General features: G+C 69.7%; 51 protein-coding genes, 1 tRNA gene and 1 pseudogene (1 of these 53 running past the window's edge). 32 read left to right on the forward strand and 21 right to left on the reverse strand.

The window, feature by feature from the left end; genetic code table 11:
• Positions 1-261 precede the first annotated feature (261 nt).
• From I5731_RS12475 to I5731_RS12505, 7 genes are all read right to left on the reverse strand, one after another.
• Positions 262-1185 (reverse strand): dihydrodipicolinate synthase family protein, encoded by a 924-nt coding sequence (locus I5731_RS12475; protein ID WP_197311736.1) that lies wholly within the window; start codon positions 1183-1185, stop codon positions 262-264.
• 25 nt (positions 1186-1210) lie between these two features.
• A complete protein-coding gene (locus I5731_RS12480) occupies positions 1211-2395 on the reverse strand; it encodes a M24 family metallopeptidase (protein WP_197311737.1) in 1185 nt (394 codons plus the stop codon).
• Positions 2392-3510, reverse strand: coding sequence for a mandelate racemase/muconate lactonizing enzyme family protein (locus I5731_RS12485; RefSeq protein WP_197311738.1), 1119 nt, complete (start codon positions 3508-3510; stop codon positions 2392-2394). The genes I5731_RS12480 and I5731_RS12485 overlap by 4 nt, the downstream gene beginning before the upstream one ends.
• 4 nt (positions 3511-3514) lie before the next feature.
• On the reverse strand, positions 3515-4675 hold the full coding sequence (locus I5731_RS12490; protein ID WP_197311739.1) for a M20 family metallopeptidase: 1161 nt from the start codon (positions 4673-4675) through the stop codon (positions 3515-3517).
• Positions 4676-4752: 77 nt separating this feature from the next.
• Complete coding sequence (locus I5731_RS12495; RefSeq protein ID WP_328838743.1) at positions 4753-5529, reverse strand: amino acid ABC transporter ATP-binding protein; 777 nt, start codon at positions 5527-5529, stop codon at positions 4753-4755.
• Between the two features lie 26 nt (positions 5530-5555).
• Complete coding sequence (locus I5731_RS12500) at positions 5556-6281, reverse strand: amino acid ABC transporter permease (protein ID WP_197311740.1); 726 nt, start codon at positions 6279-6281, stop codon at positions 5556-5558.
• Between the two features lie 151 nt (positions 6282-6432).
• Entirely contained in the window at positions 6433-7242 is an 810-nt protein-coding gene (locus I5731_RS12505) for an ABC transporter substrate-binding protein (RefSeq protein WP_197311741.1), read from the reverse strand.
• A 270-nt stretch (positions 7243-7512) separates the two neighbouring features.
• On the opposite strand from I5731_RS12505, the gene I5731_RS12510 reads away from it, so the two are divergent.
• From I5731_RS12510 to I5731_RS12530, 5 genes are all read left to right on the forward strand, one after another.
• On the forward strand, positions 7513-8448 hold the full coding sequence (locus I5731_RS12510) for a GntR family transcriptional regulator (RefSeq protein WP_197311742.1): 936 nt from the start codon (positions 7513-7515) through the stop codon (positions 8446-8448).
• 104 nt (positions 8449-8552) lie between these two features.
• Positions 8553-9332 carry an SDR family oxidoreductase gene (locus tag I5731_RS12515; protein WP_197311743.1) on the forward strand — a complete coding sequence of 260 codons (780 nt, stop codon included), beginning with the start codon at positions 8553-8555 and terminating at the stop codon, positions 9330-9332.
• 160 nt (positions 9333-9492) lie between these two features.
• Positions 9493-11040, forward strand: coding sequence for an amidohydrolase family protein (locus I5731_RS12520; RefSeq protein WP_197311744.1), 1548 nt, complete (start codon positions 9493-9495; stop codon positions 11038-11040).
• A 26-nt stretch (positions 11041-11066) separates the two neighbouring features.
• Positions 11067-11495 carry a cupin domain-containing protein gene (locus I5731_RS12525; protein WP_197311745.1) on the forward strand — a complete coding sequence of 143 codons (429 nt, stop codon included), beginning with the start codon at positions 11067-11069 and terminating at the stop codon, positions 11493-11495.
• Entirely contained in the window at positions 11495-12280 is a 786-nt protein-coding gene (locus tag I5731_RS12530; RefSeq protein WP_197311746.1) for a cysteine hydrolase family protein, read from the forward strand. Before I5731_RS12525 ends, I5731_RS12530 begins: the two co-directional genes overlap by 1 nt.
• A gap of 7 nt (positions 12281-12287) precedes the next feature.
• Here I5731_RS12530 and I5731_RS12535 read toward each other — a convergent pair whose 3' ends face one another.
• The 5 genes from I5731_RS12535 to I5731_RS12555 form a co-directional block, all read right to left on the reverse strand.
• The gene (locus tag I5731_RS12535) at positions 12288-13031 is read right to left on the reverse strand and encodes an SDR family NAD(P)-dependent oxidoreductase (protein WP_197311747.1); all 744 of its coding nucleotides are present in this window, start codon (positions 13029-13031) and stop codon (positions 12288-12290) included.
• A gap of 3 nt (positions 13032-13034) precedes the next feature.
• The gene (locus I5731_RS12540) at positions 13035-13472 is read right to left on the reverse strand and encodes a GlcG/HbpS family heme-binding protein (RefSeq protein WP_197311748.1); all 438 of its coding nucleotides are present in this window, start codon (positions 13470-13472) and stop codon (positions 13035-13037) included.
• Positions 13473-13529: 57 nt separating this feature from the next.
• The gene (locus I5731_RS12545; RefSeq protein ID WP_197311749.1) at positions 13530-14348 is read right to left on the reverse strand and encodes an alpha/beta fold hydrolase; all 819 of its coding nucleotides are present in this window, start codon (positions 14346-14348) and stop codon (positions 13530-13532) included.
• Positions 14345-15454, reverse strand: coding sequence for an LLM class flavin-dependent oxidoreductase (locus tag I5731_RS12550; protein ID WP_197311750.1), 1110 nt, complete (start codon positions 15452-15454; stop codon positions 14345-14347). Before I5731_RS12550 ends, I5731_RS12545 begins: the two co-directional genes overlap by 4 nt.
• 91 nt (positions 15455-15545) lie before the next feature.
• Positions 15546-16487 carry a LysR family transcriptional regulator gene (locus tag I5731_RS12555; protein ID WP_197311751.1) on the reverse strand — a complete coding sequence of 314 codons (942 nt, stop codon included), beginning with the start codon at positions 16485-16487 and terminating at the stop codon, positions 15546-15548.
• Between the two features lie 105 nt (positions 16488-16592).
• On the opposite strand from I5731_RS12555, the gene I5731_RS12560 reads away from it, so the two are divergent.
• The gene (locus I5731_RS12560; protein ID WP_197311752.1) at positions 16593-17177 is read left to right on the forward strand and encodes a flavin reductase family protein; all 585 of its coding nucleotides are present in this window, start codon (positions 16593-16595) and stop codon (positions 17175-17177) included.
• A gap of 82 nt (positions 17178-17259) precedes the next feature.
• Here the strand turns inward: I5731_RS12560 and polA are convergent, their stop codons facing one another.
• Together polA and I5731_RS12570 are read right to left on the reverse strand one after the other, a co-directional pair.
• The gene (gene polA / locus I5731_RS12565; protein WP_197311753.1) at positions 17260-20265 is read right to left on the reverse strand and encodes a DNA polymerase I; all 3006 of its coding nucleotides are present in this window, start codon (positions 20263-20265) and stop codon (positions 17260-17262) included.
• 94 nt (positions 20266-20359) lie between these two features.
• Positions 20360-21367 (reverse strand): acyltransferase family protein, encoded by a 1008-nt coding sequence (locus I5731_RS12570; protein WP_197311951.1) that lies wholly within the window; start codon positions 21365-21367, stop codon positions 20360-20362.
• A gap of 560 nt (positions 21368-21927) precedes the next feature.
• Between I5731_RS12570 and I5731_RS12575 the strand changes: the two genes are divergently transcribed.
• The 7 genes from I5731_RS12575 to I5731_RS12605 all read left to right on the forward strand — a co-directional run bounded on the left by I5731_RS12575 (position 21928) and on the right by I5731_RS12605 (position 28501).
• Positions 21928-22614, forward strand: coding sequence for an outer membrane protein (locus I5731_RS12575; RefSeq protein ID WP_197311754.1), 687 nt, complete (start codon positions 21928-21930; stop codon positions 22612-22614).
• Between the two features lie 240 nt (positions 22615-22854).
• On the forward strand, positions 22855-23907 hold the full coding sequence (locus I5731_RS12580) for a MaoC family dehydratase (protein WP_197311755.1): 1053 nt from the start codon (positions 22855-22857) through the stop codon (positions 23905-23907).
• Positions 23908-24193: 286 nt separating this feature from the next.
• Positions 24194-24592, forward strand: coding sequence for a succinate dehydrogenase, cytochrome b556 subunit (gene sdhC / locus I5731_RS12585; RefSeq protein WP_197311756.1), 399 nt, complete (start codon positions 24194-24196; stop codon positions 24590-24592).
• A 12-nt stretch (positions 24593-24604) separates the two neighbouring features.
• The gene (gene sdhD / locus I5731_RS12590; RefSeq protein WP_197311757.1) at positions 24605-24997 is read left to right on the forward strand and encodes a succinate dehydrogenase, hydrophobic membrane anchor protein; all 393 of its coding nucleotides are present in this window, start codon (positions 24605-24607) and stop codon (positions 24995-24997) included.
• A 5-nt stretch (positions 24998-25002) separates the two neighbouring features.
• Positions 25003-26868, forward strand: coding sequence for a succinate dehydrogenase flavoprotein subunit (sdhA, locus tag I5731_RS12595; protein WP_197311758.1), 1866 nt, complete (start codon positions 25003-25005; stop codon positions 26866-26868).
• Positions 26865-27731: a suppressor of fused domain protein gene (locus tag I5731_RS12600; RefSeq protein ID WP_197311759.1), complete on the forward strand. Its 867-nt coding sequence runs from the start codon at positions 26865-26867 to the stop codon at positions 27729-27731. Before sdhA ends, I5731_RS12600 begins: the two co-directional genes overlap by 4 nt.
• On the forward strand, positions 27719-28501 hold the full coding sequence (locus tag I5731_RS12605; RefSeq protein WP_197311760.1) for a succinate dehydrogenase iron-sulfur subunit: 783 nt from the start codon (positions 27719-27721) through the stop codon (positions 28499-28501). Before I5731_RS12600 ends, I5731_RS12605 begins: the two co-directional genes overlap by 13 nt.
• Before the next feature lie 256 nt (positions 28502-28757).
• Here the strand turns inward: I5731_RS12605 and queG are convergent, their stop codons facing one another.
• Both queG and I5731_RS12615 read right to left on the reverse strand, forming a co-directional pair.
• Positions 28758-29894: a tRNA epoxyqueuosine(34) reductase QueG gene (gene queG / locus I5731_RS12610; RefSeq protein ID WP_197311952.1), complete on the reverse strand. Its 1137-nt coding sequence runs from the start codon at positions 29892-29894 to the stop codon at positions 28758-28760.
• Positions 29895-29989: 95 nt separating this feature from the next.
• Positions 29990-30682, reverse strand: a complete 693-nt coding sequence (locus I5731_RS12615) for a glutathione S-transferase family protein (protein ID WP_197311761.1) — start codon at positions 30680-30682, stop codon at positions 29990-29992.
• Between the two features lie 249 nt (positions 30683-30931).
• Here I5731_RS12615 and I5731_RS12620 point away from each other — a divergent pair, with 249 nt between their 5' ends.
• Positions 30932-31738, forward strand: a complete 807-nt coding sequence (locus I5731_RS12620; RefSeq protein ID WP_197311762.1) for an undecaprenyl-diphosphate phosphatase — start codon at positions 30932-30934, stop codon at positions 31736-31738.
• A 16-nt stretch (positions 31739-31754) separates the two neighbouring features.
• On the opposite strand, the gene I5731_RS12625 is transcribed toward I5731_RS12620, so the two are convergent.
• Positions 31755-32765 carry a complex I NDUFA9 subunit family protein gene (locus I5731_RS12625; RefSeq protein ID WP_197311763.1) on the reverse strand — a complete coding sequence of 337 codons (1011 nt, stop codon included), beginning with the start codon at positions 32763-32765 and terminating at the stop codon, positions 31755-31757.
• A gap of 299 nt (positions 32766-33064) precedes the next feature.
• Between I5731_RS12625 and I5731_RS12630 the strand changes: the two genes are divergently transcribed.
• The 8 genes from I5731_RS12630 to ptsN all read left to right on the forward strand — a co-directional run bounded on the left by I5731_RS12630 (position 33065) and on the right by ptsN (position 39473).
• Positions 33065-33149: transfer RNA gene (locus I5731_RS12630), tRNA-Leu, on the forward strand.
• 323 nt (positions 33150-33472) lie between these two features.
• On the forward strand, positions 33473-34087 hold the full coding sequence (locus tag I5731_RS12635) for a ribonuclease D (protein WP_197311764.1): 615 nt from the start codon (positions 33473-33475) through the stop codon (positions 34085-34087).
• A 169-nt stretch (positions 34088-34256) separates the two neighbouring features.
• On the forward strand, positions 34257-34946 hold the full coding sequence (lptC, locus tag I5731_RS12640) for an LPS export ABC transporter periplasmic protein LptC (RefSeq protein WP_197311765.1): 690 nt from the start codon (positions 34257-34259) through the stop codon (positions 34944-34946).
• Positions 34943-35536 (forward strand): LptA/OstA family protein, encoded by a 594-nt coding sequence (locus I5731_RS12645; RefSeq protein WP_197311766.1) that lies wholly within the window; start codon positions 34943-34945, stop codon positions 35534-35536. The genes lptC and I5731_RS12645 overlap by 4 nt, the downstream gene beginning before the upstream one ends.
• A 97-nt stretch (positions 35537-35633) precedes the next feature.
• On the forward strand, positions 35634-36410 hold the full coding sequence (gene lptB, locus I5731_RS12650; protein ID WP_197311767.1) for an LPS export ABC transporter ATP-binding protein: 777 nt from the start codon (positions 35634-35636) through the stop codon (positions 36408-36410).
• 108 nt (positions 36411-36518) lie between these two features.
• A complete protein-coding gene (rpoN, locus tag I5731_RS12655) occupies positions 36519-38090 on the forward strand; it encodes an RNA polymerase factor sigma-54 (RefSeq protein WP_197311768.1) in 1572 nt (523 codons plus the stop codon).
• A gap of 246 nt (positions 38091-38336) precedes the next feature.
• Complete coding sequence (hpf, locus tag I5731_RS12660) at positions 38337-38915, forward strand: ribosome hibernation-promoting factor, HPF/YfiA family (RefSeq protein WP_197311769.1); 579 nt, start codon at positions 38337-38339, stop codon at positions 38913-38915.
• 93 nt (positions 38916-39008) lie between these two features.
• Positions 39009-39473: a PTS IIA-like nitrogen regulatory protein PtsN gene (gene ptsN, locus I5731_RS12665; RefSeq protein WP_197311770.1), complete on the forward strand. Its 465-nt coding sequence runs from the start codon at positions 39009-39011 to the stop codon at positions 39471-39473.
• 31 nt (positions 39474-39504) lie between these two features.
• On the opposite strand, the gene I5731_RS12670 is transcribed toward ptsN, so the two are convergent.
• From I5731_RS12670 to I5731_RS12680, 3 genes are all read right to left on the reverse strand, one after another.
• Positions 39505-39783, reverse strand: coding sequence for a BQ00720 family protein (locus tag I5731_RS12670; protein ID WP_197311771.1), 279 nt, complete (start codon positions 39781-39783; stop codon positions 39505-39507).
• Positions 39784-39939: 156 nt separating this feature from the next.
• Positions 39940-40368 (reverse strand): Hsp20 family protein, encoded by a 429-nt coding sequence (locus I5731_RS12675; protein WP_197311772.1) that lies wholly within the window; start codon positions 40366-40368, stop codon positions 39940-39942.
• Positions 40369-40511: 143 nt separating this feature from the next.
• Positions 40512-42566 (reverse strand): cation:proton antiporter domain-containing protein, encoded by a 2055-nt coding sequence (locus I5731_RS12680; RefSeq protein WP_197311773.1) that lies wholly within the window; start codon positions 42564-42566, stop codon positions 40512-40514.
• Between the two features lie 195 nt (positions 42567-42761).
• Here I5731_RS12680 and I5731_RS19795 point away from each other — a divergent pair.
• A pseudogene (locus I5731_RS19795) lies at positions 42762-43022 on the forward strand (helix-turn-helix domain-containing protein); the annotation flags it as partial.
• Between the two features lie 136 nt (positions 43023-43158).
• Here I5731_RS19795 and I5731_RS12690 read toward each other — a convergent pair.
• Positions 43159-43803, reverse strand: a complete 645-nt coding sequence (locus I5731_RS12690; RefSeq protein WP_197311775.1) for a TetR-like C-terminal domain-containing protein — start codon at positions 43801-43803, stop codon at positions 43159-43161.
• A 105-nt stretch (positions 43804-43908) separates the two neighbouring features.
• Between I5731_RS12690 and I5731_RS12695 the strand changes: the two genes are divergently transcribed.
• From I5731_RS12695 to I5731_RS12735, 9 genes are all read left to right on the forward strand, one after another.
• Entirely contained in the window at positions 43909-44460 is a 552-nt protein-coding gene (locus I5731_RS12695) for a hypothetical protein (RefSeq protein WP_197311776.1), read from the forward strand.
• A gap of 99 nt (positions 44461-44559) precedes the next feature.
• Entirely contained in the window at positions 44560-47976 is a 3417-nt protein-coding gene (locus I5731_RS12700; RefSeq protein WP_197311777.1) for an acyl-[ACP]--phospholipid O-acyltransferase, read from the forward strand.
• Positions 47977-48167: 191 nt separating this feature from the next.
• Positions 48168-48620 carry an arsenate-mycothiol transferase ArsC gene (locus tag I5731_RS12705; RefSeq protein WP_197311778.1) on the forward strand — a complete coding sequence of 151 codons (453 nt, stop codon included), beginning with the start codon at positions 48168-48170 and terminating at the stop codon, positions 48618-48620.
• Between the two features lie 120 nt (positions 48621-48740).
• Positions 48741-49244, forward strand: a complete 504-nt coding sequence (locus I5731_RS12710) for a protease inhibitor Inh/omp19 family protein (protein WP_197311779.1) — start codon at positions 48741-48743, stop codon at positions 49242-49244.
• A 102-nt stretch (positions 49245-49346) separates the two neighbouring features.
• The gene (gene zapE / locus I5731_RS12715) at positions 49347-50579 is read left to right on the forward strand and encodes a cell division protein ZapE (RefSeq protein ID WP_197311780.1); all 1233 of its coding nucleotides are present in this window, start codon (positions 49347-49349) and stop codon (positions 50577-50579) included.
• A gap of 257 nt (positions 50580-50836) precedes the next feature.
• The gene (gene mdh / locus I5731_RS12720; RefSeq protein ID WP_197311781.1) at positions 50837-51802 is read left to right on the forward strand and encodes a malate dehydrogenase; all 966 of its coding nucleotides are present in this window, start codon (positions 50837-50839) and stop codon (positions 51800-51802) included.
• A gap of 112 nt (positions 51803-51914) precedes the next feature.
• Positions 51915-53114, forward strand: a complete 1200-nt coding sequence (gene sucC / locus I5731_RS12725; protein ID WP_197311782.1) for an ADP-forming succinate--CoA ligase subunit beta — start codon at positions 51915-51917, stop codon at positions 53112-53114.
• Positions 53114-54019, forward strand: coding sequence for a succinate--CoA ligase subunit alpha (sucD, locus tag I5731_RS12730; RefSeq protein WP_197311783.1), 906 nt, complete (start codon positions 53114-53116; stop codon positions 54017-54019). Before sucC ends, sucD begins: the two co-directional genes overlap by 1 nt.
• A gap of 157 nt (positions 54020-54176) precedes the next feature.
• Positions 54177-56588 carry the 5' portion of a 2-oxoglutarate dehydrogenase E1 component gene (locus I5731_RS12735; protein ID WP_197311784.1) on the forward strand. It continues 567 nt past the right edge of the window, so 2412 of the gene's 2979 nt are visible here — the first part of the coding sequence; its start codon is at positions 54177-54179; the stop codon falls past the right edge of the window.

Here is a 56588-nt window from a genome sequence, read left to right on the forward strand (position 1 = left end):
CCGTCGCGAGAAAGCTCCTCACCATCCTCAACGCCATCATCCGGGACAAGAAACCATGGCAAAGCGCTTGACCCGAAACACAGTCGCTCCCCCGCACGCGGGAGAGGGGACGCAGGAGGATGGATTGCCGTCCCGAGTGACGCTTCGGTCCGGCGAAACGTCGTTATGTTAAAGACTTATCGCCCATCGTCCCCTCTCCCGCCTGCGGGGGAGGGACAGGGAGGGGGGAGGCCACACGGCACACCCCCTCCCAAAATTCCCTCAAGCCGCGAGCTTCACCCCGGTCCGCCCGTCACCGGCGAGCTGCTCCACCACGGCCTTCACCGCGGCGATTTCCGCCGGGCCGAGGTCCATGAGCGGGGCGCGGACGTGGCCGCCGTCGAAGCCGCGCAGGTTCATCGCCGCCTTGGTGGTCTGCGGCTGGCCGAAGCGGCGGGCGAGCTCGCGGAACGGGTACCAGATCCGGTGCAGTTCGGCGGCGGTCTTCGCGTCGCCGCGCTCGATCGCCCGGAAGGCGGCGAGGATCAGCTCCGGGAAGGCGCCGGAGTTGGTCGAGCTGATGCCGTCGAAGCCGAGCGCCATCGGGCCGAGGAAGGCGAGGTCCGAGGCGCAGAACAGGCGCAGCTTGCCGGCGAGGCGGTTGCCGATCTTGTCGATCGCCGTCGGCGAGAGGTCGCCCTGCTTGACGCCGACGACGCCGGGCGCGTCGGAGATCCGCTCGATCAGCTCCGGCGACAGGGTGATGCCGATGCCGGGCGCGTTGTAGATCAGGATGCCGGTCTTCGAGAGCGGCGCCATCTGGCGGAAGAAGGCGTCGATCTGGCCGTCGGTGACTTCCGAGACGAACGGCGGCGTCACCATCGGCAGCCCGCCGAGGTCGCCGGCGAGCTTGGTGAGTTCGGCCGCGTCGCGCGCGTCGGAGGCCGCCGAGCACAGCATCACCGGCACCCGGTCGCCGACGACGTCCATGACGCGGCGGAACATCTCGGCCCGCTCCGGCACGGTCATCGCCGGGAACTCGCCGTAGGTGCCGCCGATCAGGATGCCGTCGAAGCCGAGGCCGATCACCCGCTCGATCGAACGGGCAAGGCCCGCGAAGTCGAAGGCGCCGTCGGCCGCAAACGGCGTCACGGTGATGTTGAAGATGCCCTTCAGCCGGGCGCGGCTCTCATCGATGTCCTGCATGGTCTTTCTCTTCTTCTTCAGGTCGTCAGGCGGCAATGCGGGCGAGCGGGCGCGGGATGGTGCCGAGCGCGCGCCAGCCGGTCTCGGTGACGACGATCGTCTCGCTGACGCCGACGGTGAACTGGCCGTAGATCCGGAGCGCGGGGGGGATGTGGAACACCATGCCGGGCTCGAGCGGCGTGTCGACGCCGGTGTAGAGGCTGAGGATTCCGCCTTCGCCCCAGTCGGGCGCGAACGAGATGCCGATCGAGTAGCCGGTGCGCTTGCGGAAGTTCTCGGTGAAGCCGGCCTTGTCGATCACTGCCTGGCAGGCGAGATGCGCCGCCGAGCACGGCTCGCCGGGGCGGATCGCATCGAGCGAGGCGGCGAGCGCGTCCTGGCACGCCTTCTCCATCTCCTCGGCGACCGTCGGCACGGCGCCGATCCAGGCCGAGCGCATCAGGGCGGCGTGGTAGCGGTCGTGGCAGGCGGCCATCTCGAGGAAGGCGGGCTCGCCGTCGGCGATCACGTTGCGCCGCCAGGTGCCGTGCGGCACGCCGGTGCGCCGGCCGACCGAGGTGAGCGGCTCCATGCCCATGTATTCCGAGCCGGCGGCGATCGCCGCCTGCATCATCGCCGCGACGATGTCGTTCTCCGACGCGCCGACCTTGACCGCGGCGAGGCCGGCGTTGAGGCCGGCGTCGACGTAGCCGGCGGCGAGCTCGATCTTCGCCACCTCGGCCGGCGACTTCACCGCCCGCAGCCCCTCGATGATGCGGGCGCCGTCGTGCACGGTGCCGAGCTTGGCCTGCAGCGCCTCGTAGACGGCGATCGGCAGGAACCAGCCGCGCTTGTCGATGGCGATGCGGCGGTTCGCATAGCCCTTCGCCTCGATCAGGCCGGTGAGGAAGGTCACCGGCTCGTCGCCGTCGGTGTAGACGGCCGCGTCGCTGATGAAGGTGTTGGAGATGAAGTTGAAATACTCGAGCTGCCGGATCACGAACACCGGGTCGCCGTCGACCGGCAGCACCAGCGCCTGGAACGTATAGTAGCCCGGCGTCTGCTGGCCGGTGAGATAGAAGATGTTCTCCGGTCCGGTGATGATCATCACGTCGATGCCGGCAGCATCGAGGCGCTGGCGCGCCTGCGCGATGCGGCCGTCGTATTCGCTCTTCGGAAAGGCGGATTCGCCCCCCTGGACGACGCCGGCGGCGGATGGGCCCGATGTCATGGCGTGAACTCCCGGATCAGGTTGGTTTTGCTGGAATCGAAGCTGAGGCCGAGCCCCGGCCCGGCCGGGGCGACGACGCGGCCGTCGGCGTAGGCGAGCCCGGCGGCGGGGTCGGCGAGGAGGCCGTCGGCGCCGTAGAGCTCGGCGTGGTCGGGATTGGTCGCGGCGGCGACGTGCAGGGCGGCCGCCGTCGCGGCGCCGCCCTCGTTCATCTGGCCGATCATGAAGCCCGCCCCGGCGGCGCGGAGCTGCCGGGCTGCGGCGACCGTCGGCCCGGCGCCGCCGAGCTTGACGAGCTTCAGGTGCGCCGAAAGCAGGCCGCCGAGCGCCGCGATGGCGTCGACATCGGCCGCCGAGGCGACGCTCTCGTCGAGCATGATCGGCACCGGGCTCGTCTCGGCTAGCCGGGCGATGGCGCTGAGGTCACCGGCGACCCCCGACGGCGGCACCGGCTGCTCGATATAGGCGAGGCCGAACGGCGCGATACGCTCGAGCCGGCCCGGCGCCTCGGCAAAACTCCAGGCGCCGTTGACGTCGGCCGAGAGTTTGATCGCGTCGCCGAAGCGGTCCTGCAGCGCGGCGAGGCGGGCGACATCCTCGTCGAAGTCGGCGGCGCCGAGGCGCACCTTCAGGTCGCAAAAGCCGCGCGCAACATAGGCTTCGGCGCGGGCGAGAAGAACGTCCGGCGGCGAGCGGAACAGGGTCTGGTTGCTGGCGTGCCCGGTGCCGGCGTCGGCCGGGATAGCGCCGCCGAGGAAGGCGGCGAGCGGTACGCCGGCGCGGCGCGCGGCGAGATCGTGCAGCGCGCCGTCGATCAGCATCCGCACCGGCGCGAGCAGCCGCGGCGCCCGCTCGGGCATCTCGGCGATCAGCAGCTCGGGATCCCGCGACCAGTCGATCGCCGCCACGGCCGTGACCGCCGCGGCGATGACATCCTCGCCGGCGTAGCCGTTGAGATAGGCGATGTTGGTGCGCACTTCGCCGACCGCCGTGGTCTCACCATCCGTGAGCAAGAGGTAGAGCTCGTCCAGCGCCGCGACGGCGCCCGACGACGCGGTGTGCACCACGAGGTCGCCGCCATAGGCGAGCTGCGCCGTGCGGAGTGAAACCCGCATCGCCTCAGCCCCGGTTGAACATGGCGAGCGCGACGTCGCGGTAGATCAGGGACGAGGTGACGAACTCGTCCGCCGGCACGAACTCGTCCGACTTGTGCGCGACGGCGAGGTCGCCCGGGCCGATCACGACGCCCTCGGCGCCGATCGAGCGGAAATGCACGAGGTCGCAGCCGCCCTGGAAGCCGAACGGGCCGGGGGCGGCGATGCCGTTGGCGCGGCAGACGGCGAGGCTCGCCTGCACGATCGCAGCATCCCCTGCCGTTTCGGTCGCAGCGCCCGTGGTGGCGCGGTAGCCGACGATCTCGGCGCGCAGGCCCGTGCGCCGCTCGGCGTCGGCGAGCAGCGCCGTGATCTCGGCGATCACCTCGGCCTCGTCCTCGCCCGGCACCATGCGCCGGTCGAGCAGCATCTCGCAGGACCCCGGCAGCACGTTGTCGGCATGGCCGCCGGCAATTCGCGTCACGGTGAGGCTCGCCGGCCCGACCAGCGGATGGGTACGCTTCGAGACGACGGTGTCATGGTGCTCGGCGATCAGCGTCATCAGCTCGCCGGCGCGAAAGATCGCGTTCTCGCCGAGGTGCGGCGTGCCGGAATGGCAGGAGCGGCCGTGCACCTTTACCCGCGGGCGCAGGCCGCCCTTGTGGGCCGAGAACACGGTGTTCGAGGTCGGTTCGCCCACGACGGCATAGTCGATCGCCGGCCGCGTCGCCGCATAGGCCTTGGCGCCCTCGGAGGCGATCTCCTCGTCGGCGACGAAGACGCCGAGCAGCGTGCCGGACCAGGCGCTGCGGTCGCTCGCGAGCATGCGCATCGCTTCCAGCATCGAGGCGAGCGGCCCCTTGCAGTCGCAGGCGCCGCGGCCGTAGAGGCGGCCGTCGCGTTCGGTGAGCGTGAACGGGTCCGACGACCAGCCGTCGCCGACCGGCACCACGTCCATGTGCGTGTTGAAGGCGAAGACCGGGCCGGCGCCGTTCTCGAGCCGGCAGACGACGTTGGTGCGGCCGGGGGCGTATTCGGCGGTCTCGGTGGCAAAGCCCGCCGCGCCGGCGAGATCGCCGACGACGGCGGCCGCCTCGGCCTCGAAGCCGGGCGGGTTCTGCGTGTCGATGGCGACGAGGGCGGCGAGGTCGCGCCGCATGCGGGCGGCGTCGGGGGCGGTGGTCATGGCTGGCGCTCGTTTCTCGGCTGTTCTCGTGGCGGCCGTCCGCCGGCTGCGCGGCGGTTCGTCCGATGGGGTCGCGGTCAGTGCAGGATCTGGTCGAGGAAGCGGCGGGTGCGCTCGTTGACGCTGCCGCCGAAGAAGGCGTCGCTGGTGGCGGTCTCGATGATCTCGCCGGCCTCCATGAAGATGATCCGGTCGGCGGCGCGGCGGGCAAAGCCCATCTCGTGCGTCACGACGATGCTGGTCATGCCCTCGGCGGAAAGCTCGGCCATCACGTCGAGCACCTCGCGGATCATCTCCGGATCGAGCGCCGAGGTCGGCTCGTCGTAGAGCATCAGCTTCGGCTTCATGGCGAGCGCGCGGGCGATCGCGACGCGCTGCTGCTGCCCGCCGGAAAGCTCGTCCGGGAAGGCGTCGGCCTTCTCCGGGATGTGCACCTTGGCGAGCAGCGCGGTGGCGATGTCGTGCGCGTCGGCCCGGCTCATGCCGAGCGCCCGCACCGGCGCAAGCATGATGTTCTCGGCCGCGGAGAGATGCGGGAACAGCTCGAAGTTCTGGAACACCATGCCGATCTCGCGGCGCACCAGGTGCGCCTTGTCGGCCTCGCGGGTGATGTCGCGGCCCTCGAAGAAGATGTTGCCGGCGTCGACCGGCTCGAGCAGGTTGACGCAGCGCAGCAGCGTCGACTTGCCCGACCCGGACGGGCCGATCACCACCAGCGTTTCCTGCGCCGCAACGTTGAGCGAGCAGGCCTTCAGGATCCGGTTGCTGCCGAAGCTCTTGTCGATCGCCATGATCTCGAGCTGCGGCTTGGCCGTCGTTGCGGCTTCGCCGGGGCGGATGTCGGTGGTGGCCATGGCGGCGTCCCTTCGAAACTGCGGTATCAGCGGATCGCCGGCGCGCGGGTGATGCCGAGCAGGCGTTCGGCGAGCGGCACGTTGCGGGCGCGCTGGCGCTTCTTCGGATCGAGCGAGCGCTCGAGCAGCATCTGCAGCGCCATGAACACGGTGGTCATCGCGAGGTAGTAGATGCCGGCGGCGGTGAGGGCCTCGAAGTAGCGGAAGGTGGCGCTGGCGGTCTGGTTGGCGACGAGCAGCAGTTCCTCGACCGCGATCACCGAGACGAGGGCGCTGAGCTTCAGCATGCCGATCATCTGGTTGCCGATCGGCGGCAGCACGATGCGCGCCGCCTGCGGCACCACGACGTGGCGCATCACCTGGAAGCTGGTGAGGCCGAGGGCGAGGCCGGCGACGCGCTGGCCCTTCTTCACCGCCTGCAGGCCGGAGCGCAGGATCTCCGCCATGTAGGCGCCCTCGTTCAGCGACAGCGCGAGCACCGCCGAGACGAAGGCCGAGAGGCGAATGCCGAACGACGGCAGCACGTTGTAGATGAAGATGATCTGGAACAGCACCGGCGTGCCGCGGAACAGCCAGAGATAGACCAGCGTCACCGCCTGTCCCGTCCGGGTGCGGCTTTCCTGCAGCAGCGCGACGACCAGCCCGATCAGCACGCCGAAGGCGAGCGAGCAGACGGTGAGCAGCAGCGTCATCATGGCGCCGCGCAGGAAGGTCGGCGAAACGAGGTAGTCGAAGACGAGGGCGAGCGACATCGCGGCGGTCCTTCCATGTCCCCTTCGCCGGCACGGGTCGGCGGAGAGGCGGGTTGCAGGGCCCGGGTGCCGCGATCGGCAGCCCGCCCGCTGGAAACGGGACGGCCGCGCCGGCGGTGGGCCGGCGCGGCGCCCCTGCATCATGACGCGGTCAGTCGAAGATCGACACGCTCGCCGGCAGCTTCCACTTCTCGATGATCGCCTTGTAGGTGCCGTCGGCGACGATCTCGGCGAGCGCGGCCTCGAGGCCGGCCTTGATGGTGGCGTCGCCCTTGCGCACGGCGAGGCCGATGCTGGTGTCGGACTCGAATTCCTCGCCGACCGCCTCGAAGGTGTCCGGCACCTCGACGAGGATCTGCACCACGCCGGGGGTGGAGTCGTAGATCGCGTCGGCGCGGCCCTGGCGCAGCGTCAGGGTGGAATCCTGCGCGGTCGGCAGCGTCAGCACGGTGACGGCGGCGAGGCCGGCCGCCTTGCAGCGCTCGTCGTCGGCGCGGGCCTGGCTTTCCTGGATGCCGCCGAGGGTGACGGCGATGGTCTTGCCGCAGAGGCTGTCGTCACGCCCGGTAATGCCGGCCGGGTTGCCGGCCTGCACCATCACCTGGTTGCCGATCTTGAGATAGGGCACGAAGTCGACCTGCTCGGCGCGGGCCGGGTTCATGTACATCGCCGAGTTGATGATATCGATCCGCTTGCCCTGCAGCGCCGGGATCAGGCCCTTGAACTCCATGTTCGCCGCCGTCGGCGTCAGGCCCAGCTTCTCGCCGAGCGCCTTGATCAGGTCGATGTCGAAGCCGGTCAGCTCGCCGTCGCGCTGGAACTCGAACGGCGCGAAGGTCGCGGCGACGCCGTAGGTCAGCGCGCCCTTCTCGATCAGCGCGTCCTCGGGGATCTCGGCGGCGAACGCCGAGCCGGCGACGACGAAGGGCACGAGCACGGAGGCCAGAAGTCTGCGGAGCATTGGCGGTCCCCTTTTTTGGCGAGCATGATTGCTCTTTCTGATGCATAAAGTACAAGCCGGATCGGCCGCGGCGTCAAGCCGCATATCTGGGCGTTGGTGCACATTTTTCCGGCATGTGCCGCAGGTGGGCGCAGTTGCGACACGGGGGCTCGACGCGGACGTGTTGTACCGATATGTACGAAAGATACTCGTCAGTCGTACAATGTACGGCGCCCGCCCCATTGTCGGGGCCGCACCGGCCGCCGCCGGCCCGAAGGATCACCGAGTTCGATGTCGCGTGCCGCTGGCCAGGGCCGATTCCGCCTGGCGAACCAGATCCTCGACCTCATCCGCGAGGCCCGCTTCGAGCCCGGCCACCATCTGCGCGAGCAGCAGCTCGGCGACCTGCTCGGCGTGTCGCGCACCCCGGTGCGCATGGCGCTGGCGCTGCTCGCCGAACGCGGCATCGTCGAGGCGCGGCGCAACCAGGGCTTCTTCCTGCTGAAGCCCTTCGACGCGCTGCACCGGATCGAGTTCGAGGTGCCGTCCAGCGCCGACCAGCAGCTCTACGAGCAACTGGTGCGCGACCGCCTCGCCGGCGCGATCCCCGGCACGCTGACCCAGAGCGAGATCGCCCGGCGCTACGACGTCGACCGCCTCGTCATGCTGCGCACCCTCGCCCGCATGGCCGAGGACGGCCTCGTCGCCCGCAACAAGGGCCACGGCTGGACCTTCCAGCCGACGCTGGATTCGCTGACCGCGCTCAAGGCGAGCTATGATTTCCGCCTGACGCTGGAGCCCGCCGGCTTCCTGCTGCCCAGCTTCCGCGCCGACCCGGCGGCGCTGGAGCGGATGCGCCTGCAGCACGTCTTCCTCGTCTCGCACCCGAACATCGCCTCGGTCGACGCCAGCCAGCTCTTCGCCACCGACGCCGCCTTCCACGAGCTGTTCGCCGAATTCAGCGGCAACGTCTTCCTGCTGCAGGCGATCCAGCAGCAGAACCGGCTGCGCCGCCTGCTCGAGTTCGGCGGCTACGCCAATCGCCGCCGCGTGCGCGACTGGTGCCGCGAGCATCTCGACATCATCGAGGCGGTGGCGACCGGCGACCTCGCCCGCGCGGCGGCCGAAATGCGGGCGCACCTCTCGCACGCCTATGCCGCGACGCCGCCCGTCGCGCCCGAGCCCGCCCGCCGCCGCGGCGACGCGCCCGAGCCGGCCACCGACTGACCACCCGGACGCCTGTCCGCCTGACCGGCGCCCCCCGCCACCGGCGTGGTGGTCCGCAATTCCGTTCCCAGAAGCATTCCCGTCCCCCAAGAAGGAGAAAACCCATGGATCTCGGCCTCACCGGCAAGCGCGCCCTCGTCCTCGGCTCCAGCCGCGGCCTCGGCCTCGCCTCCGCCCGCGCGCTCGCCGCCGAAGGCGCGGTGGTGACGCTCTGCGGCCGCGACCCCGCCCGGCTGGACGCCGCCGCGGCAAGCCTCGCCGCCACGGGGGCCAGCGTTTCCACCCTGCGCCTCGACCTCGCCGATCGCGCCGGGCTGGAGGCGGCCCTCGACGGCCTCGGCGATACGAGTTTCGACATCCTCGTCAACAACGGTGGCGGCCCGGCGCCCGGCCCGGTCGCCGAGGTCGACGCGGCGCGCTGGAGCCGCGAGTTCGAGGCGATGGTCGCCGCGCTGTTCCTCGTCACCGGCCGGCTGCTGCCGGCGATGCGGGCGAACCGCTGGGGCCGCGTCATCACCATCGCCTCGTCGGGCGTGGTGCAGCCGATCCCCAACCTCGGCGTCTCCAACGCGTTGCGCGCCGCGATCGTCGGCTGGGCAAAAACCCTCGCCGCCGAGGTCGCCGCCGACGGCGTCACCGTCAACACGGTGCTGCCCGGCCGGATCGACACCGAGCGCGTCGCCGAACTCGACGCGGCGGCGGCGAAGCGCACCGGCCGCGAGGCGGCGGTGGTGACCGAGGAATCGCGCAAGACCATCCCGATGGGCCGCTACGGCGACCCGGACGAGTTCGGCGCCATGGTCGCCTTCCTCGCGAGCACCCGCGCGAGCTACACGACCGGCGCCCTGATCCGCGTCGACGGCGGCCTGATCCGCGCGATCTGACCTGACGAAGCCGGCCGGCCGGCGCGGCCGGCCACCTCGGCCGGTCGGGCATCTGGCACGGCTTGAGCAAGCAGCGGGGCACGGCGGCCGGAAAGATGCCGCCGCGGCGCGCACGGACACCCGCGCACGCCCGAAAAAATGCCCAAGGAAGAGACAGACGATGCCGCTTTTGTTGCGCCAGGGCCTGATCCGCACCAACGACGCCACTGGCACCACCTTCGACCGCGGCGACGTGCTGATCGTCGGCGAGCGTATCGCCGCCGTCGGCGCCGACCTTGCCGCCGCGGCCGCCGCCCTCGGCGAGGTCGAGGTGATCGAGGCCGTCGACCGCATCGTGCTGCCCGGCTTCGTCGACGCCCACATGCACTCGAACGAAGGTTTCGAGATGGGGCGCTACGACAACCTGCCGCTCGAGATCTGGATGTCGGAGGTCTATCCGCCGTTCGGGGCGCCGGCGCTCACCTGGCGCGAGCATTACCTGCGCGCCATGCTGGTCGGCATCATCTCGCTGCGCTCCGGCGTCACCAGCCTGCAGGACGACGTCATCAACCTCGCCTTCACCGAGGACGCCGTCGACGCCACCGCCACCGCCTATCGCGACCTCGGCCTGCGCGGCTGGATCACCGCCTCGATGTGGGACCAGAGCTTCTGCGACAGCCTGCCGTTCATCGGCGACCTCGTGCCCCCGGCGCTGCGCCGCCGCCTCGACGCGATGCCGATCCCCGGCGCCGACGAGCAGATTGCCCTGTTCCGCCAGCACCATGCCAAGTGGCACGGCGAGGGTGGCATCCGCATCATTCTCGGCCCCTGCGGCCCGCAGCGCTGCTCCGACCGGCTGCTCGAAGAGGTGGCGGACCTCTCGGACAGTCTCGACCTGCCGATGCACTGCCACGTGCTGGAGACGAAGACCCAGGCCGTCACCGGGCAGACCAAATACGGCACCACCCTGGTGCGCCATCTCGCCGACGTCGGCGCGCTGACCCGGCGCATGACCATGAACCACGCGATCTGGCTCACCGACGACGACATCGCGCTGATGGGCGACGCGGGCTGCTCGATCACCCACAATCCGCTGGCGAACCTCAAGCTCGGCTCCGGCGTCGCGCCGGTGCGCAAGCTGAAGCGGGCCGGCGTCAACGTGGCGCTCGGCTGCGACGGCGTCGCCTCGGGCGACACCGCCGACATCTTCCAGGCGATCAAGGTCGCCGCCGGGCTGCACAAGATCGGCAGCCACGACTACCGCGACTGGGTGTCGGCACACGAGGTCTACGAGATGGCGACCACGGCCGCCGCCCGCTCCGGCCTGATGCAGCACGAGGTCGGCTCGATCGAGCCCGGCAAGCTCGCCGACGTCATCCTGCTCGACCGCCACGACTGGGGCTTCCTGCCGCTGCACGACCCGATCAACCAGATCGCCTTCTCGGTGACCTCCGAGGCGGTGCGCACCTCGATCGTCGGCGGCCGTGTCGTCATGCACGAGCGCCGGCTCGCCCGCATCGACGAGGCGGCGATCCGCTCCGAGATCGCCGAGGCGGCCGAGCGCTTCCGCCGCGACCATTGCCCGGCGATGCACGCCGGCGCCGCCGAAATGCGCCCCTATCTCGACGAGATGCACGCGATGGCGACCGGGCGCAGCGTCGACGCCGGCCACCTGCCGCTGCGCATGCCGCCGGCGGACGCCCGCGCCCGCCGTTATCCCGCCGCCTGATCCTTGCCCCGCCCGGAGGACCGAGCATGAAGCACTTCAGTTTCGAGAGCGTCGCCAAGGCCAAGGCGTTCCGGATCGCGCCCACCGACAGCAACTATTTCGCCCTGCTGTTCGATGAGGCGAGCGACGGCATCGCGAACATCTTCGTCGTCGAGATCTTCACCGTCGGCGGCGCGACGCCGCCGAACGAGCACGGCGGCGCGCACGAGTTCTTCTATGTGATCGCCGGCGAGGGCATCGCCCGCTGCGACGGCGAGGCGCTCCCCATCAAGGCCGGCGACGCGCTGCTGCTGCACCCCGGCAACGAGCATATCGTCGAGAACACCGGCACCACCAAGCTCTATACGCTCACCGTGATGACCCCGAACGAGGGCTTTGCCGAACTGATCCGCGCCGGGATCCCGGTCGAACTCGACGCCGAGGACATCGCCACGCTGACGCGGAGCGCCGCGTGATGGCGGATGGGCCGAGGGAAGACGGGCTGACGCCGCTCGGCGCCGCGCCGGCCACCGCCTGGCGGGTGGACGCCACCCGCGCCGATCTCGTGCGCCCCGCCATTCAGCCGCGCCCAGCGACGCTGCCGGCGGGGGCGAAGGCGATCACCGTCGACCTCGCCCGCACGGCGATGATCGTCGTCGACATGCAGAACGACTTCTGCCACCCGGACGGCTGGCTCGCATCGATCGGCGTCGACGTGACCCCCGCCCGCGCCCCGATCGCGCCATTGGCGACACTGCTGCCGGTCCTGCGGGCCGCGAAAGTCCCGGTGATCTATGTCTCCTGGGGGAACCGGCCCGACCGGCTGAACCTCTCGCCGGCCCTGCTGCACGTCTACAATCCGACCGGCACGGAAGTCGGCCTCGGCGATGCTTTGCCGGCTAATGGCGCGAAAGTGCTGGAGTTCGGCAGCTGGGCGGCGGCGGTGGTCGACGAACTCCGCCCGCAACCGGGCGACGTCGAAGTGGCAAAGTACCGGATGTCGGGTTTCCCGGACACGCCGCTCGACAGCATCCTGCGCACGCTCGGGGTGACGACGCTGCTGTTCGGCGGCGTCAACGCCGACCAGTGCGTGCTCGCCACCTTGATGGACGCGAACTTTCGCGGCTACGACACGATCCTGCTGGAAGACTGCTCGGGCACCACGTCGCCCGACTTCTGCCTGCAGGCGACCGTCTACAACGTCCGCCAGTGCTTTGGCTTCATCGCGAACTCGGCGGATCTGATCGCGGCGATCGGCTGAGCCGCGCTCAGCGCGCGGTCCAGCCGCCGTCGACGCGCAGGCTGTCGCCGGTGATGAAGGCGGCGCGGCCGGAGGCGAGGAAGACGATGCCGTCGGCGATGTCCTCCGGCGTCGGCAGCTTGCCCATCGGCACCATGTCGAGCACGAAGCGGCGGAACTCCGGGTCCTCGAACATCGGCGCCGTCATCGGCGTCAGCACGAAGGTCGGCGCGATCGAGACGACGCGGATGCCGGCCGGGGCGAGTTCCACGGCCATCGCCTTGGTCAGCCCCTCCACCGCGTGCTTGGTCATGCAGTAGACGGTGCGCTTCGGCGAGCCGACATGGCCCATCTGCGACGACATGTTGACGATGACGCCGCCGCTGCCGATGCGGCTCATCGCGCGCGCGGCGGCGCGGGCGACCTTGTAGACCGAGCGGATGTTGAGGTCGATCATCCAGTCGAGCGTCTCGTCGTCGACGTCGACCATCAGCTTCGGCCGGTTGCCGCCGGCGTTGTTGACGACGATGTCGAGCGCCTGCATCGCCTCGACCTGGGCATGAAAGCCGGGGTCGAGCACGTCGGCGACGAGCGGCACGATGCTGCCCGGCCCGTCGGAGGCTTCCTCGGCGAGGCTGGAAAGGTCGCCGGCGGTGCGCGCGACCGCGACGACCTCGGCGCCTTCGGCGGCGAGCGCCAGCGCCGCGGCGCGGCCGATGCCGCGCCCAGCGCCGGTGACGAGGGCGGTCTTGCCGCCGAGCAACTCGCCCATCGCTCAGCGCTCCTCGATGTCGGCGGTGAGGCCGGCGGCGGCGATGCCGGCGACGGCGCAGAGTTCGTCGACGTCGGAAAGGTCGCCGCTGACGCCGACCGCCCCGATGATGTCGCCGGCCGCGCCGCGGATCAGCACGCCGCCGGGCACCGGGACGAGGCGGCCGTCGGTGGCGGCGGCGACGGCGGTGAAGAAGGCCGGCATCTTCGCCGCGCGCACGCCGAGGCCGCGCGAGGAAATCCCCATGCCGAGCGCGCCCCAGGCCTTGCCGTTGGCGATCTCGAAGCGGGCGATGCCGCTGCCGTCCTCGCGTTTGGCGACGACCACATGGCCGCCGGCGTCGAGCACCACGACGGTGAGCGGCTGCGCGCCGCGGCTGCGCCCGTCGGCGAGCGTCGCCGCCGCGATGGTGTCGGCGGCGGCGAGGGTGAGTTCGGCCATGCGTCTGCTACTCCATGCAATCTCGGGCGGCCCGGCGCGGGGCGCCGGGCGTCGCCATCATTCCGCCGCGGCGCGGCCCGCGTCGAGGAATTCCGCGATCGCGGCGTCGAAGCCGGCCGGGTCTTCCATGTTGGCGATATGCGCCGAGCCCGGCAGCACCACGAAGCGCGAGCCCGGCGTTGCCGCCGCCATCGCGCGCATCGCATCCGGCGGCGCGCCCATGTCCTCGGAGCCGACGATGAACAGCGTCTCGGGCTGCATCTGCGGCAGCCGGCGCAGGTAGTCGAGGCCCTTCAGCGCTTCGGCGCAGGCGATGTAGCCGTCCGGGCTGGTGGCGAGGATCATCGCGCTCGACCGCTCGGCGAGATCCGGGCGCTTCTCGCGCTCGGTGACGGTGAACCAGCGGTCGAGCGTGCCGGCGAGGATCGCCTCGATGCCCCCCTCGCGGATCGCCGCGATGCGCTGGTCCCAGAAGGCGACGAAGGGCGGCGGGTTGTCGGCGCGCGCGTCGGCGCAGATCAGCCGGCCGACGCGGCCGGGATGCTCCAGGCCGACGCCGAGCGCCGTCATGCCGCCGAGCGACAGGCCCATCACGTCGGCGCGGTCGATGTCGAGCGCGTCGAGCACCGCGATCATGTCGGCGACCAGCATGGGGAAGCTGTACGGACCTTCCGGCGCCGTGCTCTGGCCATGGCCGCGGGTGTCGTAGCGCACCACGCGGCGGCTGCGCGTCAGCATCGGGATCTGGTCGTCCCACATCCGGTGGTCGGCGGCGAGCGAGTTGCCGAGGATGATCGCGGGCAAGCCGGCATCGCCGTCGATGCGCACGAAGAGGTCCGCGTCGCCCGAGCGGACGGTGGTCGTGGTGGACGTCATTCCGCAGCTTCCTTGTTGTCTTCGCCGATCGCCGCGTTGATCTGCGGCATCACCTTTTCGGCCATCAGGCGCATCGAGTGCTTGGCGAGCGCCGGGTCGCGCCAGTCATGGCCGGCATAGAGAAGGGTCCCGAACGGGCCGACTTCCTCGCGGAAGCCGAGCAGCTTGTCGGCGACCTCGTCGGGGGTGCCGTGGATCACCAGCCGGTCGAGCACGTAGTCGAGGGTGAGATCCTCGTCCCGCATCGACTGATCCTCCTTGAAGAGGTTCGAGCGGCCGTTCTTGACTAGCTTGGTGAACAGCGACTTGAAATAGTGGACGTAGGGACTGCCCTCGCCGCGCGCGTACTCGCGCGCCGTCGCCGCATCGTCGGCGACGAAGATGCTCTTTGCGACGCGCCAGTTGGAAAAGTCCACCGGCCGGCCGCCCTGGCGGCAGCCTTCCGCATAGGAGTCGCGGTGGGTGGCGACCCACTTCGGCATCAGGAAGTTGGCCGAGATCGGCTCCCAGCCGCGCGCGGCCGCGGCGGTGACGCCCTTCGAGAACGGCGCGACGGCGGTGACGACGACGGGCGGGTGCGGGCGCTGCAGCGGCTTGCCGATGATGCCCTGGCCGATTTCCGGCAGCAGGGTGCGCGCGGTCGAGATCTTCCAGTACTTGCCGTCGATCTCGTAGGGCGGCTCGCCGGTCCAGATCTTCATGATCGCGTCGATGCCCTCGAGGAACATCGCGTTGCGGTCGGCGTCGAGGTTGCCGAAGATCTCGGCGTCGGAGAGCAGGCCGCCCGGGCTGATACCGAAGTTGAACTTGCCGTCGAGCAGGTGGTCGAGCATCGAGATCTGCGCCGCGATCGCCGCCGGATGGCTGTTGGGCAGGTTCACGGTGCCGGTGCCGAGCCGCATCTGCTTGATGCGCCCGGCGAGCGTCGCGAGGAACACCACGCAGTTTGTGATGTTTTCGGCGAGGTCGGTGACGTGCTCGCCGACGTAGCCCTCGCTGAAGCCGAGCTCGTCGGCCAGCAGGAAGGCCTCCTGGTCCTCCTTCAGCGTCTCGCGCCAGTCGCGGCCGAGCGGATGGATCGGCATGGTGAAGAAGCCGATGTGCATGGGGGAACGCCTTTCTCCCGCAATTGGTCGTTGGCGGCGAGGCTAGTCGGCGGTCCCGACCGCATAAAGCGATAAGAACTGATACGGGGGATCAGTTCGGCTGATGGCCGGTGATCTCGTCCACCACCGACCAGAGGCGCTTTGAGGTGTGGTACTGGCCCTCGAGCCGCTGCAGCAGCAGCCCCGCCGCCGGCGACAACGCCGATTTTGCCGGCTCGATCACGGCGAAATCCACCGACAGCGACGGCTCAGCGATCGGGTGCAGCGCCCGCTCGCGCCCGGCGCGGTCGTTGAGGCAGATGGTTTCGGGCAGGATCGTCATGAAGTCGGAGTTGGCGACGAACTCCAGCGTCGCGATCATCGCGTCCATGTCGATCAGCGTGTCGATGCGGATGCCGTGCAGCGCGGCATAGGTGTCGAAGGCGTCGCGCCGCGCGTTGCCGCGCGCCGGCAGCACCAGCTTCAGCGGCGAGATGTCGGAGAGCCGCACCGGGCTGAGATGCGCCGGCCCCGGCCCGGGACGGCGCACCAGCATTTCACGGTCGGCGCCGAGCCAGCGCGTGCGCAGGCCTTCGCGGTGCGGCGCGCGCGGCACGACGGCGAAATCGAGCGCGCCGCCGGCGACCGCGTCGGTCAGCACGGCGCTGTAGGCCTCGATCACCGAGACCTTGACGTTCGGATGCTCCTCGAGGAAGCCGGCGAGCGCCGGAGCGAGCACGCCGCGGGTGAAGGTCGGCATCAGGCCGACCTTGACCTCGCCGCTCACGCCGCCGGCGAGCGCCTTGATCTCGGCCGAGACCTCGTCGAGTTCGCGCAGGATCGAAACGGCCCGCTCGTAGAGCCGGTGCCCGGCATAGGTCGGCACCACGCCGCGCGCCGAGCGCTCGAACAGCTTCAGCCCGATCTGGTCCTCGAGGTTCTGGTTCTGCATGGAAAGACCCGACTGCGTGGCGTTCAGCCGCCGCGCCGCCTTGGAGAACGACCCTTCCTCATAGACGCCGACGAAAGCGGCCAACTGGCGCAGATTCAGCATCCCATCAGCCCGCCTGATAGCTTCCTCGATTTATTATCATTACCACCTTATACCGATGCCCGGCTAGGTTCTTCTCACGCCAGACGTTTCGAGGAGAGAGAGCCGATGAACGCCGTCGCCAAGACCGCCGCCCTGCCGACCCATGCCACCGCCGACGCTGCAGCGCCGACCGGTGCAGGCACGCAGGCGCCCGGCCGCGATCCGTCCCCGGGGCTCGTCGATCCGGCCACCTTCCGCGCCGTGCTCGGCCGCTTCGTCACCGGCGTCACCGTGGTGACGACGCGCGGACCGGACGGCACCGTCGCCGGCGTCACCGCGAGTTCGTTCAATGCCGTGTCGATGGATCCGCCGCTGATTCTCTGGAGCCTCGCGCTCAAGGCGCCGAGCCTCTCGGTGTTCCGCGCCGCGCGCTATTTCGCGGTGAACATCCTCGCCGACGATCAGGGCGACGTCGCCATGCAGTTCGCCCGGCCGTCGGAGAACAAATTCGCCAGCCTGCCGATCGAAGTCGGCATCGGCGGCGTGCCGCTGATCGCCGGTGCGCTCGCCCATCTCGAATGCGAGGTCGACAACCGCCACCCGGGCGGCGACCACGAGATCATGATCGGCCGCCTGCTGCGTACCCATGCCGCCGAGCGCGAGCCGCTGGTCTATCACCGCGGCAAGTTCGGCCAGTTCATCCCCGCCTGACGGGCGTCGTTCTTCCCTGAGGCGACCCCGTCTCCAAGGCCCCTAGCGCCGCGCCAGTCCTTCGGCGCGGCGTCTTTTTTGGTCAGTGCGCCGCGTCCCAGTTGTCGGCGGCGCGGGCGTCGACCTGCAGCGGCACCTTCAGCCGCACGGCGGGATCGGCCGCCTCTTCCATCACCCGGCGGATCACCGGCAGCGCCGTGTCGACGCCGGTCTCCGGCACCTCGAAGATCAGTTCGTCGTGCACCTGCAGCAGCATGTGCGCCTCGGCGCCGGCCGCCTCCAGCGCCGGCTCCATCCGCACCATCGCGCGCCGGATCACGTCGGCGGCGGAGCCCTGGATCGGCGCGTTGATCGCCGCGCGCTCCATGAAGGCGCGGGTCGAGGGGTTCGGCGAGTTGATCTCCGGATAATGCGCCTTGCGGCCGAACAGCGTCACGACGAAGCCGTTGTCGCGGGCAAAGCGCCGCGTCGCGTCCATGTAGCCGCGGATGCCGGGAAAGCGCTCGAAATAGCGCTTGATGTAGTCGCCGGCCTCCTGGCGCGAAATGCCGAGCTGGTTGGCGAGGCCGAAGGCCGAGATGCCGTAGATGATGCCGAAGTTGATCGCCTTCGCTCGGCGCCGCACCATCGGGTCCATGCCGGCGACCGGCACGCCGAACATCTCCGACGCCGTCATCGCATGGATGTCGATGCCCTCCTCGAAGGCGGCGACGAGCTGCGGGATCTCGGCGATATGGGCGAGGATGCGCAGCTCGATCTGGCTGTAGTCGGCCGAGATCAGCTTCATGCCGGGGGCGGCGACGAAGGCGGTGCGGATCTTGCGGCCTTCCTCGGTGCGCACCGGGATGTTCTGCAGGTTCGGCTCGGACGAGGAGAGGCGTCCCGTCGTGGTCGAGGCGAGCGAATAGGACGTGTGCACCCGGCCGGTTTCGGGGTGGATGTAGCCGGGCAGGGCGTCGGTATAGGTCGATTTCAGCTTGGCGAGCTGGCGCCAGTCGAGGATGCGGCGCGGCAGCTCGTGCCCCTGCAGCGCGAGCTCCTCCAGCACGTCGGCGCCGGTGCCCCAGGCGCCGGTCTTCGTCTTCTTGCCGCCGGAAAGGTTCATCTTGTCGAACAGGATCTCGCCGAGCTGTTTCGGCGAGCCGAGGTTGAAGCGCTCGCCGGCGAGGTCGTGGATCTCGGCCTCGAGCCCGCCCATCGTCTGGCCGAACTCGCCCGAGAGCCGCGACAGGATCTGCCGGTCGACCGACACGCCGCGCCGCTCCATCCGCCCGAGCACCGGCACCAGCGGCCGCTCCAGCGTCTCGTAGACGGTGGTGAGCCGTTCGGCGACGAGGCGCGGCTTCAGCACGCGCCAGAGCCGCAGCGTCACGTCGGCGTCCTCGGCGGCATAGGCGGTGGCGCGGTCGATCGGCACCTCGGCAAAGCCGATCATCGTCTTGCCCGAGCCCGCGACCTCCTTGTAGGCGATCGGCTTGTGGCCGAGATGGGTCTGCGACAGCTCGTCCATGCCGTGGCCGCCGCGACCGGCGTCGAGCGCATAGGAGAGCAGCATGGTGTCGTCGTAGGGCGCGACGGTGATGCCGTGGCGCACGAACATCAGCCAGTCGTATTTGAGGTTCTGCGCCACCTTCAGCACCGACGGTGCCTCGAGCAGCGGCTTCAGCCGGGCGAGCGCGTCGCGGATGTCGATCTGCCCGGCGATCCGCCCACCGCCGAGCAGGTCGCCGGCGCCGTCGCGGTGGCCGAGCGGGATGTAGCAGGCCTTGCCGGGGGCGACAGCCAGCGAGACGCCGACGAGCTCGGCCTGCATGGCGTCCAGCGACGAGGTCTCGGTATCGACGGCGACGACGCCCGCCGCCATCGCGGCCTCGATCCAGCGGTCGAGGGCGGCAAGGTCGAGCACGGTCTCGTAAGCCGCGGTATCGACCGGCGCGCCGAGCATTTCGGCGGCCCGGGCGGCGGCGAGCGCCTGCGGCGTCGAGCCGGTGCCGCTGGCGATCGGGGCCGGGGCGGGGGAGGCGGACGGCTGATCGGACGGGGCGGCGTCCTCGCCGGGGCCGGCTGCCAGCAGTTCGCCGGTGCCTCCCGGGGCGGCGTCCGCCGCCTCCGGCGGCCAGCCGACGACGCGAATCGACGATGCCTCGACCGCGCCGGGGTCGGTGCCGGTCACCTCTGCGACGCGGCGGGTCAGCGTGCTGAATTCCATGCCCTTCAGGAAGGCGACGAGGCGCGCGCCGTCGAGCCCGCGGACGGTGAGCATCGACGGCGGCGCGGCGAGCGGCACGGCGGTGTCGAGCTCGACGAGGCGGCGCGAGATGCGCGCCTGGTCGGCATAGGCGATCAGGTTCTCGCGCCGCTTCTGCTGCTTGATCTCGGCCGCGCGCGCGAGCAGCGTCTCGAGGTCGCCGTACTCGGTGATGAGCTGCGCGGCGGTCTTGATGCCGATGCCCGGCACGCCCGGCACGTTGTCGACCGAATCGCCGGCGAGCGCCTGCACGTCGACCACCTTCTCCGGCGGCACGCCGAACTTCTCGATCACCTCGTCGCGGCCGAGCCGGCGGTCCTTCATGGTGTCGAGCAGCACGACGCCGGGACCTACGAGCTGCATCAGGTCCTTGTCGGAGGAGACGATGGTGACGTCGGCACCCGCCTCGCGGGCAAGCCGGGTGTAGGTCGCGATCAGGTCGTCCGCCTCGAAGCCTTCCATCTCGATCGAGGCGACGTTGAACGCGGTCACCGCCTGCCGGATCAGCGCGAACTGCGGCACGAGGTCGGCGGGGGGCGGCGGGCGCTGCGCCTTGTAGCGATCGTAGATCGCGTTGCGGAAGGTGATCGCCGAGGCGTCGAGGATCACCGCGAGATGCGTCGGCTTCACCGCCGCCGCGGTCTGGTCCGCTTCGCGCAGCAGCTTCCACAGCATGTTGCAGAAGCCCGCCACCGCGCCGACCGGCAGCCCGTCGGACTTCCGGGTCAGCGGCGGCAGCGCGTGATAGGCGCGGAAGATGTAGCCGGAGCCGTCGACCAGGAAGACATGGTCGCCGGGCTGCGGCGGGCGGGCGGCGGAGGGCGAAGCGGGGTCTGACATGCGGCGGACTATGCCCGCGCGCCCCGTGCATGGAAAGGCCCCGCGGCCGGTATGGCGGCGGGGCCTTCGGGAGGGCTCCGTGGGCGGCGGCGGGTTACTCCGCCGGCTGCATCCCGGCCGGCTGGCGCCGGTCGGCGGGGCGCTCGATCCGCGCCCAGCGCGGCCGGGAGAACAGGAAGTTCAGCCCGAAGCGGCGGGCGAACCACCAGATCACCAGCGGCCCGGTGACCCCGGCGAGGGTGACCAGCGCCGACATCGTCCCGACGTCGTCGATCACGCCGGTCTTCAGCAGCACGGTGCGCATCGCGCCCATCGGCAGGAAGAAGGCGAGATAGATCACGATCGAGTTGGCGCCGAGGAACTGGAACGCGCGCGCCGGGGTGAAGCGTGCGCCGAGCCGGGTGACCAGCGTCGCGGCGGCGATGATCGCACCGGCGCCGGCAAAGCCGAGCAGCAGCGAGACGACGGGGAGCGTCGCGAGCCCCGAGAACACCAGCGTCCCGTTGACGAGGCCCCACACCAGCAACCCGGCGACGGCGGCGAGCGGCCGGTCCGCGACGTGACCGGCGATGCGGAAGATCAGCGGCGCGGCCCAGTAGCCGGCGTAGAAGTAGACGAAACGGGCGGCGAACTCGTTGAGCGCGGTATAGCCGAGCACGTTCTCCGGCGTGACGCCGGCCTGGATGTTCGAGATCTCGAGCCCCGCCGCGATGGCGAAGATGATCGCGGGCGGCACCTTGCGCGTCAGGCGCACGGTGACGGCGAACACCGGCAGGATCCAGATGAACCAGAGCGTGCCGAACGGGTCGTAGAGGATTGCTGCGAGATAGCGCTCGACGGTCGCAGCCAAGCCCTGGTCGGCGACGAAGCCCGGGGCCTTCACCGCGAACTGGATCGTCAGCCAGAGGACGTAGAAATAGAAGAAATGCACAACGCGCCGGTCGTAGAAGACGCGGCCCGGACGATCGATCACCCGGGCAAGGAAAAGTCCCGAGATCAGGAAGAAGTCGGGCATCCGGAAGGGGCGGGCAAAGTCGACGACGGTGCCGAGCCAGCCGTGTGCCCCGGCGAGGCGTTCGACGCCTTCGACCGAGTGCATCATCACGACAAAGATAATGCAGATGCCCTTGGCGTAGTCGACCCAGTCGACACGTGCTGTTGAAGCGCCGGCCACGGAAGCCTCCGGATTGAAAAGGATTGGGACAGGACGGACTTTGACTAAAAATAGCAGAAAAAGGCAGTGACGGAGACGCCAGCCGCCGCGAGATGAACATACGGTTAATGCCGGGATACCGCGCGAACCCAAAAACAATTAAATCAAATTCACTCTGTCGCTGTCTCGGCGTGCAATGCGATGGAGTGAGCGGCGAATATGCGCCAAAGAAGCGGCAAAAATAATAATATGACGTACTATGTCCGGATCATTGGCGCGATCGGCGCCCCGGCGCCACAGACTGGCCAAAACGTCGCCATAATCTGTGTCTGAACTGCAACAGTCCGGTTTCCGGTGGTGCCGAGCGGTCGAATACGTTTGTTTTTTAGACCGTGCGGATCGATATTCATCCTCAGTCGTTTGCCTGTTAGGGGCCAGGACAGTTCGGCTTCGGACATGGAATTGGTGGCCGCATGTCATGCGTCGCGCCACCCTTGAGGAGAAATACAATGAATCGGAATCTCGTGGTTTCGGGTTTCGTGGCCGCCCTGCTGGCGGGTTCGGCCGTGACGGCCAACGCGGCGGATGTGCTTGAGCCGATCCCGGCGGCGCCGATCGCGCCGATGGCGATGGATCCGGTCACCTTCGACTGGACCGGCATCTACGTCGGCGGCAACATCGGCTACGGCTTCGCCGGTGACGACACCGTCGCCTACCGCGCCGCCTTCCAGCCGAGCCCCGGCACGCTGGAGATCGACGGTCTCTTCGGCGGCCTCCAGGGCGGCTACAACTATCAGATCGGCTCGGCGGTCATCGGCCTCGAGGCCGACATTCAGTACGCCGGTCTCGAAGATCGCGTCAGCGCCAACGGCAACACTGCCCGTGCGGAACTCGACTGGTTCGGCACCGTGCGTCCGCGCCTCGGCTACGCCTTCGACCGCACGCTGGTCTACGGCACCGGCGGTCTCGCCTATGGCAACTATGACGTCACGACCACCTTCGGCAACACGTCCGAGACCTACGTCGGCTGGGTCGTCGGCGGCGGCGTCGAGCACGCCTTCACCGACAACCTGACCGCCAAGGTCGAGTACCAGTACGTCGACCTCGGCAGCGACGACGTCAATCTCGGCGGCACCGTCACCACCCCGTCGCCGAACTTCCACTCGGTCCGCGTCGGCCTGAACTACAAGTTCTAGTCGTCGCGCCGGCCCTTTGGGGTCAGGCAAATGATCAAGGGCGCGGCGTCGATGACGCCGCGCCCTTTTCTTTGGCCGCGACGCCTTGCCGGCGGCCGAAAAATCGGCGTTGTTCGCACCTGCAGCGACGAATGGCGCACGTGACATCGCGGTCGCGCACGCCATAAAGCCGCAATGCGCCGCTGGTGGCGGCGCGGGGTTCGGCGCGCGCGAACGACTTCGCGGCAAGGCGGGGAAGCCATGAGCAAGACCAATCCGGGCAACTTCTTCGAGGATTTCCGCATCGGCCAGGTGCTGCGGCACGCGACGCCGCGCACCGCCACCATCGGCGACGTCGCGCTCTACCAGGGCCTGTTCGGCAGCCGCTTCGCCGTGCAGTCGTCCGACGCCTTCGCCCGGGCGATCGGCTACGCCGCCGCCCCGCTCGACGACCTGCTCACCTTTCACATCGTCTTCGGCAAGACGGTGCCCGATATCTCGCTCAACGCCATCGCCAACCTCGGCTATGCCGGCGGCCGCTTCCTCGCGCCGGTGTTCCCCGGCGACACGCTGTCGACCGTCTCCGAGGTGATCGGCCTCAAGGAGAACTCCAACGGCAAGACCGGCGTCGTCTACGTCCGCTCTACCGGCTACAAGGAGGACGGCACCGAGGTGCTCGACTATGTGCGCTGGGTGATGGTGAGGAAGCGCGACGAGAGCGCCCCGGCGCCGGAGGCCTTCGTGCCGGTGCTGCCGAAGGCGCTGCCGATCGATTCGCTCGGCGACGCCGTGCCGTTCCTCGACCGTGACGGCTGGGACGACGCCCTCGCCGGCAGCCCGCACCGCTTCGGCGCTTATGCGGTCGGCGAGCGCATCGACCACGTCGACGGCATGACGATCGAGGAAGCCGAGCACCAGATCGCCACGCGGCTCTACCAGAACACCGCCAAGGTGCACTTCAACCAGTTCGCCGAGCGCCAGGGCCGCAACGGGCGGCGCATCGTCTATGGCGGCTACGTCATCTCGCTCGCCCGCTCCCTCACCTTCAACGGCCTCGGCAACGCCTTCCACGTCGCCGCGATCAACGGCGGCCGTCACGTCAACCCGACGTTCGCCGGCGACACGATCTTCGCCTGGTCGGAAGTGCTGGAGGCCGGTCTGATCCCCGGCCGCGACGACGTCGGCGCGCTGCGCATCCGCACCGTCGCCACCAAGGACCGCCCCTGCGCCGATTTCCCCGACCGGCTCGAGGGCGGCGAGTACGATCCTTCGGTCGTGCTCGACCTCGATTACTGGGTGCTGCTGCCGCGCTGACGCGGCGGCCGATCCGTCGCCGGCGCGCGGGAACGACTGCGGGCATTCCCTTTACGTAAAGCGCCGACGCTCCGATCACCGGGCGCCGGGCATCGATGCTGCTTTGCAGCATCGATGCTCAAATGTGGCGGCTTTGGGCTTTGACGATCGTCGGCAGACAGGTTAGAACCACTTCAGGAAGCGAACGTTATCTGACGCTTACGTAAACGTCACCTTGGTCGTTCGCTGGGTTTTCAAGGGGCCGACCCTGCAGTCGGCGTCCTGCCGGCCGGAGGTTCGCTTGCCCATGCTGGAAGTTCCGCAGAAGAAGGCGCGGCCGCTGTCGCCGCACCTGCAGATCTACCGGTCGATGTTCACCATGATGATGTCGATCGTGCACCGCATGACCGGCGGCGCGCTCTACGTCGGCACGCTGCTGGTGGTCTGGTGGCTGGTCGCCGCCGCGATCGGCCCTGAGGCCTTCGCCGTCGCCAACGACTTCTTCGGCTCGATCATCGGGCGGCTGATCCTGTTCGGCTACACCTGGGCGCTGCTGCACCACATGCTGGGCGGCCTGCGCCATTTCGCGTGGGACACCGGCCACGGCTTCGGTCCCGAGTGGCGCGAAATTCTCGCCAAGGCGAACCTCGCCGGCTCCATCACGCTGACGATCCTGATCTGGATCGTCGGCTATCTCGTGCGCTGAGGGGGCGAGGCGATGACCCGCAGATCCGACATCCGCACCCCGCTCGGCCGCGTGCGCGGCCTCGGCTCGGCGAAGGACGGCACCGAGCATTTCTGGCGCCAGCGCCTCACGGCGGTCGCCAACGTGCCGCTGCTCTCCTTCTTCGTCATCCTGATTCTCAGCCTGCAGGGCGGCAGCCACGCCGAGGTGGTGGCGACGCTCGCCCATCCGCTGGTGGCGATCGTCCTGCTGCTGGTCGTTCTCTCGGCGGTGATCCATATGCGTCTCGGCATGCAGGTGATCATCGAGGACTACGTGCATTCCGAGGGTCTCAAGATCCTCGCCCTGATGGCCAACACCTTCTTCGCCGTCTTCGTCGGCTTTGCCCTGGTGTTCGCCGTCCTGAAGATCGCCTTCGGAGGCTGAAACGGATGGCCAGCGCCAACTACGGTTCGACGACGTTCAATGTCGGCGGCCGCGCCTACCCCCTCACCGACCACGCCTTCGACGTCGTGGTCGTCGGCGCCGGTGGCGCCGGCCTGCGCGCGACGCTCGGCATGGCCGAGCAGGGGCTGCGCACCGCCTGCATCACCAAGGTGTTCCCGACCCGCTCGCACACGGTCGCCGCCCAGGGCGGCATCGCCGCCAGCCTCAAGAACATGACGCCCGACAGCTGGCAGTGGCACATGTTCGACACGGTGAAGGGTTCCGACTGGCTCGGCGACACCGACGCCATGGAATACCTCGCCCGCGAGGCGCCCGCCGCGGTCTATGAGCTCGAGCACTACGGCGTGCCGTTCTCACGCACCGAGGACGGCCGCATCTACCAGCGCCCGTTCGGCGGCCACATGCAGAACTACGGCGAGGGCCCGCCGGTGCAGCGCACCTGCGCCGCGGCCGACCGCACCGGCCACGCCATCCTGCACACGCTCTACGGCCAGTCGCTGAAGCACAACGCGCAGTTCTTCGTCGAATATTTCGCCCTCGACATGATCATGTCCGAGGACGGCGTGGTCACCGGTGTCATCGCCTGGAACCTCGACGACGGCACGCTGCACCGCTTCCGCGCCAAGATGGTGGTGATGGCGACGGGCGGCTACGGCCGCACCTATTTCTCCGCCACCTCGGCGCACACCTGCACCGGCGACGGCGGCGGCATGGTTGCCCGCGCCGGTCTGCCGCTGCAGGACATGGAGTTCGTGCAGTTCCACCCGACCGGCATCTACGGCTCGGGCTGCCTGATCACCGAGGGCGCCCGCGGCGAGGGCGGCTATCTCGTCAACTCCGAGGGCGAGCGCTTCATGGAGCGCTACGCCCCGTCCGCGAAGGACCTCGCCAGCCGCGACGTCGTCTCGCGTTGCATGACGATCGAAATCCGCGAAGGCCGCGGCGTCGGCAAGGACAAGGACCACATCTTCCTGCACCTCGACCATCTCGACCCGGCGCTCTTGCACGAGCGCCTGCCGGGCATTTCCGAGAGCGCGAAGATCTTCGCCGGCGTCGACGTCACCCGCGACCCGATCCCGGTGCTGCCGACCGTGCACTACAACATGGGCGGCATCCCGACCAACTACTGGGGCGAGGCGCTGAGCCCGACCGCGGACGACCCGAGCCGCATCCAGCCCGGCCTGATGGCCGTCGGCGAGGCCGGCTGTGCCTCGGTGCACGGCGCCAACCGCCTCGGCTCCAACTCGCTGATCGACCTCGTCGTGTTCGGCCGCGCCGCCGCGATCCGCGCCGGCCAGATCCTCGACCCGGATGCGCCGGTGCCGACCGCCAACGAGGCGTCCTGCGAGAAGATCGTCGCCCGCTTCGACCGCATTCGCCACGCGAACGGCGCCATCCCGACCGCCGACCTCCGACTCGAGATGCAGCGGGCGATGCAGGAAGACGCCGCGGTGTTCCGCACCCAGGCGACGCTGGAAAGCGGCTGCCGCCGGCTCGACGCGATCTACAAGAAGCAGGCCGACCTCAAGGTCACCGACCGCTCGCTGATCTGGAACACCGACCTCGTCGAGACGCTGGAGCTCGAGAACCTCGTCGCCAACGCGATCACCACGGTCTACGGCGCCGAGGCCCGGAAAGAAAGCCGCGGTGCCCACGCCCGCGAGGACTACAAGGACGGCCCGTTCGGCGGCCGCGACGACGTCAACTGGCGCAAGCACACGTTGTCGTGGCTCGACGAGGACGGCACCGTCCGCCTCGACTACCGCCCCGTCGTCACCGAGCCGCTGACGGCCTACGAGGACGGCGGCATCGACCCGAAGAAGATTGCGCCGAAGGCGCGCGTCTATTGAGCGTCGCCGCGGCCATTCGCAAGGGCGCGGTGGCTGCGGCGCTCACGCTGCTCGCGACGTGCTGGAGCCACGCGATGGACCGGTCCGAGAAGTCTCCCGGGGGCGACAGGATCACCCGCCACGCCGATGAGCGGGACGGTCTTCATGCGCCGTCGGATGCGGCCGTGCATCTCGAGGAGATCGAGACCTTTCTCGAGGGCTTCCTCGGTCCGTCGGCCGGGGTCCTGCACGAGATCGTCTCCGACGAGGTGCACCTCGACGTGATCGTGTTCGGGCCGACCGCGGACCGTGACACCTGGACCTTCGTGACGAGCGGCATGAGTGACCGGGCGATGAACGTGCCCGATGGACTGGAGCCGCCGGAGGCGTACCAGTATGCCGAACTGGTGATCACGCTGCCGGGCGACTGGTTCCCGCGCGTGGGCGAGGGCCTTCCGCCCGACGAAGCCTTCGCGCAGCCGGGGAAATACTGGCCGATCCGGGTTCTGAAGCAATTGGCCCGGTTGCCCCACCTCTACGACAGCTGGATCTGGCTCGGGCACACCTTCGCCGAGGAGGGAACTCCGCCGGAGCCTTACGACCCCACGACGAAGCTCGCCGGCGCCCTGCTGATCTCGCCGCTCGGCTGGCCGCCCGACCGCACGACGCTGGTGACGGCCGACGGCACCCAGATCGAGTTCATGGCGGTGTTTCCGCTCTATCCGGACGAGCTCGACTACAAGCTGAACAAGGGCCTCAAGCCACTCGTGGATGCCTTGTCTGGCGCCGGCGTCGACGACACCGTCCGGCCGGATCGCCCCAGTTCAATTATCAACAAGGGCTTGCGCGGGCTCTTGCGAAAGGTACTGCCATGGTCGAGCTGACACTTCCGAAAAACTCGAAGATGATCGAGGGCAAGACGTGGCCGAAGCCCGTCGGGGCGTCACGGCTGCGCGAGTACAAGATCTATCGCTGGAGCCCGGACGACGACTCCAACCCGCGCATCGACACCTATTTCGTCGACCTCGACGACTGCGGGCCGATGATCCTCGACGGGCTGATCTACATCAAGAACAAGATCGACCCGACGCTGACCTTCCGCCGCTCCTGCCGCGAGGGCATCTGCGGCTCGTGCGCGATGAACATCGACGGCACCAACACGCTCGCCTGCACCAAGGGCATGGACGAGGTCGGCGACGGCGTGATCCGGATCTATCCGCTGCCGCACATGCCGGTGGTGAAGGATCTCGTGCCCGACCTCACCAACTTCTACGCCCAGCACCGCTCGATCGAGCCCTGGCTGAAGACAACGACGCCGGCGCCGCAGACCGAGTGGCGCCAGAGCCACGCCGACCGCGAAAAGCTCGACGGGCTCTACGAGTGCATCCTCTGCGCCTGCTGCTCGACCTCGTGCCCGAGCTACTGGTGGAACGGCGACCGCTATCTCGGCCCCGCCGCCCTGCTGCAGGCCTACCGCTGGCTGATCGACAGTCGCGACGAGGCGACCGGCGAGCGCCTCGACAATCTCGAGGACCCGTTCCGCCTCTACCGCTGCCACACGATCATGAACTGCGCCAAGGCCTGCCCGAAGGGCCTCAATCCGGCGAAGGCGATCGCCGAGATCAAGATGATGATGGTCGAGCGCCGGGTCTGACCCGGGGTTCGGCTGGCCGCTGATCCGCGCCGGCGGGCACGGCGCGGCATCCTCAGCGAGGGGTCGCCGGGTCGGCCGTGGCTCTCCCCGTTTCGAAGGCGCGCGGTAGTGTCTCCCGTCATTTCAGCGCAGGCTGGAATCCGGGCACGGCGGTGCGTCGACTCTGATGCTGGAGTCCAGCCTGCGCTGAAATGACGGGAGAACGAGCCGAGACGCCGCGGTACCGCGCGGGTGTCCCGCCTCCTTGCCGCCCGCCTCAGCCGCCCGCCGGCTCGCCCACCACGCGCCACTCCGCCGCGACCTCCGCATCATCCTCCTCCGCCGCCCGCGCCAGCCGCTCCGCGGCGGCCCGCGCCGGGGCCAGCCGCGTCAGCGCCCACACGGCCGCGCCGCGCACCACCGGCGCCGGGTCGTCCAGCAGCGCCGCCACCGGCTCCACCAGCTCCGTCACCCCGCTGTTGCCCGCCGCGATCAGCACGTTGCGCAAAAACCGCTCGCGTCCGATCCGCTTCACCGGCGAGGCGGAGAAGCGGCTGCGGAAGCCGGCGTCATCGAGGCCGAGGAACTCGGCGATGGCGGGGCGTTCGAGGTCGGCGCGCGCCGCGAGCTTCAGTTCCGCCCCCGCGGCGGCGAATTTGTTCCACGGGCAGACCGCGAGGCAGTCGTCGCAGCCGTAGATGCGGTTGCCGATCGCTTCGCGAAACTCGAACGGGATCGGCCCGGCGTGCTCGATGGTGAGGTAGGAGATGCAGCGCCGGGCGTCGAGCCGGTAGGGCTCGGGGAAGGCGTCCGTCGGGCAGGCGTCGAGGCAGGCGCGGCAGGAGCCGCAGGCATCGACCGCAGGCTCATCGGGTTCGATCGCGGCCGCCGAGAAGATCGCGCCGAGGAACAGCCAGGAGCCGTAGTCGCGCGAGACGAGGTTGGTGTGCTTGCCCTGCCAGCCGATGCCGCTCGCGGCGGCGAGCGGCTTTTCCATCACCGGCGCGGTGTCGACGAAGACCTTCACCTTGGCGCGGGTGTCGCGTTCGACGAGGCCGGCGATCTCCTTCAGCTTGCCCTTGATCACGTCGTGGTAGTCGCGGCCACGGGCATAGACGGAGATGTTGGCGACGGCCGGGTCGGCGAGGTTGGCGAGCGGATCGCCCGCCGGCCCGTAGTTGAGCCCGAGCATGATCACCGAGCGCACGGCAGGCCAGACGAGGCGTGGGTCGCCGCGGCGATCGGCGGTCTCGGCGAGCCAGTCCATCGTGCCGTGGTGGCCGTCCGCGACCGCCTCGACCAGCCGGCGCCCGGGAAGCGCCGCGGCGTCCGGCGTCGTAACGCGCAGCGCGCCGAAGCCGAGCAGGGCGGCGCGGGCGCGGGCCGGCTCCAGCACGTCGCGGCTCAGCATCATCGGCCCGCCCATCGCTGCGGCAGCATTCGGCGTCATCGGGTGGCTCGGGCCGTGAACGAGCCGAACGCCGCCGGGCTCAGGCTCGGTCGGCCGGCTCAGAAATCGAGGTCGGCGTAGGTGGCCGACGCCGGCAGGCCGGGCACTTTGTCGGCGAGCAGGCTGCGGAAGGCCGGGCGCGACTTCACCCGCGCATACCAGGCGGTGGCGTGGGCGTCCTCGTCCCACGGCACCTCGCCGAGATAGTCGATCGCCGACAGCTCGGCGGCGGCGGCGAGGTCGGCGTAGGTGATGCGGTCGCCGGCGAGCCAGTTGCGCGTGCCGGCGAGCCAGCCGATGTAGCGCAGATGATGCCGGATGTTGGTGCGCGCCGCGCGCAGGATCGCCGAATCGGGGGCGCCGCCGCCGCGCGAGGTCGGGATCTCCAGCTTGAAGATCCGCTCGTGCACGAAATAGCCGGTCACCTCGTCGTGGAACTTGTGGCCGAACCAGTCGACGAGGCGGCGCATCTCGGCGCGGGCGTCGGGGTGGTTGGGCATCAGCCGGCGGTCGGCCATGGCATAGCCGCGCGTCTCGTCGAGATACTCCATGATCACCGGCGCGCCCACCAGCGGCGGGCCGTCGTTCTCGGTCATCAGCGGCACGGTGCCGGCCGGGTTCATGTGCATGAAGTCCGCACGCCGGTCCCACGGACGCTCGACGACGAACTCGACCTTGCATTCGTGCTCGGAAAGCATCAGGCGGGCGAAGCGGGAGGCTGGCGAGAACGGGTGGTGGTACAGCTTGAGCATCTAGCGATCCGGGCCGCATGTGGCCGTCTGTCGGAATTTGGTAACCGTGCGGGCCGTAACGTGGCGCCGGGTTCGATGAGGTCCGGCGGCCCAGTCGGGCGGGCCGGACAGGCCGCCCTCCCGGACGCGCGTCGCGGGAAGGGCACTCGCCGGCCTCTATAGAGCGCACCGGACCGATGAACAATCGGTTTCGAATCCGCCCTTCACGCGCCGATGCCGGCGCTTTGCCCTTTGACGAGGACCAGCCGTATGGATTCCGGGACGTTGTTCGAAGCCTTCCTGCTCGGCCTGCTGGAGGGCCTGACCGAATATATCCCGGTCTCCTCCACCGGCCACCTGCTGCTGGCGGGGCATTTTCTCGGCTTCGAATCGACCGGCCGCAGCTTCGAGGTGCTGATCCAGCTCGGCGCGGTGCTGGCGATCCTCACCGTCTATTCGAGCCGGCTGCTGGCGATCGCCGCCGCGATCCCGCACGACCCGGCGGCGCGCCGCTTCGTGTTCGGCGTGCTGATCGCCTTCCTGCCGGCGGTGGTGATCGGCGTCGCGGCGCACGGCTTCATCAAGGAGGTGCTGTTCGAATCGCCGCGCACCATCGCCATCGCGCTGATCGTCGGCGGCATCGTGCTGCTGGTGGTCGACCGGCTGCCGCTGCGCGCCGTGCACCACGACGCGACGCGCTTTCCGCTCCGGGTCTATTTCCTGATCGGCCTCGCCCAGTGCCTCGCGATGATCCCCGGCGTCTCGCGCTCGGGCTCCACCATCGTCGGCGCCTTGCTGCTCGGCGCCGACAAGCGGGCGGCCGCGGAGTTCTCGTTCTTCCTCGCCATGCCGACCATGGCGGGGGCCTTCACCTACGATCTCTACAAGAACCGCGACATTCTCTCGTTCGACGACGCGGCGGTGATCGGCGTCGGCTTCGTCGCGGCCTTCGTGATGGCGCTGCTGGTGGTACGCGGCCTGCTCGACTTCGTCAGCCGGCACGGCTATGCGCCCTTCGCCTGGTGGCGGATCGCGGTCGGCACCGCGGCGCTGATTGGGCTGGCCCTCGTCGGCTGAGCCGGCGCCCGCCGGTTCAGACCGCCTTGTGGCGGTCGAACTGGCCCTGCCGCGAGTAGCGGTAGAGATAGCTCGGCAGCACGGACGCGAGCGAATGCGGCTTGATGCCGAGCCCGGCGAGGGTGCGCCCCGCCGTGGTCGCCGCATCGGAGACGACGTTGTCGCTCTTCAGCAGTTCGACCTGGTCGCGGGTGATCGGTGCACCGGGCAGCCAGTCGGTGAGGCCGGCGAGACGCTCGGCGACGGCGAACGGGATCGGCAGCAGCGGCCGCTGCCGGCCGGTCTCGGCGAGCACCATTTCGAGGCAGCGGCGGAAACTGACGACGTCAGGTCCGCCGAGTTCGTAAGTGGCGCCGAGGGTGGCGCCGCCTTCCAGCGACCGCGCCACGGCTTCCGCGACGTCGGCGACATAGACCGGCTGGAACAGCGTCTCGCCGCCGCCGATCAGCGGCAGCACCGGGGCAAAGCGGGCCATGTCGGCGAAGCGGTTGAAGAAGCCGTCCTCCGGGCCGAACACGATCGACGGGCGCAGGATCACCGCGCCGGGCACGGTCTCGCGCACCGCGGCCTCGCCGGCGGCCTTGCTGCGGGCGTAGTCCGACTTTGAGGCCGCATCGGCGCCGATCGCCGAGACGTGCACCAGCGTGTCGATACCGGCGCCGCGCGCCGCTTCCGCGACCGCGCGGGCGCCGAAGGCCTGCACGGCGTCGAAGCTCTGCCGGCCGGACGGCGCGAGAATGCCGACGAGATTGACCACGGCGTCGGCGCCGGCGACCGCGGCGTCGACCGAGCTGCGATAGCGGAGGTTGGCCTGCACCGGCTGGATCTGCCCGACCGAGCCCAGCGGCTGCAGGTGGCCGGCGAGATCCGGGCGGCGCACGGCGGCGCGGACGCGCCAGCCGCGGCGGGCGAGCGCGCGCACGACGTGGCGGCCGAGGAAGCCCGATCCGCCGAAAACCGTGACGAGCCGTCCCCGTCCGAAGCCGGCGGCGGCGGTGAGGGGGGTCTCTGCGTCCAAGGTGCTCATCCGTGCGTCCCCGTGCATCCCTTGCCGGCGCGGGCGGTCGCCGCGCGCCGTGGCCAGCGCCCGCGGGAACGGCGGCCCGGCGCCGGTCGCTGCGCTGCGGCGAAATGGCGTCTTTCGCGTCTTAGAGCAGGATGCGGCCGGACGGAAGCCCATCCTTCGCGCGAGGGCCCGCCGCCCCCGCGTGTAGGGCCGCGCGCGGGCCCGACCGCCGTGCCGGTGCCGGCGCGTCTCGACCCGGGAAAAAACCCCGGCCACGCCAATTGACAAGCCCGGAGCCTTCCCCTATCCCTCGCCGCCGAGCCCAGGTGGCGGAATTGGTAGACGCGCAGGTTTCAGGTACCTGTGCCGAGAGGCGTGAAGGTTCGAGTCCTTTCCTGGGCACCATTTCCCGACGAGACGACCGCATTCACCTGAGTGCGAACGACAAACGGCCGCGCGAGCGGCCGTTTTTCGTTTCGAGTATCGGGCGGCCGCGCGAGCCGCCGTTTTTCGTTTCGAGTATCGGGCGGCCGCGAAAGCGGCCGTTTTTCGTTTCGAGGCTCCGGCTGTCACTTTCGGCTCCGGCCTCCCACCACCCGCCGGCCCCTCCGTTCCGGCCGCGCGCTCGACAGGCGCGGCGGCGAACGGCTATACCTCCGCGACCTTGCGGGCCGCTCCGGCGCCCGGACCCTCCGTTTCCTCCGCCGCTACCGGGACACCACCCCACCATGACCATCCGCCTCCACGCCGGCGACCTGCCCGACCTCGACCGGTACGGCGACGCGGTCGCGATCGACACCGAGACGCTCGGCCTCAATCCGCACCGCGACCGCCTCTGCGTCGTGCAGCTCTCGCCGGGCGACGGCACCGCCGACGTGGTGCAGATCGCCCGCGGCCAGCGCGCGGCGCCGAACCTCGCCCGCCTGCTCGCCGATCCGGCGCGCACCAAGATCTTTCATTTCGCAAGATTCGACGTCGCCGTGCTCTACCAGGCCTTCGGCGTGCTGACCGGCCCGGTCTACTGCACCAAGATCGCCTCGAAGCTGGTGCGCACCTATACCGACCGCCACGGCCTGAAGGACCTGACGCGCGAGCTGCTCGGCATCGAGCTCTCCAAGCAGCAGCAGAGCTCGGACTGGGCCGCCGCGACCTTGAGCGAGGCCCAGCTCGCCTACGCCGCCTCCGACGTGCTCAACCTGCATGCGCTGCGCGACCGGCTCGACGCCATGCTCACCCGCGAAGGCCGCACCGAACTGGCCGCCGCCTGCTTCGGATTCCTGCCGACCCGGGCGCTGCTTGATCTTTCCGGTTGGCCGGAAGAGGATATTTTCGCACACAGCTGAGGCGTGCAGCCGGCCGGTCGAACCGCTTGGTTGTCGTCGGCCCTCGTCGTTCCCATATTTTATTGACCGGCCGGACGGTTCCGGCATGGTTTCGTATACTTTTACCGGTTAGCTTTGCCCTGCCGCCGGTCGGGGCCCCGGGCCGAGACCAGCGGACGGAACCGATCGAATGAACGAGACGCTGACCCTCGACGCGCGTGCCCGGCCCGGTGACGGCCGGACCCCGGCGCGGATCGCCGCCTTCGAGCGCGCCGCCAGCAGCAGCCGACGCGTGCGGCGGCTCCGCCTGGCGTTGCCGCTCGCCAGCGTGGCCGTCGTGCTGCTCGCGGTCGGCATCGGCGTTCTCGCCCGCATCGAGCTCGGCTTCAGCTTCGCCGGGGTCGACATCACGGCCGACGGCATCTCGATGGATGCGCCGAAGCTCTCGGGCAGCGATGGCAAGGGCCGCACCTACCAGGTCACCGCCGAAAGCGCGGTGCAGGATCTCGCCGACCCGACCATCGTCCGCCTCTACGGCATCAAGGCCGAGGTGCACCAGACCGATGGCCGCTGGGCCGAATTCAGCGCCGACAGCGGCGTCTACAGCGCCGGGGCGGAGCGGCTCCGGCTCGACGAGAACATTCGCATCCGCTCCAGCGAGGGCTACGCCGCCGACCTCTCCAAGGCCGAGATCGATCTCGGCACCGGCACGGTCGACAGCGATGCACCGGTGGCGTTCTCCTCCACCCTCGGCGCCGTCGAGGCGCAGGGCATGCAGGTGGACGAGAAGGGCGGCACGGTCACGTTCAGCGACGGTGTGAAGATGACGGTCGATCCGAATGCGGTCGGCGGGGGCAACGCAGGACAGGAGCAACCATGATCACCGTCTCGAACCGGGCGCGCCGCGGGCGCTCCGTCCTTGCCTTCGCTCTCGGCGCCGCGCTTCTCGGCCTCGCCGCCGGCCCGGCCGCGGCGCAAGAGCAGGCGCCCGAGCGCCCGGCCCGCGCCACCGCCACCATGTCGAACGCCTTCGACGGCCTCGGCGTCGACGGCGGCGAGCCGATCCAGTTCGAGGCCGAAGCGCTGGAAGTGCGCGAGAACGACCGCGTCGCCGTGTTCAGCGGCAACGTCGTCGTCCGCCAGAAGACCACGGTGCTGAAGGCCGAGACGCTCACCGTCTACTACGAGGGCACGCCGGGCGCCGGCGCCCAGCGCGTCGAGCGCATCGAGGCCGCCGGCAAGGTGCTGGTCAGCAGCGGCCCGCAGACCGCGAGCGGCGACAAGGCCGTGTTCGACACCAAGGCCCGCACCATCGTCGTCAGCGGCGAGGTCGTGCTGACCCAGGGCGACAACGTGATCCGCGGCCCGCGCCTCAGGATCGACATCGCCTCGGGCCAGGCCAAGATGGAAGGCGGGCGGGTGCAGATGCTGATCGAGCCGCGCTCGCTGCAGAACCGCACCACCAACTGACCGCGCCGGCGCCGGCCGCTGCCCGGCCGTATCCCCGCCATCCTGCCGAAGGGCCGAACATGCTGCACCGACGCGGCGCACTGGCGCGCTGTTCCTGATGTGGTTCAAACGCAAGCCGGCGGTGATCGCCGCCCCGCCGGGCGAGGGCCCGGCCGAAGACCTCGCGATCCTCAACCTGGCGAAGAGCTACGGCAAGCGCCGCGTCGTGCGCGACGTCAGCCTCACCGTGCGCCGCGGCGAGGCCGTCGGCCTGCTCGGGCCGAACGGCGCCGGCAAGACGACGGTGTTCTACATGGTGACGGGCCTGATCGCGCCCGACAGCGGCCGCATCGTGCTCGACGGCTGGGACGTCACCGGCTTTCCGATGTACCGCCGCGCCCGCCTCGGCATCGGCTATTTGCCGCAGGAGGCCTCGATCTTCCGCGGCCTGTCGGTCGCCGACAACATCCGCGCCGTGCTCGAGGTGGTGGAACCGAAGCGCGCCGTGCGCGAGCGCGAGCTCGACGCGCTGCTGGACGAATTCTCCCTCGGCCACCTGCGCGACCAGCCGGCGATCGCGCTGTCGGGCGGCGAGCGGCGGCGTGTCGAGATCGCCCGGGCGCTGGCGACGCGCCCCTCCTTCATGCTGATGGACGAGCCGTTCGCCGGCGTCGACCCGATCGCCGTCGGCGATATCCAGGCGCTGGTGCGCCACCTCACCGCCCGCGGCATCGGCGTGCTGATCACCGACCACAATGTCCGTGAAACCCTCGGCCTGATCGACCGCGCCTACATCCTGCACGGCGGCACCGTGCTGACCGAGGGGCGCCCGGCCGACATCATCGCCGACCCGGATGCGCGCCGCGTTTACCTCGGCGAACAATTTACCCTTTGATGACCCGACCGCTGGTGTAATAAAAGCAAGAAACGGACCAGACGGGCCGGCGGGTCGCCGGAAACCCGCCGGAGCTTGCGACCGCATCGAGGGGGTGATCGGGAATCCATGGCGCTGTCGGCACGCCTCGAACTCAGACAAAGCCAGTCCCTGGTCATGACCCCGCAGCTGATGCAGGCCATCAAGCTGCTCCAGCTCTCCAATCTCGACCTCGTCGCCTATGTCGACGCCGAACTCGAACGCAACCCGCTGCTCGAGCGCGTCGACAGCGAAGGCGCCCCGGACCGCGACGAATTCGGCCGCGAGGGCGAGCCGCGCGAGGCCCCGGCGGCGGAGGCGGCCGGCGAGACCGGCTTCGAGGGCGACTTCGAGGCCGGCGTCGACGGCGGCAGCGACTGGATGGCGACCGACGGCCCCCCCACCGTCGACGCCGTCAGCAGCGTGCTCGACACCGACATCGGCAATGTCTACCCGGACGACACCGGCAGCGAGCGCAACGCGGGGCTGGACGCGGGCCAGCTCTCCGGCGACAGCTGGTCGTCGTCGAGCCGCGGCAACGGCGGCGAGGACTACAATCTCGAAGCCTTCGTCGCCGGCGAAACCACGCTGCACGACCATCTCTCCGCCCAGCTGACGCTGGCGATCGCCGATCCGGTGCGCCGGCTGATCGGCCAGGAACTGATCGACGCCGTCGACGAGGCCGGCTATCTGCGCGTCGAGGTGCCGGTGCTCGCCGAGCGGCTCGGCGCCGATCCGGCCGAGATCGAGGCCGTGATCGCCATCCTGCACGGCTTCGAGCCCGCCGGCATCTGCGCCCGGACGCTGGCCGAATGCCTCGCGCTGCAACTGAAGGAGCGCGACCGGCTCGATCCGGCGATGAAGGCGCTGCTCGCCCACATCGAGCTGCTCGCCCGCCGCGATCTCGCCCAGCTGAAGCGGATCTGCGGCGTCGACGACGACGACCTCGCCGACATGATCCGCGAGATCCTGGCGCTGAACCCGAAGCCCGGCAACGCCTTCGGCCACACGGTGATCCAGCCGGTGGTGCCAGACGTCGTGGTGAAGCCGGCCTCCGACGGCGGCTGGTCGATCGAGCTCAACACCGAGACGCTGCCGCGCGTCCTCGTCAACCAGGTCTATTACGCCAAGGTGTCGAAGACGACGCGCGACGACGGCGAGAAGGCCTATCTCTCCGAGTGCCTGCAGACCGCCAACTGGCTGGTGAAGAGCCTCGACCAGCGCGCGCGCACGATCCTCAAGGTCTCGACCGAGATCGTGCGGCAGCAGGATGCGTTCCTCACGCACGGCGTGCAGCATCTTAGGCCGCTGAATCTGCGGATGATCGCCGAGGCGATCGGCATGCACGAGTCGACGGTGAGCCGCGTCACATCGAACAAGTACATGGCGACGACCCGCGGCATCTTCGAGCTGAAATACTTCTTCACCTCCTCGATCGCCTCCGCCGAGGGCGGCGACGCGCACAGCGCCGAGGCGGTGCGCTGGCGCATCAAGCAGATGATCGACGCCGAGGATCCCGACGACGTCGTCTCCGACGACGCCATCGTCAAGCTGCTGCGCGATGCCGGCGTCGACATCGCCCGCCGCACCGTCGCGAAATACCGCGAAGCGATGCGGATTCCCTCCTCGGTGCAGCGCCGCCGGCAGAAGCAGTCGCTATAGCGCCCCGGGAGGTCGCCGGCGGCCGACCATCGGACCGCTCCGCCTTGGTTTGTTGACGCGACCGACCACATACCTTAGAGAGCGCCCCGTTCGGCGGTGACGCCGGGGATCTTTCACCGGCGGGATCGCACGGCCCGGCGGGGTGGCCTCGCGGAGCGCTCCAAGGTATGTCTTCTGGGCGCGGCTCCGCGCCAACGACCAACCCTGGAGTGGTTTTCGGACCACTCGCACCCAAAGGGGGATCTCATGAGCCTTCGCATTTCCGGCAAGAACGTCGACATCGGCACGGCACTGCGCACCCACATCGAGGGGCGACTGTCCGACGCGCTCGGCAAGTACTTCGACGGCGGCTATACGGGCCACGTGACGGTCGAGCCCGAGGGCGCCGGATTTGCGACCGACTGCAGCATCCACCTCGACACCGGCGCCGTGTTGCAGGCCCACGGCCGCGCCTATGACGTCTACGCCTCGGCCGACCAGGCCGCGGAGCGCATCGGCAAGCGGCTTCGGCGCTACAAGCGCAAGATCAAGAGCCATCACAGCGGCGAGGACCGCGGCGACGCGATCGACGCGCTCGCCTATGTCATCGCCGCGCCCGACGAGGACGACGATCTTCCCGACGATTTCGCGCCGCTGGTCGTTGCCGAAACGACGCAGCGCATCAAGACCGCGACCGTCGGCATGGCCGTGATGGATCTCGACTTCACCGGACAGACCGTGGTCGTGTTCAAGAACGCGGCGACCGGCTCCATCAACGTCGTCTACCGCCGTCCCGACGGCAACATCGGCTGGATCGATCCCGCCCTCACGGGACTCCAAGCCTGAACGGCAATCGGGGCTTTCGGGAGCGGGACGTCCGTGCCTAAAATGAACGCTGTCCGGTATTTCGGCAGAATCGACTGAGCAGGATCTCGCACCATGGATCTGAGCGACCTTCTGACGGTCGAGGGCGTCCTCCCCCACCTGAAGGCCAACTCGAAGAAACAGGCGTTGCAGGAGATGGCCGCCAAGGCGGCGGCCGTCACCGGCCGCCCGGAGCGGGAAATCTTCGATACGCTGCTGCAGCGCGAGCGGCTGGGATCGACCGGCGTCGGCCACGGCGTGGCGATCCCGCACGGCAAGCTGGTCAACCTCGACCGGCTCGTCGGCATCTTCGCGCGCCTCGACCGACCCGTCGATTTCGATTCGCTCGACGACGAGCCGGTCGACCTGATGTTCCTGCTGCTGGCGCCGGAAACGGCGGGCGCCGATCACCTCAAGGCCCTCGCGCGCATCGCGCGGGTGCTGCGCGACCAGACCGTCGCGACCAAGCTGCGCGCCACCACCGACGCCGGCAAGATCTACACCCTGCTGACCCAGCCGCTGGCGTCCAACGCGGCCTGAGCCGCGTCGGCGCGCGCCGCCTCTCTCGCCGTCAGTGGACGCTGACGGCGACGAGTTCGTGCTGCATCGCGTTGGCGATCGCCGCGTCACGGCTGTCGGTGACGAGGATCGGCGTGCCGTCGGCGCCGAGCAGGGCCCAGAGCGCGAGACCGGGTTCGAGATCCGGGGCGGCCGGGAAGGCGGCCTTCAGGTCGTCCGACGAAATCGCGCGCACATAGGCCACGACCCCGTCCCCGAGGGCGGCAAAAGCCGCGTCGGGCATGCGAGCCTGCGTCTCCGCAGTGAGCTCCAGCTTGTGGTTGTTGGTCATGACCTCACTCCTTTCATGCGTTCGGCAAGGCCGCGCGCCCGTGTGGGCCGCGCATGGCCGCCGTCGGCCGGCAATGCCGGCCTCCGCCCCGCGAGGGGCGTCAGAAGATCGTCGCAGGGGGCCTTGAGTGGGCCCGATGCCCGTCTCGCCGTGCCGTCAATCCGCGGCGTTGATCGCGATCCGGCGGATGACCCGTTCGGGCTGCGGCCGCTCGAGATCGATCGCGAGCAACCCGTCCTTCAGGTCGGCACTGATGATCTCAATGCCTTCGGCCAGCACAAAGGTCCGTTGAAACTGCCGGGCGGCTATGCCGCGGTGCAGATACTGCCGGGCCTTGTCGTCCGCCTGGCGGCCGCGGATCACGAGCTGGCTGTCCTCGACCGAGACGTCGAGCTGGTCGCGGGTGAAGCCCGCGACGGCCAGCGTGATACGGATCACGTCGCCGCGTTCGTCATCGCGCGCGATGCGCTCGATGTTATACGGCGGATAGCCGTCGGTGGATCCCTTGGCGACCCGGTCCAGCGCGCGTTCGATCTCGTCGAAGCCGAGCAGGAACGGGCTCGAAAACGTGGTCATGCGTGTCATCGTCAAAGCCCTTCGATGTGAGCGACCTTGAACTCCGGACCCTGACGGCATCCGGCACGGACCCCTCGGGGATCCATGTGGCAGATATGGCGCGGGCCCCGCGCCGCTTCAAGGCTTGCCGTCGCGGGCGCAAGCGCCCCGTGTCAGCTCTCGGTGCGGCCGTCCCGCTGCGGCAGGATCGGCCCCGGCTCGGGCGTCACCGGACCGTCGTCGTAGACGCCGTCCGGCTCCGCCGCGCGCGAGGGCGCCGGCTCGGGCGCCGCCGGCGCGAGCGACGACTTCCGCCGCGGCCCGTCGAGCCGCGCCAGCATGCCGCGCGCGATCTCGCGCTCGCCCATGATGACGCTATCGGAGCCGAGCTTGCTGAGGTGCTCGACCTCGGCGTCGGTGTGGGCGCGGTTGCAGATCAGGATGCCGGCGTTGAGCTTGCGCGCCTGCTCCGTCACCTGGCCGGCCTCGAAGGCGTTCGGGATCGCGATCACGATGTTGCGTGCCCCGGCGACGTTGGCGAGCGCGAGCACGTCGGCACTCGCTGCGTTGCCGACCACCACCTCGACGCCCTTGTCGCGCAGCATGTCGACCCGCGAGTCGGCGTCCTCGATGACGAGGAACGGTTTGTCGTCCTCGATCAGCCCCTCGCCGACGATGCTGCCGACGCGGCCGTAGCCGACCAGCACCGTGTGATCCTTGAGCCGGGTCGGCCGGGCCGCCTCGGTGTCGTCGTCGCGCGGCTGCTCCTCGGCCGGCTCGGGCGGCGTTGCGACGGCCTCCGGCTCGGCCGGCGGCATAATGACCGGCTCGGCCGGGGCCGCGACGGTCTCGGTGGGCGCCGTTGCGACCGGCGCGGGCGCGGGCGCCTTCGCCGCGGCGGCGGGGGCCTTGGCGGTCGCTGCCGGGGCCTTGGTCGCCGTTGCCTTGGCAGCCGCGTCTCCCGTCGCGGCGGGCTTGGCGTCGAAGCGCTGCGCCGCCGCCTCGAGCCGGGCCTTGATCCGGTCGACGCCCAGGAACACCAGCGGGTTGAGCACGATCGAGATGATCGCGCCCGCGAGGATCAGGTCGCGCCCCTCCTCGGGCAAGAGGTTCAGGCCGACGCCGAGCTCGGCGAGGATGAACGAGAACTCGCCGATCTGCGCGAGGCTGGCCGAGATGGTCAGCGCCGTGCCGACCGTGCGGCGGAAGGCGAGCACGATCAGGAACGCGGCGAGCGACTTGCCGATCACGATGATGAACACCGTCGCGAGCACCGGCAGCGGACTGGTCACGATGATGGTCGGGTCGAACAGCATGCCGACCGAGACGAAGAACAGCACCGCGAAGGCGTCGCGCAGCGGCAGCGTTTCCTGCGCCGCCTGATGGCTGAGCTCGCTTTCGGCGAGGATCATGCCGGCGAAGAAGGCACCGAGCGCCAGCGACACGCCGAACATCTCGGCCGCGAAGAAGGCGACGCCGAGCGCGATGGCGAGCACCGCGAGGCGAAACAGCTCGCGCGAGCCGGTGTAGGCGATGCGGTGCAGCACCCAGGGGATCACCCGGCGGCCGACGACCAGCATGAGGCCGACGAAGGCAGCGACCTTCAGCAGCGTGACGCCGATGACGCCGTAGAGACCGAGGTCCATGCCGAGCGCGCGGCCAAGCCAGATCGCCAGCGGGTCGCGCGCCGCGGTGCCGTCGCCGGCGATGCTGGCAACCGCCGGGATCAGCACCAGCGCCATCACCATCGCGAGATCTTCGACGATGAGCCAGCCGACGGCGATGCGGCCGCGCTCGGTCTCGATCAGCCGCCGGTCCTGCAGCGCCTTCAGCAGCACGACGGTGGAGGCGACGGAGAGCGCGAGACCGAACACGAGGCCGCCGCCGAGCGACCAGCCGAGCATCGCCGACAGGCCCCAGCCGAGCAGGGTCGCAAAGCTCATCTGCGCCACGGCGCCCGGAATGGCGATGGCGCGGACGGAGAGCAGGTCCTTCAGCGAGAAGTGCAGGCCGACGCCGAACATCAGCAGGATGACGCCGATCTCGGCGAGCTGCGGCGCGAGGGTCTGGTCGGCGACGAAGCCGGGGGTATGCGGTCCGGACAGCACGCCGGCGATCAGGTAGCCGACGAGCGGCGGCATGCGCAGGCGCTGGGCAATGGCCCCCAGCGCGAAGGCGAGCACGAGGCCCACGACGATCGTTGAGATCAGAGTGGTCTCGTGCGGCATGCTGGGTACCCCTTCTTGGCTTTTGGCGCGCAGACCCCGGCGCGCGAACGAAATCCTCGAGGACGGCTCCACACAACGGGCGGACGCCCGGAACGAACCATGGACCGGCGCCGGATCGAATTCCGGACGCGCGCCCCTTGGAAGTTGGCGGAGAAGTCACCAAATTTGACTTATATCGACCAATATGGTTGATCTATGGCGGTCGTTCAAGAGCCAAATTCAATGAATCTGTTGCCAGAACAATGCCGTGCAGCCCGTGCGCTCCTCGATTGGACGCAGGCCGACCTTGCGGAAAAGGCGGATGTGTCGCGCAGCACCATCCGCGACTTCGAGGGGGGGCGGCACGAGTTGCACCGGGCGAGCGAGGCGCAGATCCGGCGGGCGCTGGAAGCGGGCGGCGTCGTCTTCGTCGATTTCGCCGACGTCGGCCCCGACGTCGGCCCCGGCGTCTGCCTGCGCGGCGGCGACAAGGCCGCGCCGACCTCGGCGGTCCCGGAGCGGGGCGAGCGAGCGGCGGACCCGGAGGCCGAGCCGCCCGTGCTGCGTCCCCGCCCGCCGCCGGCGCGCGCCTGACGCGGCGGCGACGCGCCGCCTAGCTTGGCGGTCCCTCCGCCTGTTCGGCCACCAGGCCGCGGCAGGCGGCCCGCACCACCAGCGCGATCTGCGCTTCGAGATGCGCCTGCGGCACCGCCACCAGCTTGCCCTCGAGCCCGAGCGCCAGAATGCCGTGCACCGCGGAAAACAGCGAACGGGCGAGCAGGCCGCGCCGTTCGGGGTCGAGGCCGGGCAGCAGGGCCGCGAGCGGCGCGTCGACGTGGACGAACAGCCCGATCTGGTCGGCGACCGACCAGTCGGGCAGGGCCTTCTCCGGCGCCATGCGGAACTCGAACAGCGCCCGCCACAGTGCCGTCTCGGCATGGGCGAAGCGGGCATAGGCGAGCGCCACCGCCTCCAGCCGGCGCACCGCGGCCTCCGTCCCGTCGGTCCCGGCGCCGTCGGCGCCCGCATCCGCCGCGGCCAGCGCCGCGTCGAGCCGCGCGAGGGTGCGCGAGCCGACGAGGAGCACGAGTTCGTCGAGATCGGCGACCAGCGTGTAGATCGCCCCCACCGCGCAGCCGAGCGTGGCGGCGAGGTCGCGCGCCTTCAACGCGCCGAGCCCGCCCCCGGCGATCGCCGCCTCGGCCGCTGCGATCAGCGCCGCGCGCTGCTCCGTCCGTCGCTGCGTGTCCTTTGCCATCGAGATCGGGTCCAGGGTTATGAACATCGTTCAAAAAAAGCTTGAACGATGTTCAGTTTCTGCTACGGTCGTCACATGAACGATGTTCATAGCAGAGGTTCGACCATGTTCAAGACGCTTTCCGCCTGGCTCGGCCTGTTCACCGCCCGTCCGGCCGCAACTGACCCCGCCGGCGACGCCGCGACGGCGGCCGCGCATCGCGCCGGTCAGCGCCGCCTCGAGGCCACCGCCGATGCGCTCGGCCGCGCTCGCGCCGCCCTCGGCATCGCCATGGCCGACGACGAGTGCCTGCTGCGCCGGCTGACCCGCCTCGAGGCCCGTGCGGCGGAACTCGAAGCCGCGCTCGCGACTTCTCCGGCAGGGGAGGCGGCGGTGATCGCCGCCGAGATCGGCCGCATCGCCGCCGAACGCGAAGCGGCGGAGCGGGCACGGCGGACGCTGGGCGTCGATCTCCGTAGGCTCACCGCCGAGACGCGCGACGCCGCCGCGGTGCATGCCGCGGAACTGCGCGCCGAGGGCGCCCGCCGCCGGGGCGAGCCGCCGCCGCGGGGCGGCTTCGGCCGGGTCGAGATGGGCCGCAGCTTCGAGGCGACCCTCGCCGACGCCGAGGCGACGCTCGCCCGGCTGCGCGCCCGCCGGACCGTCCACGGCGCCTGAGCCGCCGGCGCGGCGTGATCGGCGGCGCCCGACGGGTTGGCAATTCGGCAACCGGGCGCAGTTAGACTTCTCTTTGCAGTTTTCGGGGAATTTTTGACCATGATGGCCACACTGATCGCGTCGCGCCGGTTCGCACCGCTGTTCTGGTGCCAGTTCTTCTCGGCGCTGAACGACAATTTCCTGAAGAACGCGCTGGTCTTCCTGATCCTGTTCGTGCTCGCCGGGCCCGGCGCCGAGGCGCTCGTCACCATCGCCGGCGCGGTCTTCATCGCGCCGTTCTTCGTGTTCTCCGCCCTCGGCGGCGAACTCGCCGATCGCTACGACAAGGCGCTGGTGGCGCGCCGGCTGAAGTTCGCCGAGATCGGCGCCGCCGGTCTCGCCGTCGCCGGCTTCCTGCTGCACTCGGTACCGGTGCTGTTCGCCGCGCTGTTCGCCTTCGGCACGATCAGCGCGCTGTTCGGCCCGATCAAATACGGCATCCTGCCCGATCACCTTCGCCCCGCCGAGCTTCCCGCCGGCAACGCCCTCGTCGAGGCGGCGACCTTCATCGCCATCGTGCTCGGCACGCTGCTCGCCGGCATCGCCGGCACCGCCCAGCCAGTGCTGGTCGCCGTCGCGGTGATGGCCTTCTCGGTGATCTGCTGGATTTCCGCCCGCTTCATCCCGCCGACCGGCGAGGCCGCGCCGACGCTCGTCGTCGACCGCAACCTGTGGCGCTCGACCCGGCTGCTGCTCGCCGATCTCAAGGCCGACAGCCGCCTCTGGCGCGGCGGCATCATCGTCAGCCTGTTCTGGCTGATCGGCGCCGTCGTCATGGCGCTGCTGCCGAGCCTCGTCGGCAACGTGCTCGGCGGCGCCGAAAACGTCGTCTCGGCCTATCTCGTCGTCTTCGCCGTTTCGATCGCCATCGGCTCGGCGCTCGCCTCCTGGCTCTGCAACGGCCGCATCGTGCTGGTGCCGGTGCCGGTTGCGGCCGTGGTGATCGCGTTCGCCTGCGCCGACCTCGCCTGGACGCTGTGGGGTCACGTTCCGGTCGCCACCGGGCTTTCGATCGCCGAACTCAGCCAGCAGGCGATCGCCTGGCGCGTCGGCATCGACCTCGCGATCCTCGCGGTTGCCGGTGGCGTCTTCATCGTGCCGTCGTTCGCGGCGGTGCAGTCCTGGGCCCCGGTGGCGCGCCGCGCCCGCGTCGTCGCCGCCGTCAACGTGCTCTCCGCCGTCTTCATGGTGGCGGGCGCCGTGGTGATCGGCGGCCTGCAGGCGGCGGGTGCCTCGGTCGGCCAGGTCTTCGCGGTGCTCGCCGTCTTCACGCTGGCGAGTTCGGTCTGGGTCGCGAAGGCGACGCCGACCAGCCTGTTCGCCGACTTCGTCTTCGTCGTCTTCCGCCTCGTCTACCGCATGGAGGTGAAGGGCCTCGACAACATCGCCAAGGCCGGCCCCAACGCCATCATCGCCCTCAACCACGTCAGCCTGCTCGACGCCGCCGCGGCGCTGGCGATCCTCGAGAAGGACCCGGTGTTCGCGATCGACCAGGGCATCGCCAGGCGCTGGTGGGTGAAGCCGTTCCTGAAGCTCACCCGCGCCATGCCGCTCGACCCGACCAAGCCGATGGCGACCCGCACGCTGATCAAGGCGGTGCAGGCCGGCGAGACGCTGGTGATCTTCCCCGAGGGCCGCATCTCGGTCACCGGCAGCCTGATGAAGGTCTACGACGGCGCCGGCCTGATCGCCGAGAAGACGCAGGCGATGGTGGTGCCGGTCCGTCTCGAGGGGCTGGAGGCGACGCCGTTCTCCTACCTCTCCGGCAAGCAGGTCCGCCGCCGCTGGTTCCCGAAGGTCACCGTCACGCTGCTGGAGCCGGTGCGGCTCGAGGTGCCCGAGCACCTGAAAGGCAAGGCGCGCCGCCAGGCCGCCGGGGCCCGGCTCTACGGCATCATGTCCGACCTCGTCTTCCGCACCACCGACATCGATCGCTCGGCCTTCGCGGCGATCCTCGCCGCGGCGAAGACCGAGGGCGCCAGCCGGATCGCGGTCGAGGATCCGGTGTCGGGCAAGCTCACCTACCGCAAGCTGCTGATGGGCGCCCGCCTGCTCGGCGGCCGGTTCCAGGACCTCGCCGGCCCGGGCGAGGCGGTCGGCGTGATGCTGCCGAGCGCCAATGCCGCCGCCGCCACCGTGCTCGGCGTGATGTCGGCCGGCCGGGTGCCGGCGATGATCAACTTCACCGCCGGCGCCGCCAACGTGCTCGCCGCCTGCAAGGCCGCGAAGATCGGCACCGTCGTCACCGCGCGCGGCTTCGTCGAGAAGGCAAAGCTCGAAAAGCTCGTCGCCGAGATCGAGCAGGAGGTGGCGATCCTCTACCTCGAGGACGTCCGCGCCGGCGCGGGGCTCCGGGCCAAGCTCGACGCCTTCCTCAACTGGGACCGCGCGCGCCTCGCCCGCAGCGGTAACGACGCCGCGGCGATCCTGTTCACCTCCGGCTCCGAGGGTGCGCCGAAGGGCGTGGTGCTGTCCGGCCGCAACCTCCTCGCCAATGCAGCGCAGGCGGCGGCCCGGATCGACTTCGGCCGCGAGGACAAGGTGTTCAACGTGCTGCCGGTGTTCCACTCCTTCGGCCTGACGGTCGGCCTCGTGCTGCCGCTCGTCTCCGGCGTGCCGGTCTACCTCTATCCCTCGCCGCTGCACTACCGGATCGTGCCGGAGTTGGTCTACGCGTCGAACGCGACGATCCTGTTCGGCACCGACACCTTCCTCGCCGGCTATGCCCGCTCGGCGCACGCCTACGACTTCCGCTCGCTGCGCTACGTGCTCGCCGGCGCGGAGCCGGTGAAGGAGCAGACCCGCCGCACCTGGATGGAGAAGTTCGGCCTGCGCGTGCTCGAAGGCTACGGCATCACCGAAACGGCGCCGGTGCTCGCCATCAACACGCCGATGTTCAACCGCTTCGGCACCGTCGGCCGGATGATGCCGGGCATGGAGGCGCGGCTGGAAGCGGTCGACGGCATCACCGAGGGTGGCCGGCTCTACGTCCGCGGCCCCAACGTCATGCTCGGCTACGTCAAGGCCGACGCGCCCGGCGTGCTGCAGCCGCCCGAGGACGGCTGGCACGACACCGGCGACATCGTGACCATCGACGAGGAGGGCTTCATCACCATCCGCGGCCGCGCCAAGCGCTTTGCGAAGATCGCCGGCGAGATGGTGTCGCTCGCCGCCGTCGAGGCGCTGGCAGCCCAGCTCTGGCCGGATGCGCTGTCGGCGATCGTCGCCCGGCCCGATCCGCGCAAGGGCGAGCGGCTGGTGCTCGTCACCGAGAAGCAGGGCGCGACCCGGAGCGATTTCGCCGCCTTCGCCAAATCGCGCGGTGCCGCCGAATTGATGCTGCCGTCCTCGCTGATCGTCACGGAAAAACTGCCGATGCTCGGCAGCGGCAAGACCGACTATCCCGCCATTGCCGGCCTCGTCGCCGAGGCCGAGCGGCGGGATGCGCCACCCGCCGCCGCCGTCGCGGCGTCATGACGGCGACATCGGACAGGTTCATTCCGCCCCTGCGCCGGTGACCCGAGGGAACCGAATCGGGTGTTCGCCGCTTATGCGCCGGCGGGTGGGGCAACGTCCCCGGCCCGCCGACGCCCGGACGACGGGCCCCGCGCGCCAGCCGCGCCGGGGGCCCTGCGATCCGGTCGCGCACAACAGGCGGGAAACAGCACATGAAGCCGGTCGCGGTTCTTTTTCTCTGCGAAACCAACGCTGCGGCGAGCCTGATCGCCGAGTCCTATCTCAACGCCCGTGGCCTCGGGGCGCTGCGCGCCTTCAGCGCCGGCCGGGTTCCGGCCGCCGCCATGCTCGACGAGGCGCGCGAGACCCTCGCCGCCCGCGGCCTCGCCCACGCCGGTCTCGGCCCGAAGGACGTCTCGATCTTCACGCTCCCCGGTGCCCCGCCGGTGGACCTCGTCGTCGATCTGGTGCCGGAGGACGGCGTCGCCTCGGTGGTCGTGCCCGGCGTGCCGCGGCTGCGCTGGCCGATGGCCGAGGTCAGCCGCGTGCCGAAGCCGCTGCGCCGCCAGCTCTGCGAGGCACTGCTCGATGCCCTCGCCGTGCGCATCGAGTGCGATCTCGCCCGCTTCGGTACCCGCCGCGATAGTGCCGGGCTGGTCGCCTGACCGCGCGATGCGCGCCCGCTGCCGTCGATGCCCTCACCGAATCGTTCGATAGACGGGGCAGAAAACGGCGGCGGAAGCGTCTATGATGCGGCAAAACCATGTAATCCGGAGCGATTCGCCATGCGGCTTCTACCCCTCGCCGGACTCGTCTGCGTCCTCGTCCTCGGCGCCTGCGGTCGGTACTCCCCCGGCCCGACCGCCCAGGGCGTGCCGCCGCTGACCCCGGTGCCGACCACCTCGGTCCAGGCCCAGGCGCTGCCGCCGCCGGTGCCGGTCGAGCCGACGGTCGCGCCGATCGAAACCCCGGTCGACCCGGTCGCGCAGCAGCAGGCGGCGCTGGAAATCACGCGTCCGGCGCTGGTCGGGGCGTGGAAGCTCGCCTCGGGCGGCGAGAACTGCCAGCTCTTCATCAACCTCACCTCCTGGACCGGCGGCTACCGCGCCAATACCCGCGGCTGCGCCTCCGACGAGCTGAAGTCGATCGGTGCCTGGGACCTTTCCGGCAAGGAAGTGGTGCTGAAGGACGCGTCGGGTTCGCCGGTGGCGACGCTCTACGCCAACGCGCCGCAGCGCTTTTCGGGCCAGACCGCCGTCGGCGGCCGCGGCATCCAGTTCTTCCGCTGAGGCGCCGGCGGCCTTCCGGCAGCGGCGACCGGTCGTCTCGATGGTTGCATCGGCGCCTTGTGCGCTGCACAATCCGTCGATGCACACCGATCGCCCTGCCGCATGACCGCCGAACCGCGCGCCTCGGCCTTTGACGAGAGCCACACCCTGCGCACCGTCACCGGCGCCTACGACGCCCTCGCCGCGGCCGGCAGCATTTCGCCGGACCGCGCCCAGCGCGCCGTCGCCCACCGCCTCGACGCCCTCGCCGCCGCGCTGAAGGAGGCCCATCTCGCCTCCAAGAAGAGCGCGCTCGGCTGGCTGTTCGGCCGCAAGTCCGGCAGCGGCCCGTCGCCGATCCGCGGCGCCTACGTCTGGGGCTCGGTCGGCCGCGGCAAGACCATGCTGATGGACCTCTTCGTCGGTCTCGCCGAGGAGCCGAAGAAGCGCCGCGTCCACTTCCTCGAATTCATGGCCGAGGTGCACGAGCGCATCCACGCCGCGCGCAAAGCCGGCGAGAAGGACCCCGTCGAGGTGGTCGCCGCGGCGATCGCCGCCGAGGTGCGGCTGCTCTGCTTCGACGAGTTCTCCGTCACCGACATCGCCGACGCGATGATCCTCGGCCGCCTGTTCGGCAAGCTGTTCGATCGCGGCCTCGTGCTGGTCGCGACCTCGAACGTCGCCCCCGACGACCTCTATCGCGACGGCCTCAACCGCGGCCACTTCATGCCCTTCGTCGCCATGCTCAAGCAGCGGGTCGACGTGCTGAACCTCGATTCCCCGACCGACTACCGGCTGGAAAAGCTCGGCGCCGGCGACGTCTACCTGACCCCGCTCGGGCCCGAGACGGACGCCGCCTTCCGCGCGCGCTGGCGCGACGCCACCATCGCCGAGCCGTCGCCGGCCCTGCTCGAGGTCAAGGGCCGCAAGGTGCGCGTGCCGGCCGCCGCCGACGGCGCCGCGCGCTTCAGCTTCGACGACCTCTGTGTCCAGCCGCTCGGCGGCCTCGACTACCAGGCGATCGTCCGCGCCTACCACACGGTGTTCGTCGAGCACGTGCCCGTCATGGACCGCACCCGCCGCAACGACGCCAAGCGCTTCATCCTGCTCATCGACACGCTGTACGACACCGGCACCAAGCTCGTCGTCTCGGCCGCCGCCGAACCGGACGGGCTCTATACCGACAGCAGCGGCACCGAGGGCTTCGAGTTCGCCCGCTGCGCCTCGCGCCTGATCGAAATGCGCTCCGACGCCTATCTCGCCAGCCCGCGCCGGCTGGACGCGATCCGCGGCACCCCGGCCGCCGCCGATGAGGCCATAGAGGCCGCCCCGCCCCCCCGCGACGCCGCGGTCTGATGCATCGCTGCCATCTTCGCGCGATACTCTCCGCGCCGGTCACCTCGGGATCGGTTTGCCGGAACACCTTCCGTTAACGTCACGCTTCCTCCGATGCTGCGCTGCACATTTGCCGAGCCGCCGGTCGAAAGCTCGCGAAGCGGCGGGTTTTTGCGGTTTTGCGGCCCGTTGTTCTTGCACGCTGCGGACAATCGGGTTAGGTCAATCGAAACGGAAGCGGATTGAAATTCCCTTTACGTAAACGGAAGGTAGAGCGAATGGCGCGCAAGAAGATTGCTCTGGTCGGGGCCGGCCAGATCGGGGGGACGCTGGCGCATCTCATCGGGCTGAAGGAACTGGGCGACGTCGTCCTGTTCGACATCGCCGAGGGTGTGCCGCAGGGCAAGGCGCTCGACCTCGCCGAGTCGTCGCCGGTCGACGGCTTCGACGCCAAGCTGACCGGTACCCAGACCTACGAGGCGATCGCCGGCGCCGACGTCGTGATCGTCACGGCCGGCGTGCCGCGCAAGCCCGGCATGAGCCGCGACGACCTGCTCGGCATCAACCTCAAGGTGATGGAAGCCGTCGGCAAGGGCATCGCCGAGTTCGCCCCGGACGCCTTCGTGATCTGCATCACCAACCCGCTCGACGCGATGGTCTGGGCGCTGCAGAAGTTCTCGCAGCTGCCGAAGCAGAAGGTCGTCGGCATGGCCGGCGTGCTCGACAGCTCGCGCTTCCGCTATTTCCTCGCCGAGGAATTCGGCGTCTCCGTCGAGGACGTCACCGCCTTCGTGCTCGGTGGCCACGGCGACACCATGGTGCCGCTCACCCGCTATTCGACGGTCGCCGGCATCCCGCTGCCCGACCTCGTCAAGATGGGCTGGACCACCCAGGAGAAGCTCGACGCCATTGTGCAGCGCACCCGTGACGGCGGCGCCGAGATCGTCGCGCTGCTGAAGACCGGCTCCGCCTTCTACGCCCCGGCCGCTTCCGCCGTCGCCATGGCCGAGAGCTACCTGAAGGACAAGAAGCGCGTGCTGCCCTGCGCCGCCGCCCTCGAAGGCCAGTACGGCCTCTCGGACATGTACGTCGGCGTGCCGATCGTCATCGGCGCCGGCGGCGTCGAGAAGGTGATCGAGATCGAGCTCGAGGGCGAGGAAAAGACCGGCTTCGAGAAGTCGGTCGGCGCGGTCAAGGGGCTGATGGACGCCTGCGCCGCGATCCAGCCGTCGCTGAAGGGCTGACCGACAAAGTCGGCGGCCGGCGCCCGCGCGGCGCCGGCGCTGCCGCGAGGGATGCCCGCGACACCGTCGCGGGTGGGGATTTCCGGGGGTCTCCCCTCCAAGGGACGACGTTATGAACATTCACGAATATCAGGCGAAAGCCATCTTCAAGAAGTACGGCGTGCCGGTGAACGCCGGCGTGCCGGTGCTCTCCGTCGACGACGCCGAGACGGCGGCGAATGCGCTGCCCGGCCCGCTCTGGGTGGTGAAGAGCCAGATCCATGCCGGCGGCCGCGGCAAGGGCAAGTTCAAGGAAGCCGACGCCGGCGAAAAGGGCGGCGTGCGCCTCGCCAAATCCGCCGACGAGGCGGCGAAGTTCGTGCGCGAGATGTTCGGCAAGACGCTCGTGACCGTGCAGACCGGCCCGGCCGGCAAGCAGGTCAACCGCATGTACATCGAGGCCGGCTCCGACATCGAGAAGGAACTCTACCTCTCGATGCTGGTCGACCGCGAAACGAGCCGCATCGCCTTCGTCGCCTCGACGGAAGGCGGCATGGACATCGAGGAGGTCGCCCACTCGGCGCCTGAGAAGATCGTCACCTTCTCGATCGACCCGGTCACCGGCTTCATGCCGCACCATGGCCGCACGCTCGCCAAGGCGCTGCAGCTCACCGGCACGGCGGCGAAGCAGATCGGCCCGGTCGCCGAGAAGCTCTACGCCGCCTTCGTCGGCACCGACATGGCGATGCTGGAGATCAACCCGCTCATCGTCACCCCGGCCGGCAACGTCGTCGCCCTCGACGGCAAGGTGAGCTTCGATTCCAACGCGCTCTACCGCCATCCCGACATCGTCGAGCTGCGCGACGTGACGGAAGAGGACGACAAGGAGATTGAGGCGTCGAAGTACGACCTCGCCTACATCGCCCTCGAAGGCACCATCGGCTGCATGGTCAACGGCGCCGGCCTCGCCATGGCGACGCTCGACATCATCAAGCTCTACGGCGAGAGCCCCGCCAACTTCCTCGACGTCGGTGGCGGCGCCACCGAGGAGAAGGTCACCGCGGCGTTCAAGATCATCACCGCCGACCCCAACGTGAAGGGCATCCTCGTCAACATCTTCGGCGGCATCATGAAGTGCGACGTCATCGCCCGCGGCGTCATCGCCGCGGTGAAGACGGTCGGCCTGACCGTGCCGCTGGTGGTGCGCCTCGAGGGCACCAACGTCGAGGAAGGCAAGCAGATCATCCGCGAGAGCGGTCTCAACGTCATCCCGGCGGACGACCTGGACGATGCCGCCCAGAAGATCGTCGCCGCCGTGAAGGAAGCCGCCTGATGTCCATCCTGATCGACAAGTCCACCAAGGTCATCTGCCAGGGCATCACCGGCAAGAACGGCACCTTCCACACCGAGCAGGCGATCGCCTACGGCACGCAGATGGTCGGCGGCGTGACGCCGGGCAAAGGCGGCAGCACCTGGGGCGGCGCGGTCGACGGCGGGGTCGCACTGCCCGTCTACGACACCGTCGCCGAGGCGCGCGACGCCACCGGCGCCACCGCCTCCGTGGTCTACGTCCCGCCGCCCTTCGCCGCCGACTCGATCCTCGAGGCGATCGAGGCCGAGATCCCGCTCGTCGTCTGCATCACCGAGGGCATCCCGGTGCTCGACATGGTGCGGGTGAAGCGCGCGCTGATCGGCTCGAAGACCCGGCTGATCGGGCCGAACTGCCCGGGCATCGTCACCGCCGGCGAATCGAAGATCGGCATCATGCCGGCGAACATCTTCCGGCCGGGTTCGGTGGGCATTGTCTCGCGCTCCGGCACCCTCACCTATGAGGCGGTGTTCCAGACGACGCAGGAAGGCCTCGGCCAGACCACCGCCGTCGGCATCGGCGGCGATCCGGTCAAGGGCACCGAGTTCATCGACATGCTGGAGATGTTCCTCGCCGACGAAGCGACGACGTCGATCATCATGATCGGCGAGATCGGCGGCTCGGCCGAGGAGGACGCGGCGCAGTTCCTCGCCGACGAGGCGAAAAAGGGCCGCGCCAAGCCGATGGTCGGCTTCATCGCCGGCCGCACCGCCCCTCCCGGCCGCCGCATGGGCCATGCCGGCGCCATCATCTCCGGCGGCAAGGGCGGCGCCGAGGACAAGATCGCGGCGATGGAAGCCGCGGGCATCCGCGTCTCGCCGTCGCCGGCCCGGCTCGGCAAGACGCTGGTCGAAGTGCTGAAGGGCTGAGCCCCGGCCCGGCGACCTGAACGACCCTCATGGGAGGGCGCCGCCGACGCGGCGCCCCCGCCATACCGCCGGCACGGTGCCGGCGACATTCGACACCCTGCCGGCACGGTGCCGGCGACATTCGACGACGAGAGGCGGGGAGCCCCCCCGAACCGCCATGGCACGCCAGGACCAGAACGAGAGCTTCCTCCAGACTTCCTTCCTCTACGGCGCCAACGCCGGCTGGATCGAGGATCTGCACGCCCGCTACCAGGCCGACCCGGCCTCGGTCGACCCGGAGTGGCAGGCGTTCTTCGCCGCCCTCGGCGAGACGAAGGAGGATGTCGTCGCCGAGGCGCGCGGCGCCTCCTGGGAGCGGCCGAACTGGCCGATCGCCGCCAACGGCGAGCTGGTCTCGGCGCTCGACGGCAACTGGCCGAAGATCGAGGCGGAGATCGGCGCCAAGCTGAAGGCGAAGAACGAGGCGAAGCCCGTTCCCGCGCCCCCCGCCGACGTGCACCGCGCGACGCGCGACTCGATCGGCGCGCTGATGATGATCCGCGCCTACCGCATGCGCGGCCACCTCTACGCCAACCTCGACCCGCTCGGCATCGCCGAGGCGCGCGACCACGAGGAACTGCACCCCTCGTCCTACGGCTTCACCGAGGCCGACTACGACCGCAAGATCTACATCAACGACGTGCTCGGCATGGAGTACGCGACCATCCCCGAGATGATCGCGATCCTGAAGCGCACCTACTGCTCGACGCTCGGCGTCGAGTTCATGCACATCTCCGATCCGGTCGAGAAGGGCTGGATCCAGGAGCGCATCGAGGGCCCCGACAAGCAGATCAGCTTCACCCGCGAGGGCAAGCGCGCGATCCTCAACAAGCTGATCGAGTCCGAGGGCTTCGAGAAGTTCATCGACGTCAAGTACACCGGCACCAAGCGCTTCGGCCTCGACGGCGGCGAGGCGCTGATCCCGGCACTCGAGCAGATCATCAAGCGCGGCGGCGCGCTCGGCGTCAGCGACATCGTGATGGGCATGGCCCACCGCGGCCGCCTCAACGTGCTCAGCCAGGTGATGGCGAAGCCGCACCGGGCGATCTTCCACGAGTTCAAGGGCGGTTCGGCCGCCCCGGACGACGTCGAGGGCTCGGGCGACGTCAAGTACCACCTCGGCGCCTCGTCGGACCGCGAGTTCGACGGCAACAAGGTGCACCTGTCGCTGACGCCCAACCCGTCGCACCTCGAGATCGTCAACCCGGTGGTGCTCGGCAAGGTCCGCGCCAAGCAGGACCAGAAGGCGACGATCTGGGAAGACGACATCATCCCGCTGCGCGAGCGGGTGAAGGTGCTGCCGCTGCTCCTCCACGGTGATGCGGCCTTCGCCGGCCAGGGCGTGGTTGCCGAGTGCTTCGGCCTGTCGGGCCTGCGCGGCCACCGCACCGGCGGCTCGATCCACTTCATCATCAACAACCAGATCGGCTTCACCACCAATCCGCGCTTCTCGCGCTCGTCGCCCTATCCGTCCGACGTCGCCAAGATGATCGAGGCGCCGATCTTCCACGTCAACGGCGACGATCCCGAAGCGGTGGTGTTCGCGGCCAAGATCGCGATCGAGTTCCGGCAGAAGTTCCACAAGCCGGTCGTGATCGACATGTTCTGCTACCGGCGCTTCGGCCACAACGAGGGCGACGAGCCCGCGTTCACCCAGCCGCTGATGTACAAGAAGATCCGCAACCATCCCTCGACGCTGCAGATCTATGCCGAGAAGCTGGTCGCCGAGGGCGTCGTCACCGCCGCCGAAGTCGACGCCATGCGCGCCGCCTGGCGCGAGAAGCTCGACGGCGAGTTCGAGGCCGGCCAGCACTACAAGCCCAACAAGGCCGACTGGCTCGACGGCGTCTGGTCGGGGCTCACGGTCGCCGACAGCTTCGACGAGCAGCGCCGCGGCCGCTCCGGCGTCAACGTCGACGTGCTGCGCGACGTCGGCATCAAGCTCTGCACCGTGCCGGAGGGCTTCAAGGTCCACCGCACCATCCAGCGCTTCCTCGACGCGCGCCGCAAGATGATCGAGACCGGCGAAGGCATCGACTGGGCCACCGCCGAGTCGCTCGCCTTCGGCTCGCTGGCGCTCGCCGGCCACAAGATCCGCTTGTCGGGTCAGGACTGCGAACGCGGCACCTTCAGCCAGCGTCACTCGGTGCTCTACGACCAGGAGACCGAGCAGCGCTACATCCCGCTCGCCAACCTCGCGCCGAACCAGGGCCGCTACGAGGTCATCAACTCGATGCTCTCGGAAGAGGCGGTGCTCGGTTTCGAGTACGGCTACTCGCTGGCCCGGCCGAACGCGCTGACGCTGTGGGAGGCGCAGTTCGGCGACTTCGCCAACGGCGCGCAGGTGGTGTTCGACCAGTTCATCTCGGCCGGCGAGCGCAAGTGGCTGCGCATGTCGGGCCTCGTCTGCCTGCTGCCGCACGGCTACGAGGGCCAGGGGCCGGAGCACTCCTCGGCCCGCCTCGAGCGCTTCCTGCAGATGTGTGCCGAAGACAACATGCAGGTCGCCTACGTCACGACCCCGTCGAAC

It is taken from the genome of Methylobrevis albus (assembly GCF_015904235.1).
Classification (GTDB): Bacteria; Pseudomonadota; Alphaproteobacteria; order Rhizobiales; family Pleomorphomonadaceae; genus Methylobrevis_A; species Methylobrevis_A albus.

Coding starts and splice junctions, on each gene's coding strand:
- I5731_RS12475 (WP_197311736.1), bottom strand. CDS start 1,185: ATGCAGGACATCGATGAGAGCCGCGCCCGGCTGAAGGGCATCTTCAAC.
- I5731_RS12480 (WP_197311737.1), bottom strand. CDS start 2,395: ATGACATCGGGCCCATCCGCCGCCGGCGTCGTCCAGGGGGGCGAATCC.
- I5731_RS12485 (WP_197311738.1), bottom strand. CDS start 3,510: ATGCGGGTTTCACTCCGCACGGCGCAGCTCGCCTATGGCGGCGACCTC.
- I5731_RS12490 (WP_197311739.1), bottom strand. CDS start 4,675: ATGACCACCGCCCCCGACGCCGCCCGCATGCGGCGCGACCTCGCCGCC.
- I5731_RS12495 (WP_328838743.1), bottom strand. CDS start 5,529: ATGGCCACCACCGACATCCGCCCCGGCGAAGCCGCAACGACGGCCAAG.
- I5731_RS12500 (WP_197311740.1), bottom strand. CDS start 6,281: ATGTCGCTCGCCCTCGTCTTCGACTACCTCGTTTCGCCGACCTTCCTG.
- I5731_RS12505 (WP_197311741.1), bottom strand. CDS start 7,242: ATGCTCCGCAGACTTCTGGCCTCCGTGCTCGTGCCCTTCGTCGTCGCC.
- I5731_RS12510 (WP_197311742.1), top strand. CDS start 7,513: ATGTCGCGTGCCGCTGGCCAGGGCCGATTCCGCCTGGCGAACCAGATC.
- I5731_RS12515 (WP_197311743.1), top strand. CDS start 8,553: ATGGATCTCGGCCTCACCGGCAAGCGCGCCCTCGTCCTCGGCTCCAGC.
- I5731_RS12520 (WP_197311744.1), top strand. CDS start 9,493: ATGCCGCTTTTGTTGCGCCAGGGCCTGATCCGCACCAACGACGCCACT.
- I5731_RS12525 (WP_197311745.1), top strand. CDS start 11,067: ATGAAGCACTTCAGTTTCGAGAGCGTCGCCAAGGCCAAGGCGTTCCGG.
- I5731_RS12530 (WP_197311746.1), top strand. CDS start 11,495: ATGGCGGATGGGCCGAGGGAAGACGGGCTGACGCCGCTCGGCGCCGCG.
- I5731_RS12535 (WP_197311747.1), bottom strand. CDS start 13,031: ATGGGCGAGTTGCTCGGCGGCAAGACCGCCCTCGTCACCGGCGCTGGG.
- I5731_RS12540 (WP_197311748.1), bottom strand. CDS start 13,472: ATGGCCGAACTCACCCTCGCCGCCGCCGACACCATCGCGGCGGCGACG.
- I5731_RS12545 (WP_197311749.1), bottom strand. CDS start 14,348: ATGACGTCCACCACGACCACCGTCCGCTCGGGCGACGCGGACCTCTTC.
- I5731_RS12550 (WP_197311750.1), bottom strand. CDS start 15,454: ATGCACATCGGCTTCTTCACCATGCCGATCCATCCGCTCGGCCGCGAC.
- I5731_RS12555 (WP_197311751.1), bottom strand. CDS start 16,487: ATGCTGAATCTGCGCCAGTTGGCCGCTTTCGTCGGCGTCTATGAGGAA.
- I5731_RS12560 (WP_197311752.1), top strand. CDS start 16,593: ATGAACGCCGTCGCCAAGACCGCCGCCCTGCCGACCCATGCCACCGCC.
- polA (WP_197311753.1), bottom strand. CDS start 20,265: ATGTCAGACCCCGCTTCGCCCTCCGCCGCCCGCCCGCCGCAGCCCGGC.
- I5731_RS12570 (WP_197311951.1), bottom strand. CDS start 21,367: ATGATGCACTCGGTCGAAGGCGTCGAACGCCTCGCCGGGGCACACGGC.
- I5731_RS12575 (WP_197311754.1), top strand. CDS start 21,928: ATGAATCGGAATCTCGTGGTTTCGGGTTTCGTGGCCGCCCTGCTGGCG.
- I5731_RS12580 (WP_197311755.1), top strand. CDS start 22,855: ATGAGCAAGACCAATCCGGGCAACTTCTTCGAGGATTTCCGCATCGGC.
- sdhC (WP_197311756.1), top strand. CDS start 24,194: ATGCTGGAAGTTCCGCAGAAGAAGGCGCGGCCGCTGTCGCCGCACCTG.
- sdhD (WP_197311757.1), top strand. CDS start 24,605: ATGACCCGCAGATCCGACATCCGCACCCCGCTCGGCCGCGTGCGCGGC.
- sdhA (WP_197311758.1), top strand. CDS start 25,003: ATGGCCAGCGCCAACTACGGTTCGACGACGTTCAATGTCGGCGGCCGC.
- I5731_RS12605 (WP_197311760.1), top strand. CDS start 27,719: ATGGTCGAGCTGACACTTCCGAAAAACTCGAAGATGATCGAGGGCAAG.
- queG (WP_197311952.1), bottom strand. CDS start 29,894: ATGATGCTGAGCCGCGACGTGCTGGAGCCGGCCCGCGCCCGCGCCGCC.
- I5731_RS12615 (WP_197311761.1), bottom strand. CDS start 30,682: ATGCTCAAGCTGTACCACCACCCGTTCTCGCCAGCCTCCCGCTTCGCC.
- I5731_RS12620 (WP_197311762.1), top strand. CDS start 30,932: ATGGATTCCGGGACGTTGTTCGAAGCCTTCCTGCTCGGCCTGCTGGAG.
- I5731_RS12625 (WP_197311763.1), bottom strand. CDS start 32,765: ATGAGCACCTTGGACGCAGAGACCCCCCTCACCGCCGCCGCCGGCTTC.
- I5731_RS12635 (WP_197311764.1), top strand. CDS start 33,473: ATGACCATCCGCCTCCACGCCGGCGACCTGCCCGACCTCGACCGGTAC.
- lptC (WP_197311765.1), top strand. CDS start 34,257: ATGAACGAGACGCTGACCCTCGACGCGCGTGCCCGGCCCGGTGACGGC.
- I5731_RS12645 (WP_197311766.1), top strand. CDS start 34,943: ATGATCACCGTCTCGAACCGGGCGCGCCGCGGGCGCTCCGTCCTTGCC.
- lptB (WP_197311767.1), top strand. CDS start 35,634: ATGTGGTTCAAACGCAAGCCGGCGGTGATCGCCGCCCCGCCGGGCGAG.
- rpoN (WP_197311768.1), top strand. CDS start 36,519: ATGGCGCTGTCGGCACGCCTCGAACTCAGACAAAGCCAGTCCCTGGTC.
- hpf (WP_197311769.1), top strand. CDS start 38,337: ATGAGCCTTCGCATTTCCGGCAAGAACGTCGACATCGGCACGGCACTG.
- ptsN (WP_197311770.1), top strand. CDS start 39,009: ATGGATCTGAGCGACCTTCTGACGGTCGAGGGCGTCCTCCCCCACCTG.
- I5731_RS12670 (WP_197311771.1), bottom strand. CDS start 39,783: ATGACCAACAACCACAAGCTGGAGCTCACTGCGGAGACGCAGGCTCGC.
- I5731_RS12675 (WP_197311772.1), bottom strand. CDS start 40,368: ATGACACGCATGACCACGTTTTCGAGCCCGTTCCTGCTCGGCTTCGAC.
- I5731_RS12680 (WP_197311773.1), bottom strand. CDS start 42,566: ATGCCGCACGAGACCACTCTGATCTCAACGATCGTCGTGGGCCTCGTG.
- I5731_RS12690 (WP_197311775.1), bottom strand. CDS start 43,803: ATGGCAAAGGACACGCAGCGACGGACGGAGCAGCGCGCGGCGCTGATC.
- I5731_RS12695 (WP_197311776.1), top strand. CDS start 43,909: ATGTTCAAGACGCTTTCCGCCTGGCTCGGCCTGTTCACCGCCCGTCCG.
- I5731_RS12700 (WP_197311777.1), top strand. CDS start 44,560: ATGATGGCCACACTGATCGCGTCGCGCCGGTTCGCACCGCTGTTCTGG.
- I5731_RS12705 (WP_197311778.1), top strand. CDS start 48,168: ATGAAGCCGGTCGCGGTTCTTTTTCTCTGCGAAACCAACGCTGCGGCG.
- I5731_RS12710 (WP_197311779.1), top strand. CDS start 48,741: ATGCGGCTTCTACCCCTCGCCGGACTCGTCTGCGTCCTCGTCCTCGGC.
- zapE (WP_197311780.1), top strand. CDS start 49,347: ATGACCGCCGAACCGCGCGCCTCGGCCTTTGACGAGAGCCACACCCTG.
- mdh (WP_197311781.1), top strand. CDS start 50,837: ATGGCGCGCAAGAAGATTGCTCTGGTCGGGGCCGGCCAGATCGGGGGG.
- sucC (WP_197311782.1), top strand. CDS start 51,915: ATGAACATTCACGAATATCAGGCGAAAGCCATCTTCAAGAAGTACGGC.
- sucD (WP_197311783.1), top strand. CDS start 53,114: ATGTCCATCCTGATCGACAAGTCCACCAAGGTCATCTGCCAGGGCATC.